The organism is Comamonas sp. E6 (assembly GCF_001010305.1).
Classification (GTDB): domain Bacteria; phylum Pseudomonadota; class Gammaproteobacteria; order Burkholderiales; family Burkholderiaceae_C; genus Comamonas; species Comamonas thiooxydans.
This window is the reverse complement of the sequence record NZ_BBXH01000006.1, coordinates 171,992-227,119: the sequence shown is the minus strand read 5'-3', so window position 1 is coordinate 227,119 and position 55,128 is coordinate 171,992. Positions and strand designations below refer to the sequence as shown.

49 protein-coding genes, 1 tRNA gene and 1 pseudogene (1 of these 51 running past the window's edge) are annotated in these 55,128 nt (G+C 62.0%); 19 read left to right on the top strand and 32 right to left on the bottom strand.

The genetic code is table 11. The features are described 5' to 3' along the window. Nucleotides 1–335: 335 nt before the first annotated feature. The 3 genes from CSE6_RS04320 to CSE6_RS04310 all read left to right on the top strand — a co-directional run bounded on the left by CSE6_RS04320 (nucleotide 336) and on the right by CSE6_RS04310 (nucleotide 3,905). Nucleotides 336–584 carry a hypothetical protein gene (locus CSE6_RS04320; RefSeq protein WP_059439953.1) on the top strand — a complete coding sequence of 83 codons (249 nt, stop codon included), beginning with the start codon at nucleotides 336–338 and terminating at the stop codon, nucleotides 582–584. A 110-nt stretch (nucleotides 585–694) separates the two neighbouring features. Continuing rightward, nucleotides 695–2,932 carry a DNA mismatch repair endonuclease MutL gene (gene mutL / locus CSE6_RS04315; protein WP_083994678.1) on the top strand — a complete coding sequence of 746 codons (2,238 nt, stop codon included), beginning with the start codon at nucleotides 695–697 and terminating at the stop codon, nucleotides 2,930–2,932. Between the two features lie 97 nt (nucleotides 2,933–3,029). Next, nucleotides 3,030–3,905 carry a MurR/RpiR family transcriptional regulator gene (locus CSE6_RS04310; protein ID WP_034359919.1) on the top strand — a complete coding sequence of 292 codons (876 nt, stop codon included), beginning with the start codon at nucleotides 3,030–3,032 and terminating at the stop codon, nucleotides 3,903–3,905. Between the two features lie 99 nt (nucleotides 3,906–4,004). Here CSE6_RS04310 and CSE6_RS04305 read toward each other — a convergent pair whose 3' ends face one another. Together CSE6_RS04305 and CSE6_RS04300 are read right to left on the bottom strand one after the other, a co-directional pair. Continuing rightward, entirely contained in the window at nucleotides 4,005–4,709 is a 705-nt protein-coding gene (locus tag CSE6_RS04305) for an aspartate/glutamate racemase family protein (RefSeq protein WP_059439952.1), read from the bottom strand. After that, nucleotides 4,706–6,202 carry an MFS transporter gene (locus tag CSE6_RS04300; protein ID WP_059439951.1) on the bottom strand — a complete coding sequence of 499 codons (1,497 nt, stop codon included), beginning with the start codon at nucleotides 6,200–6,202 and terminating at the stop codon, nucleotides 4,706–4,708. The genes CSE6_RS04305 and CSE6_RS04300 overlap by 4 nt, the downstream gene beginning before the upstream one ends. 524 nt (nucleotides 6,203–6,726) lie before the next feature. Between CSE6_RS04300 and gdhA the strand changes: the two genes are divergently transcribed. Continuing rightward, entirely contained in the window at nucleotides 6,727–8,073 is a 1,347-nt protein-coding gene (gene gdhA / locus CSE6_RS04295) for an NADP-specific glutamate dehydrogenase (protein WP_003064453.1), read from the top strand. A 104-nt stretch (nucleotides 8,074–8,177) separates the two neighbouring features. Here the strand turns inward: gdhA and CSE6_RS26780 are convergent. Beyond that, nucleotides 8,178–10,883 (bottom strand): annotated as a pseudogene (locus CSE6_RS26780) (HAD-IC family P-type ATPase). A 392-nt stretch (nucleotides 10,884–11,275) separates the two neighbouring features. On the opposite strand from CSE6_RS26780, the gene CSE6_RS04285 reads away from it, so the two are divergent. The 3 genes from CSE6_RS04285 to CSE6_RS04275 all read left to right on the top strand — a co-directional run bounded on the left by CSE6_RS04285 (nucleotide 11,276) and on the right by CSE6_RS04275 (nucleotide 13,358). Next, a complete protein-coding gene (locus tag CSE6_RS04285) occupies nucleotides 11,276–12,268 on the top strand; it encodes a tripartite tricarboxylate transporter substrate binding protein (RefSeq protein ID WP_059439950.1) in 993 nt (330 codons plus the stop codon). A gap of 178 nt (nucleotides 12,269–12,446) precedes the next feature. Continuing rightward, nucleotides 12,447–12,899, top strand: coding sequence for a cupin domain-containing protein (locus CSE6_RS04280; RefSeq protein WP_083994676.1), 453 nt, complete (start codon nucleotides 12,447–12,449; stop codon nucleotides 12,897–12,899). A gap of 93 nt (nucleotides 12,900–12,992) precedes the next feature. After that, nucleotides 12,993–13,358: a DUF5329 domain-containing protein gene (locus CSE6_RS04275; RefSeq protein WP_034359909.1), complete on the top strand. Its 366-nt coding sequence runs from the start codon at nucleotides 12,993–12,995 to the stop codon at nucleotides 13,356–13,358. Between the two features lie 16 nt (nucleotides 13,359–13,374). Here the strand turns inward: CSE6_RS04275 and CSE6_RS04270 are convergent, their stop codons facing one another. Beyond that, nucleotides 13,375–14,250 carry a methylglyoxal synthase gene (locus CSE6_RS04270; RefSeq protein ID WP_012837335.1) on the bottom strand — a complete coding sequence of 292 codons (876 nt, stop codon included), beginning with the start codon at nucleotides 14,248–14,250 and terminating at the stop codon, nucleotides 13,375–13,377. Between the two features lie 183 nt (nucleotides 14,251–14,433). On the opposite strand from CSE6_RS04270, the gene CSE6_RS04265 reads away from it, so the two are divergent. The 9 genes from CSE6_RS04265 to CSE6_RS04225 all read left to right on the top strand — a co-directional run bounded on the left by CSE6_RS04265 (nucleotide 14,434) and on the right by CSE6_RS04225 (nucleotide 25,396). After that, on the top strand, nucleotides 14,434–15,297 hold the full coding sequence (locus CSE6_RS04265) for an alpha/beta hydrolase (protein WP_059439949.1): 864 nt from the start codon (nucleotides 14,434–14,436) through the stop codon (nucleotides 15,295–15,297). Nucleotides 15,298–15,455: 158 nt separating this feature from the next. Continuing rightward, nucleotides 15,456–16,631 (top strand): multidrug effflux MFS transporter, encoded by a 1,176-nt coding sequence (locus tag CSE6_RS04260; protein WP_034378782.1) that lies wholly within the window; start codon nucleotides 15,456–15,458, stop codon nucleotides 16,629–16,631. A 116-nt stretch (nucleotides 16,632–16,747) separates the two neighbouring features. After that, the gene (locus CSE6_RS04255; protein ID WP_059439948.1) at nucleotides 16,748–17,746 is read left to right on the top strand and encodes a tripartite tricarboxylate transporter substrate-binding protein; all 999 of its coding nucleotides are present in this window, start codon (nucleotides 16,748–16,750) and stop codon (nucleotides 17,744–17,746) included. 16 nt (nucleotides 17,747–17,762) lie between these two features. Further along, entirely contained in the window at nucleotides 17,763–19,085 is a 1,323-nt protein-coding gene (locus tag CSE6_RS04250; RefSeq protein WP_059439947.1) for a sulfatase, read from the top strand. Nucleotides 19,086–19,205: 120 nt separating this feature from the next. Next, a complete protein-coding gene (gene miaA / locus CSE6_RS04245; RefSeq protein ID WP_059439946.1) occupies nucleotides 19,206–20,213 on the top strand; it encodes a tRNA (adenosine(37)-N6)-dimethylallyltransferase MiaA in 1,008 nt (335 codons plus the stop codon). A gap of 38 nt (nucleotides 20,214–20,251) precedes the next feature. Beyond that, a complete protein-coding gene (locus tag CSE6_RS04240) occupies nucleotides 20,252–20,986 on the top strand; it encodes an ABC transporter ATP-binding protein (RefSeq protein ID WP_059439945.1) in 735 nt (244 codons plus the stop codon). Between the two features lie 20 nt (nucleotides 20,987–21,006). Beyond that, a complete protein-coding gene (locus CSE6_RS04235) occupies nucleotides 21,007–23,631 on the top strand; it encodes an FtsX-like permease family protein (protein ID WP_059439944.1) in 2,625 nt (874 codons plus the stop codon). A gap of 87 nt (nucleotides 23,632–23,718) precedes the next feature. Then, nucleotides 23,719–24,159, top strand: coding sequence for a VOC family protein (locus tag CSE6_RS04230; protein WP_034359893.1), 441 nt, complete (start codon nucleotides 23,719–23,721; stop codon nucleotides 24,157–24,159). A gap of 64 nt (nucleotides 24,160–24,223) precedes the next feature. Then, the gene (locus CSE6_RS04225) at nucleotides 24,224–25,396 is read left to right on the top strand and encodes a lipocalin-like domain-containing protein (RefSeq protein ID WP_059439943.1); all 1,173 of its coding nucleotides are present in this window, start codon (nucleotides 24,224–24,226) and stop codon (nucleotides 25,394–25,396) included. On the opposite strand, the gene CSE6_RS04220 is transcribed toward CSE6_RS04225, so the two are convergent. The 7 genes from CSE6_RS04220 to CSE6_RS04190 all read right to left on the bottom strand — a co-directional run bounded on the left by CSE6_RS04220 (nucleotide 25,385) and on the right by CSE6_RS04190 (nucleotide 33,706). Next, nucleotides 25,385–26,065: a TetR/AcrR family transcriptional regulator gene (locus tag CSE6_RS04220; RefSeq protein WP_059439962.1), complete on the bottom strand. Its 681-nt coding sequence runs from the start codon at nucleotides 26,063–26,065 to the stop codon at nucleotides 25,385–25,387. The genes CSE6_RS04225 and CSE6_RS04220 overlap by 12 nt on opposite strands. A 178-nt stretch (nucleotides 26,066–26,243) precedes the next feature. After that, nucleotides 26,244–28,688 (bottom strand): membrane-bound PQQ-dependent dehydrogenase, glucose/quinate/shikimate family, encoded by a 2,445-nt coding sequence (locus tag CSE6_RS04215; RefSeq protein ID WP_059439942.1) that lies wholly within the window; start codon nucleotides 28,686–28,688, stop codon nucleotides 26,244–26,246. 221 nt (nucleotides 28,689–28,909) lie between these two features. Next, complete coding sequence (locus CSE6_RS04210; RefSeq protein ID WP_034359889.1) at nucleotides 28,910–29,902, bottom strand: branched-chain amino acid ABC transporter permease; 993 nt, start codon at nucleotides 29,900–29,902, stop codon at nucleotides 28,910–28,912. A 12-nt stretch (nucleotides 29,903–29,914) separates the two neighbouring features. After that, nucleotides 29,915–30,799 (bottom strand): branched-chain amino acid ABC transporter permease, encoded by an 885-nt coding sequence (locus tag CSE6_RS04205; protein ID WP_003057801.1) that lies wholly within the window; start codon nucleotides 30,797–30,799, stop codon nucleotides 29,915–29,917. Between the two features lie 48 nt (nucleotides 30,800–30,847). Next, entirely contained in the window at nucleotides 30,848–32,044 is a 1,197-nt protein-coding gene (locus CSE6_RS04200) for an ABC transporter substrate-binding protein (RefSeq protein WP_034378762.1), read from the bottom strand. 55 nt (nucleotides 32,045–32,099) lie between these two features. Further along, on the bottom strand, nucleotides 32,100–32,819 hold the full coding sequence (locus CSE6_RS04195) for an ABC transporter ATP-binding protein (protein ID WP_003064410.1): 720 nt from the start codon (nucleotides 32,817–32,819) through the stop codon (nucleotides 32,100–32,102). A gap of 116 nt (nucleotides 32,820–32,935) precedes the next feature. After that, nucleotides 32,936–33,706, bottom strand: coding sequence for an ABC transporter ATP-binding protein (locus CSE6_RS04190; protein ID WP_034359801.1), 771 nt, complete (start codon nucleotides 33,704–33,706; stop codon nucleotides 32,936–32,938). Nucleotides 33,707–34,424: 718 nt separating this feature from the next. Here CSE6_RS04190 and CSE6_RS04185 point away from each other — a divergent pair. Genes CSE6_RS04185 through CSE6_RS04175 form a run of 3 tightly spaced genes read left to right on the top strand, consistent with a single transcriptional unit; the run spans nucleotide 34,425 to nucleotide 36,142 of the window. Beyond that, a complete protein-coding gene (locus CSE6_RS04185; RefSeq protein WP_003064405.1) occupies nucleotides 34,425–34,814 on the top strand; it encodes a hypothetical protein in 390 nt (129 codons plus the stop codon). Continuing rightward, entirely contained in the window at nucleotides 34,815–35,342 is a 528-nt protein-coding gene (locus CSE6_RS04180; protein ID WP_034408699.1) for an RNA polymerase sigma factor, read from the top strand. An 11-nt stretch (nucleotides 35,343–35,353) separates the two neighbouring features. Then, nucleotides 35,354–36,142: an anti-sigma factor gene (locus tag CSE6_RS04175; RefSeq protein WP_059439961.1), complete on the top strand. Its 789-nt coding sequence runs from the start codon at nucleotides 35,354–35,356 to the stop codon at nucleotides 36,140–36,142. A 33-nt stretch (nucleotides 36,143–36,175) separates the two neighbouring features. Here the strand turns inward: CSE6_RS04175 and CSE6_RS04170 are convergent, their stop codons facing one another. From CSE6_RS04170 to pnp, 21 genes are all read right to left on the bottom strand, one after another. Then, nucleotides 36,176–36,688, bottom strand: coding sequence for a DUF1178 family protein (locus CSE6_RS04170; protein ID WP_034359797.1), 513 nt, complete (start codon nucleotides 36,686–36,688; stop codon nucleotides 36,176–36,178). Nucleotides 36,689–36,696: 8 nt separating this feature from the next. Next, nucleotides 36,697–37,002 (bottom strand): DUF2818 family protein, encoded by a 306-nt coding sequence (locus tag CSE6_RS04165; protein ID WP_003076486.1) that lies wholly within the window; start codon nucleotides 37,000–37,002, stop codon nucleotides 36,697–36,699. A 56-nt stretch (nucleotides 37,003–37,058) separates the two neighbouring features. After that, on the bottom strand, nucleotides 37,059–38,552 hold the full coding sequence (nuoN, locus tag CSE6_RS04160) for an NADH-quinone oxidoreductase subunit NuoN (protein ID WP_003064398.1): 1,494 nt from the start codon (nucleotides 38,550–38,552) through the stop codon (nucleotides 37,059–37,061). Between the two features lie 24 nt (nucleotides 38,553–38,576). Next, nucleotides 38,577–40,052, bottom strand: coding sequence for an NADH-quinone oxidoreductase subunit M (locus tag CSE6_RS04155; protein ID WP_003064396.1), 1,476 nt, complete (start codon nucleotides 40,050–40,052; stop codon nucleotides 38,577–38,579). Between the two features lie 16 nt (nucleotides 40,053–40,068). Then, nucleotides 40,069–42,105, bottom strand: coding sequence for an NADH-quinone oxidoreductase subunit L (gene nuoL, locus CSE6_RS04150; protein ID WP_177340986.1), 2,037 nt, complete (start codon nucleotides 42,103–42,105; stop codon nucleotides 40,069–40,071). Between the two features lie 30 nt (nucleotides 42,106–42,135). Further along, nucleotides 42,136–42,444 (bottom strand): NADH-quinone oxidoreductase subunit NuoK, encoded by a 309-nt coding sequence (gene nuoK, locus CSE6_RS04145; RefSeq protein ID WP_003057821.1) that lies wholly within the window; start codon nucleotides 42,442–42,444, stop codon nucleotides 42,136–42,138. Then, complete coding sequence (locus CSE6_RS04140; RefSeq protein WP_003076492.1) at nucleotides 42,441–43,121, bottom strand: NADH-quinone oxidoreductase subunit J; 681 nt, start codon at nucleotides 43,119–43,121, stop codon at nucleotides 42,441–42,443. Before CSE6_RS04140 ends, nuoK begins: the two co-directional genes overlap by 4 nt. A 34-nt stretch (nucleotides 43,122–43,155) precedes the next feature. Continuing rightward, entirely contained in the window at nucleotides 43,156–43,665 is a 510-nt protein-coding gene (gene nuoI / locus CSE6_RS04135) for an NADH-quinone oxidoreductase subunit NuoI (RefSeq protein ID WP_003057824.1), read from the bottom strand. A gap of 11 nt (nucleotides 43,666–43,676) precedes the next feature. Beyond that, nucleotides 43,677–44,753, bottom strand: a complete 1,077-nt coding sequence (gene nuoH / locus CSE6_RS04130) for an NADH-quinone oxidoreductase subunit NuoH (protein WP_003057825.1) — start codon at nucleotides 44,751–44,753, stop codon at nucleotides 43,677–43,679. Continuing rightward, a complete protein-coding gene (gene nuoG, locus CSE6_RS04125; RefSeq protein WP_059439941.1) occupies nucleotides 44,750–46,867 on the bottom strand; it encodes an NADH-quinone oxidoreductase subunit NuoG in 2,118 nt (705 codons plus the stop codon). Before nuoG ends, nuoH begins: the two co-directional genes overlap by 4 nt. A gap of 23 nt (nucleotides 46,868–46,890) precedes the next feature. Further along, on the bottom strand, nucleotides 46,891–48,255 hold the full coding sequence (nuoF, locus tag CSE6_RS04120) for an NADH-quinone oxidoreductase subunit NuoF (RefSeq protein WP_003064388.1): 1,365 nt from the start codon (nucleotides 48,253–48,255) through the stop codon (nucleotides 46,891–46,893). Beyond that, entirely contained in the window at nucleotides 48,252–48,743 is a 492-nt protein-coding gene (gene nuoE / locus CSE6_RS04115; RefSeq protein WP_003057829.1) for an NADH-quinone oxidoreductase subunit NuoE, read from the bottom strand. Before nuoE ends, nuoF begins: the two co-directional genes overlap by 4 nt. Continuing rightward, entirely contained in the window at nucleotides 48,740–49,993 is a 1,254-nt protein-coding gene (locus CSE6_RS04110; RefSeq protein ID WP_059439940.1) for an NADH-quinone oxidoreductase subunit D, read from the bottom strand. Before CSE6_RS04110 ends, nuoE begins: the two co-directional genes overlap by 4 nt. A gap of 29 nt (nucleotides 49,994–50,022) precedes the next feature. Beyond that, complete coding sequence (locus CSE6_RS04105) at nucleotides 50,023–50,634, bottom strand: NADH-quinone oxidoreductase subunit C (protein ID WP_012837316.1); 612 nt, start codon at nucleotides 50,632–50,634, stop codon at nucleotides 50,023–50,025. Nucleotides 50,635–50,643: 9 nt separating this feature from the next. Further along, the gene (locus CSE6_RS04100; RefSeq protein ID WP_003057832.1) at nucleotides 50,644–51,123 is read right to left on the bottom strand and encodes an NADH-quinone oxidoreductase subunit B family protein; all 480 of its coding nucleotides are present in this window, start codon (nucleotides 51,121–51,123) and stop codon (nucleotides 50,644–50,646) included. Nucleotides 51,124–51,145: 22 nt separating this feature from the next. Next, entirely contained in the window at nucleotides 51,146–51,505 is a 360-nt protein-coding gene (locus CSE6_RS04095) for an NADH-quinone oxidoreductase subunit A (protein ID WP_003064381.1), read from the bottom strand. Between the two features lie 74 nt (nucleotides 51,506–51,579). Beyond that, nucleotides 51,580–51,664: transfer RNA gene (locus CSE6_RS04090), tRNA-Leu, on the bottom strand. A 120-nt stretch (nucleotides 51,665–51,784) separates the two neighbouring features. Then, a complete protein-coding gene (gene secG, locus CSE6_RS04085; RefSeq protein WP_003064379.1) occupies nucleotides 51,785–52,180 on the bottom strand; it encodes a preprotein translocase subunit SecG in 396 nt (131 codons plus the stop codon). 57 nt (nucleotides 52,181–52,237) lie between these two features. After that, complete coding sequence (gene tpiA, locus CSE6_RS04080) at nucleotides 52,238–52,984, bottom strand: triose-phosphate isomerase (protein ID WP_034359791.1); 747 nt, start codon at nucleotides 52,982–52,984, stop codon at nucleotides 52,238–52,240. Further along, a complete protein-coding gene (locus CSE6_RS04075) occupies nucleotides 52,981–53,988 on the bottom strand; it encodes an NAD(P)H-quinone oxidoreductase (RefSeq protein WP_034378754.1) in 1,008 nt (335 codons plus the stop codon). The genes tpiA and CSE6_RS04075 overlap by 4 nt, the downstream gene beginning before the upstream one ends. 131 nt (nucleotides 53,989–54,119) lie before the next feature. Next, nucleotides 54,120–55,128, bottom strand: the final stretch of a protein-coding gene (gene pnp, locus CSE6_RS04070; protein ID WP_059439939.1) for a polyribonucleotide nucleotidyltransferase. Its footprint extends 1,235 nt past the window's final position; the window shows 1,009 of its 2,244 coding nt (coding positions 1,236–2,244); the start codon falls outside the window, past its right edge — the gene reads right to left on this strand; the stop codon is at nucleotides 54,120–54,122.

The window sequence follows — 55,128 nt, the reverse complement described above, 5'->3', positions numbered from 1 at the left end:
GTAATGTACTGCGCCCCCAAAGCCCGCAGACGCTCCACCCTTTGCTGTAGTGCCATGTTTTTGAGAGCAAACTCACAGCTGCTTGCAGACTGCAACAAGGCCGGCCTTTTAATGCTGATTTGTTACAAGTTTTGATAAAACTAAACGTCAACAATACGTCAGCTTGCCATTTCTGCTGGCACAGTAGAGATGTGTCGCCGCAAGCCGTGCATTGCAAATCACGACATCGGCCCCCTGGCCAACAAAGTCCGGCATCTCCAGCCTCCCGCATGTGCAGGAGTGGGCACAGAGACCAGACCGCTTTCCATAACTAGCACGACGAGAGGAATACGAACATGAAGACATTCACAATGCGCTATGGCAAGGCCCTGACTCTGGCAGCCGCACTGACCGGCGCCCTGGCACTGGGCGGCTGCGCCCATGGCCCCAGCCGTCAGCAAGTCGGTATCGGCGCAGGTGCCGTGGCCGGCGGTGCAGTGGGCAACGTGCTGTTTGGCGGCCCCGTGGGCACCATCGGCGGTGCTGCCGCCGGTGCTCTGATCGGTAACGAACTGACCAAGGGCGGCCACCGCCACCGCCACTAAGCCCTGCGCCCACGGACTGAACAAAGAGCTGCCAGAAATATTCCGGCGGCTCTTTGTGTTTTCGCCCTTCAAAAAACTCACTTCCCGGCCGGTTTGTACAGCCGCCTAGAATGGTTGCCGTGAACGCAACCAGCCCCGAACTCTCCCCCTCCCCTACCGAAACCGCCGACCAGGCTGCCCCCGTGCGCCGGCCGATTCGCGACCTGCCCGACGAGCTGATCAGCCAGATCGCTGCCGGCGAGGTGGTCGAGCGCCCCGCCTCCGTGGTGCGCGAACTGGTGGACAACGCTCTGGACTCGGGCGCAGCCCAGATCACCGTGCGCCTGCTGGCCGGCGGTGTGCGCCTGATCGCGGTGGAAGACGACGGCTGCGGCATCCCGCGCGACGAGCTGCCCGTGGCCCTGCGCCGCCATGCCACCAGCAAGATCAGCGATCTGCACGATCTGGAAACCGTGGCCACCATGGGCTTTCGCGGCGAGGCACTGGCCGCCATCGCCTCGGTATCGGAAACCTCCATCTTCTCGCGCCCTGCAGGTCAGGACTCGGCCTATCTGCTGGATGCACGCAGCGGCGAGCTGCGCCCCGCCGCACGCAACCAGGGCACGACCGTAGAGGTCAAGGAGCTGTTCTTCTCCACGCCCGCGCGCCGCAAATTCCTCAAGACCGATGCCACCGAACTCGCGCATTGCATAGAGTCCGTGCGTCGCCATGCGCTGGCACGCCCCGATGTGGGCTTTGCCATCTGGCATGAAGGCAAGCTGGTCGAGCAATGGCGCGCTGCCGGCAGCACGCCCGACGAAGCCTTGTCGCGCCGCCTGGCCGATGTGCTGAACGATAAGTTTGTCGACAACTCGGTCGCCGTCGATCACTGGGCCGGCCCCGTCCACGTCACGGGCCGCGCCGGCATCCCGGACGCGGCGCGCTCGCGCCCTGACCAGCAGTTCTGCTATGTCAACGGCCGCTTTGTTCGCGACAAGGTATTGACGCATGCGGCCCGCTCTGCGTATGAGGACGTGCTGCATGGCAACAAGCAGCCGGTCTACGCGCTCTATATAGAGATCGACCCCGCGCGTGTGGATGTGAACGTGCATCCCACCAAGATCGAGGTGCGCTTTCGAGACAGCCGCGAAGTCCACCAGGCGGTGCGCCACGCGATCGAGAACGCGCTGGCCACGCCGCGCGCCGCGGCCGTGGTAGAGGCGGCTGCCCAGGAAGCCGCCCGCCAGCCCGGCCTGATCGACGAGAGCACTGCCACGCCTGTCGCGGAGAAGGCCGCGACCAAGCCCGCCGCAGCCCCGGCCTGGCCGCAAACCCGCATGAGCTTTGGCGAGCCCGCCATCGGCAATCCCGTGCGCGATCTGGCCAAGCTCTGGGAGCCCATGCGCGAAGCCACTGCTAAAACCGCGCCCGCGCCCCAGATGGTGACTGCGGCACCAGCCCCAGCGAGCGCCACGCCTGCGACGCCTGAATCATCGGCCCCCGGCGCGACCACGATCACCAACACCACGGCCATGCCAAGCCCCGTGCCTCAACCCGAGGACGAAGGCATCAGACTGCGCCCTTCGGGCCAGTCCAGCTACTTTCAGCGAAAAGCGCCTGCACCTCAGATGCAGGAAGCGCCAGCCGCTACTGAGATCGTTGCCAATGCTGCAGCTGCAGCCCCGGTCGAACCTGCTGCTACGCACACTGCCGAACATGCCGCAGCGCCAGCAGCGCAACCACCCGTGACGGCTGCGGCAGACAACACCCCCGTCTGGCCGCTGGGCCGGGCCGTGGCCCAGCTGCATGGCGTCTATATCCTGGCCGAGAACAGCCAGGGCATGGTCATCGTGGACATGCATGCCGCCCATGAGCGCATCGTCTATGAGCAGCTCAAGAGCGCCGTGAATACGGAAAATGGCGACCAGCAGATTCCCAGCCAGCCGCTGCTGATTCCCGCCACCTTTGCCGCAACGCCCGAGGAAGTCGCCACGGCCGAGGCCCATGCCGAAACCTTGCTGACCCTGGGCATGGAGGTCTCGCCCTTCTCGCCCAAGACCCTGGCCGTGCGCGCCGTGCCGGCCACGCTGGCCCAGGGCGATGCCGTGGAGCTGGCGCGCAGCGTGCTGGCCGAACTGGCCCAGCATGACGCCAGCACCGTGGTGCAGCGCGCGCGCAACGAGATTCTGGCCACCATGGCCTGCCACGGCGCGGTGCGCGCCAACCGCAAGCTCACGCTGGACGAGATGAATGCGCTGCTGCGCCAGATGGAGGTGACCGAGCGCTCCGACCAGTGCAATCACGGCCGCCCCACCTGGCGTCAGCTGAGCATGAAGGAGCTGGATGCGCTGTTTCTGCGCGGGCGCTGATGGCCGGGCTGCAACAGCCGCCAAATAGCCGCTACATTGCCGGTATCGACCAAAACAGCGGGCCGGAAGATCTGTCCCCCGCCTGCCATCCGCCGTCATGACCCCCAGCTCCTCCACCCCGGAACCCGCCGAAGCCCACTCCTTCATCGCCCGCGTGCGTGCGGCCCTGCCGCAGCTGCCGCCCTCGGAGCGGCGGCTGGCGGAATTCCTGCTGGACTTTCCCGGCAATCTGTCGAGCTATGCGGCGGCCGAGATGGCCAAGCTCACGGGGGTATCGAATGCCACGGTCACTCGCTTCATTCAGCGGCTGGGCTACGAAGGCTACGAGGATGCGCGCCGCCATGCTCGCGCCCAGGGCGACAACGGCTCGCCGCTGTTTCTGGCTGCCGCATCGGCCCAGGGCAAGCCCACGGCGGATGTGATTGCCACCCATCTGCGCCAGGCCTCTGAGAATCTGGCTGTCACCATAGGACAGATCTCGGCACAGCAGCTGGAGGACATCGCCCTGGCGCTGATCGGCGCCCGACAGCTGTTCTTTGTCGGCTATCGCCAGAACCGCAACTTTGCCGCCTATCTGCGCTGGCAGCTGCTGCAGGCACTGGAGATGCCCAGCCAGGTCATCCCCGGCGCCGGCGAGACCCTGGGCGAATACGCGGCCCAGATCGGCGAAAACGATGTTGTGGTGATCTTTGCCTTGCGCCGCAGCGTGCGCGTGGTCAGCGAGTTCGCGCGCCAGGCCAGGCTGCTGGGCGCCCGCCTGATCTGCATCACCGACCATGCCAGCCCGGCCCCCGAGGCGGACTGGCTGCTGCGCGTGCAGACCTCGGCCCCGGGACCGCTGGACAATCACACGGCGCTTTTCATGCTCTGCCACCTGATTGCCACGGCCACCTTGCAGCAAAGCGGGCAGCCGGGGCGCAGACATATGGCGGCTATCGAGACCAGCCACGATGCGCTGGACGAGATGCTATGAAATCAAAAGCTTGCTGCGCCTGCTATTCATAGATTTCAGACATTTTTCCATCTGAAATCCATGAATGATTGGCGGTAGAAGCTCTTAAATCAATAGCAATCAGCTAGCGACGGCGAGCGACAGGCCGGCCAGCGCCGCCTGCATCGCGGCCACCACGGGCGACAGCACCGGCACCTGAAAGCGCGGCGCCAGCCACAACGCGGCTTCGGACAACGGGCCGCCGCCGATCACCACGGCCTGTGCGCCATCGCTTTGCACGCATTGGGCCACGGCATCGCCCAGGCGCTCGCACTGCAAGGCCGGATCTGCAGCCAGCACCAACGGCTCGCCCTGGGCAATGCGCGTGCCGCAGAACCAGGGCGCCAGGCCCAGCGCCGCGACCGAGGCGGCAATCGAAGCCTCCAGCCCCGGCGTGGTGGTCGCAATGCCAAAGCGGCGCGGGCGCCCCTGCTCATCCCGAGCGGCCTGCAGCATCGCTGCCTCGCCAATGCCGAAGGCGGCAACTCCGGCTGGCAAGGCCGCTCTCAACAACTCCAGCCCCGGATTGCCAAACGCGGCCACGATGATGGCCCGCCCAGCCTGGTTGTCATCGCCCTGGGCAAAGCCCAGGCCCAGCCGCAGCACCTCCTGCTCGGCGATCTTCAGTCCCGCCTCGTCGGTAATCATGGCCGCTCCCCGCCCGGCCGTCGCGCCGTGCAGCAGCACGCCGGGCGGTAGACAGGCCCGCGCCTGTCTGAGCATCAGCGCCGTGGTCTGCTGCGAGGTATTGGGGTTGATCAGCAGAATATGCATGCCAGCCTTCATGCCGTGCGCTCCCGAGCGCTTGCAGGTACGCCTGCAGCCGCTGCAGACTCCTCCTGTGAATGTGATTCACCGCCCGCGCCTTCCTCGATGGAGCGGCCAAAGGTCTCGGGGGCAAACTGCACGGCAATCGCAAAGATGAAATACATGGCCGCGATCATGCCGAACATTCCGGAGACGCCGTGCAGGTCGAACATCTTGCCCGCCAGCACCTGGGACATGGCGCCGCCAATCGTGCCCAGCGCCAGCAGGAAGGAGGTTCCCAGCGCCCGGATGCGCGTGGGGTAGAGCTCGGGCGCAAAAATCCAGATGGAGGTGTTGAGCGTCAGCACGCAGAACTGGAACAGCGCACCGCAGACCAGGATCATGGCCACGCTGTCGGTGAAGTTGCCGAACGCCAGCCCCGCAAGGCAGGCGGCAATCGCCCCTACCGTCAGCACCCGCTTGCGCGGAAAGTAGTAGCCCATGGTCGATGCCGCGATCGCCCCAAGCAGGCTGCCCATCTGCATGACGATGGTGAAGCTGAAGCTCTTGGTGATGGAATAGCCCTGAGCGACCAGAATCGTCGGCATCAGCGTGAGCACCGAGAGCTGCGCGCCAAACGTCATCCACGAAGCCAGGCCCACGGCAATCGTGCGCCACGCATAGCCGCCCCTGAAGATGTCGGTGAAGGAGCTGCGCTGCACGGCCTGAGTGGCAGCCGTCTGCGCCTGGGCGCTGCCTGGGGTGATGAACTCGCGCAGTTCGTACTGCGCATTGGCCAGCTTGCCGGCCGCCAGCATGCTCAGCACCTGATTGGCTTCCTCGACCCGTCCCTTGGAGAGCAGAAAGCGCGGCGTCTCCGGCACGAAGCGGCGGTAGAACACGATGAAGATGGCCGGCATGACCAGGCAGCCGAACAGCCAGCGCCAGGAATCATCGCCCGGGAACAGCGTGAACACGCCCAGGGCAAATGCCGGCGCCAGCATATTGCCCAGGCCGCCGCCGCCTACATTGATGAGACCGACTGCCGTGCCGCGAAAGCGGGCCGAGCAGAACTCCGCCAGCATGGTCACGGCCGTGGTGATTTCTCCGCCCAGACCAAAGCCCACGATGGCACGCGCCACGGCGAGAAACGCGTAATCGGGTGCCAGTGCGCAGCCGACGGCACCCAGCGTGAACAGCGCCAGGTTCACATTGAGCATGAAGCGCCGCCCCATGCGATCGGCCAGGTAGCCCGACAGCAAACGCCCCATGGCGGCGGCAAAGAAAGTGATGGTGTTGAGAAAGGCAATGTCCGTCGCGTCCAGCCCCCATTGCTGGCGCAGCAGGGGGCCGACCAGGCCGACCGCGTTCTGTTCGAACACATCGAAGAGCACGCCGCAGACCACCAGAAAGATGATGCTTTTGTGCGAGCGCGTCACGCCGATCTGGTTGAGCGCATTTTCCAGTTGCTGCATCTGCGCCGCACTGGCCTTGCCTGACGCCGAGGGCGTCACGGGGATCTCAGCTGCCATATCCACCTCCTCTTGGTTGAGGGCTAACCTGGCGCAGGGCCGGCAAGCCGATTGAAATAAATTTTTCCTTATTAAAAAATATGAAATTTAAATTTCAAATCCAGATTTACCCAGGCCCTGAGGCCAGCTGCGCAGTCCACCTGCTGAGTCGTGCGGCCTGGTTCATGAAAATCAGTTTTCACGATTGCAGATTTCGTGCCTGAAATCACATGCACCACTATGGTGCTAGCACAGATAAGACAGGACGAGCGCATGAAGCCGGCCGTCACGAAACGAAAACACTTGTGCAACAGGCAGCAAAAATGTTTTTACGACACCGGGATGAAAAATCCTTTACTTCAACTGCACCATCCAAGTGCCTGAAAACTAAGAATAAATACGGCAGCAATGTTCCAAATTTGGGCATTGGCGCACCAGAATTGCGCTCTCATGCACCGAATCCATGCATGACGGCATAACTTTTTGGCATAATTTTGGTTTCGCGAGTTTCAGCGCATTCCTCTGTCCCTGTCAGAAAGTTCTCTATGAAGTACGAGTCCGTAGGCCAATTCCTGGAAGAAGTGGCACAACGCAACCCCGGTCAGCCCGAATTCCTGCAAGCCGTCACCGAAGTGATGGAAAGCCTGTGGCCCTTCATCGAGAAGAATCCCAAGTACGCCGAGCACGCCCTGCTGGAGCGCCTGGTCGAGCCCGAGCGCATCATCCAGTTCCGCGTGAGCTGGACTGACGACAAGGGCCAGGTGCAGGTGAACCGCGGCTTCCGCATCCAGCACAGCATGGCCATCGGCCCCTTCAAGGGCGGTCTGCGCTTCCACCCCTCGGTCAACCAGTCCGTGCTGAAGTTCCTGGCTTTCGAGCAGACCTTCAAGAACGCACTGACCACGCTGCCCATGGGCGGCGGCAAGGGCGGCTCCGACTTCGACCCCAAGGGCAAGAGCCCTGCCGAAGTCATGCGCTTCTGCCAGGCTTTCGTGTCCGAGCTGTTCCGCCACGTGGGTCCCGACACCGATGTGCCCGCAGGCGACATCGGCGTGGGCGGCCGTGAAGTGGGCTACATGGCCGGCATGTACAAGAAGCTGTCGAACACTGCGGCTTCCGTGTTCACCGGCAAGGGCCTGTCCTTCGGCGGCTCTCTGATCCGCCCCGAAGCCACCGGCTACGGCACCGTCTACTTCGCCCGTGAAATGCTGGCCACTCGCGGCCAGTCCTTTGAAGGCAAGACCGTGTCCGTGTCCGGTTCGGGCAACGTGGCTCAGTACGCCGTGGAAAAGGCCATGGAACTGGGCGCCAAGGTCGTGACCGTGTCCGACTCCTCGGGCACCGTGTACGACGCTGCAGGTTTCACCACCGAAAAGCTGGCCATCCTGATGGACGTGAAGAACCACAAGTACGGCCGCGTCAGCGACTACGCCAAGCTGGTTTCCGGCGTGGAATTCCTGGCCGGCAAGAGCCCCTGGTCCATCAAGGTGGACGTGGCCCTGCCTTGCGCCACTCAGAATGAACTGAACGAAGCCGATGCCAAGACCCTGATCGCCAACGGCGTGCTGTGCGTGGCTGAAGGCGCCAACATGCCCTCCACCAACGAAGCCGCCCGCGCCTTCGAAGCTGCCGGCGTGCTGTACGCACCCGGCAAGGCATCCAACGCCGGTGGCGTGGCCACTTCGGGTCTGGAAATGTCGCAAAACTCGGCCCGCCTGTCCTGGCCCGCAGAAGAAGTGGACGCCCGTCTGCTGCAAATCATGCAAAGCATCCACGCTGCTTGCGTGAAGCACGGCAAGCGCGAAGACGGCACCATCAGCTACATCGACGGCGCCAACATCGCCGGCTTTGTGAAGGTGGCCGACGCCATGCTGGCACAAGGCGTGATCTGAGCGTCAGCTGCTCGTCACTCGCAAGAAAGGCCCTTCGGGGCCTTTTTTCATGCCCTCGGCCAGGCGGTGAAACGACGGCTTGAATGCCTTGCGTGCACAGCGATCTAGGCCCGCACGCCCAGTCTCATCCAGCGCACCAAGAGCTTCTCGACCTCCAGCAACAGCAGCAGGGCAACACCCAGCCCTATCGCCAGCAGTCCGGCCGCCAGGTCGACAGGACGGCTGTCGAACAGTGTCTGCATGGGCGGGGTGTAGGTGAACAGCAGTTGCACCAGGGTGACGCCGGCCACGCCCAGCAGCACCGCCGGGGTGCCCAGGACGCCGCGCAGGCTCAGCGAGGTTCCCTGCGTGTAGCGCACGCTGAACAGATAGAAGATCTCCATGATCACCAGCGCATTGACCACGATGGTGCGAGCCAGTTCGACCGAGTCGCCGCGGCGCAGCGACCACTCGAACATGCCGAAGCAGCCCAGCGCGAACAGCACCGAGACCAGGGCGACGCGCCACAGCAGATAGGGCTGCAGCAATTGCTCGTCCGGCGAGCGCGGCTTGCGCTGCATCAGCGTGGGCTCGGGCGGCTCGAAGGCCAGCGTCAGGCCCAGGGCCACGGCGGTGACCAGATTGACCCAGAGAATCTGCACCGGAGTGACGGGCAGGGACAGGCCCAGCAAAATCGCCGCAACGATGACAATCGCCTGACCGCCGTTGGTCGGCAAGGTCCAGGCAATGACCTTGCGCAGGTTTTCGTAGACGGTGCGCCCTTCCTTGACGGCGGCGACGATGGTGGCGAAGTTGTCGTCGGCCAGCACCATGCCTGCGGCCTCCTTGGCGGCAGCCGTGCCGGTGATGCCCATGGCCACACCGATGTCGGAACGCTTGAGTGCCGGTGCGTCGTTGACGCCGTCACCAGTCATGGCGATGACGCTGCGATCTGCCTGCAGGGCCTGCACCAGGCGCAGCTTGTGTTCCGGACTGGTACGGGCGAATACCGTGGAGGCTCTGGCCACGTCGATCAGCTGGGCATCGTTGAGCCCGTCCAGCTCATGGCCTGAAGTGACTCGGATGGTGTCGGCCAGCGCCAGTTCCCTGGCGATGGCGGCAGCGGTGGCAGCATGGTCACCGGTGATCATCTTCACGGCAATTCCGGCGCTGCGGCATTCGCGCACGGCCTCCTTTGCCGATTCTCACGGCGGATCTATCATGCCCAGCACGCCAAACAGGGTCAGGTCCTTGACGTCGGCCATGTCCACCCTGTCCTTGGCATCCTCGGGCGCGAAGCTGGCCAGACCCAGCACGCGATAGCCTTTGGCCGCCAGGGCATCGACCTGCTCCAGCCAATAGGCTGCATCCAGCGCCTGCAGGCCTTCAGCGCCCTGCTGGTCGCGGCACATGGCAAGAACCTGCTCCGGAGCCCCTTTGACGAAAACCACGGCTGGAGCATCAACTGGGCGGTGCAGAGTGGCCATGTAGCGGTGGACGGCATCAAAGGGAACTTCGTCGAGTCGGCGCCAGTCCTGACGCAGGCGCTCCACATCCAGACCGGCGCGCGTGGCCAGCGTCACCAGCGCGCCTTCCATGGGATCGCCTTCGACTGTCCAGGCCGTACCTTCGGCATGCCTTACATGGGCGTCGTTGCAAAGTGCCGCGCCCGTGGCGAAGTGCAGCAGCTGTGGATGCAGCGCAGGCTCGATCTCCTCGCCCGCCAGGGTGAAATGCCCCTGTGGCGCATAGCCCTCGCCTTCTATGTCGAAGCGGGAACCGGGCAGCACCACGGCGCGCACGCTCATTTCGTTGCGTGTCAATGTACCGGTCTTGTCGGAGCAGATGACCGAGACGGCGCCCAGTGTTTCAACCGCCGGCAGACTGCGCACGATGGCATAGCGTGCGGCCATACGCTGCACGCCAATGGCCAGCGCAATCGTCATGACCACGGGCAGGCCTTCGGGGATGGCCGATACGGCAATGCCAACCACAGCGATAAAGGCGTCGGCTGTGTCGTAGTCGCGCACCCACAGCGCAAAGCAGAACATCAACGCGGACAGGCTCAGTATGGTGACGGTGAGCTGGCGCGCGAAACGGTCCATGAGCCGCGTCAGCGGGGTGGCCAGTGTCTGCACCGAACCCAGCATGGTGCTGATCTGGCCCAGCTCGGTACGCGGGCCTGTGGCTACCACCACACCCAGGCCTTGCCCCGCGGCAACCAGGGTGCCGGAGTAGGCCATGGAAAAGCGGTCGCCGAGAGCGGCATCGACAACCACCGGATCGGCCGACTTGTCGACGGCCACCGATTCCCCGGTCAGCATGGCCTCGTCCAGCCTCAGGCTGCTGGCGCGCAGCAGCCGCAGATCGGCCGGGACGCGATCGCCAGCCTCGAGCAGCACGCAGTCGCCGGCGACAAGTTCTTCTGCAGGCACCGCCATGCGCAAGCCGTCGCGCAGCACATTGGCGCGACTGGAAACCATGGCCTTCACGGCGTCCAGTGCCTTCTCGGCACGGCCTTCCTGCACGAATCCGAAGACCGCATTGATCAGCACCACCGCGAGGATGACCCCCGTATCGACCCAATGCTGCAGCAAGGCGGTGACCACGGCCGAGCCCAGCAGCACATAGATCAGCAGATTGTTGAACTGCGACAGAAAGCGCGCCAGCATGCTGCGCGAAGCGGCAGCAGGTAAGGCATTGGGCCCTTGCTGCTGCAAGCGCTCGCGGGCCTCTCCAGAGCTCAGCCCGGCGGCAGTCGATTGCAATTGAGTGAGTACGGTATCGGTAGCCAACGCGTGCCAGGCGGCAACGCGGTTCTGTTCCTGCATCTGAGACTCCCTGACGATTCAACTGAAACGCTTGTGAGCCGGATCTGTGCCCGGTTGGCTGGCTGCCGCGGAGAACGCGCCGTTGCATGGAATGCGCTGGGCAGGCCTTGCCACTGACTATAAGCAGGAATATCGATCATTGATTGACTGCAACGGGCTGATTGCCCCTGCCAGCCAACACTGCAGCGAAATCGGACTTTCAAGCTCGGCAGTGCGCCCTGCAGCTGGCTCAGCCAGCCCTACCGGCGCGAGGCACCGGCTAAAAATCAGTTGAACCACTGGTTTTCATGGATTCCTCCCCACATGAAATCTCATGACAATCAATTAAATTTTGTTGAGCAATTCAACATCAATTACTGAATCAACCTTCGCCACAAATAATTGTGGAACTTATGAATCCAGACCGCGCCACTCTTTCCCGCCGACTTTGCATCGCCTGTGCCATGACCAGCCTGTTCGCAGGCGCGGTGCAGGCACAGGATGCCTATCCCAGCAAGCCCATCCGCATCGTGATTGGCTATGCCCCAGGCGGCTCTGTCGACATGGTCGGCCGCGTGGTCGGGGACATACTGGCCAGGCAGTTGAACGCCACTGTCGTGGTCGAGAACGTGCCGGGCGCCGCAGGCGTGGTGGGAGCGCAGCGCGTGGTATCGGCCAAGCCCGACGGCTACACCTTGCTGGCAGGCTCCAGCAACGAAATGGCGGGCACCAAGTTTGTGAATGCCGCGCAGAAGTATGATCCGGCTGTAGATCTGACCCCGGTGAGCCTGACCGCCCAGGCCCCCAATCTGTGGGTGGCCGGTGCGCATGTTCCTGTCAAAACCGTGGATGACTTCGTCAAACTGGCCAAAGCCAACCCCGGCAAATACAGCTACGGCAGCCCCGGCATTGGCTCGACACCGCATTTTTCGGGAGAGCTGATCAAGAAGACCGCGGGTGTCTACCTCGTGCACATCCCCTATAAGGGCTCTCCCGCCATGACCAGCGATCTGGGCGGCGGCAACCTGGACTTCGCCATCCTCTCGCCAACCGCTGCAGCACCGCTGGCGCAGTCTGGAAAGATCAGGATTCTGGGCGCCACCACCGCCACCCGCATCGCCACGCTCAAGGAGGTGCCGGCGCTGGCAGAACACCCCGCGCTCAAGGGCTATGCCTTGAGCGGCTGGTTTGCTTTGGCTGCCCCCAAGGGTCTGCCTCCGGAAGTGCTGACCAAGCTGCAAAAAGCGATACAGACAGGTCTCGCCGATCCGGCCATCCGTCAGAAGCTGGAAGCAGCTGGAACCCCGCCCGCCAAGGGCAATGAAAGCCTTGCCCAGGTGATGCGCACCGACATGGATAAATACGCCGAGCTGGTGAAGTTCGCGAGGATCACGGGCGACAACTAAGGCAGCGGCCTGCAGCTCCCTATGCTTTCCTGCCCGCAGGGTCTTGCATCACCGCGCCCAGGTTTGTTTTCGGCAACCCTGCGACTAGGGCAGCCCCCATGGCATGCCCGCGCTCCTTCCCGGTAAAAGTGACAGGTTTCACAACTTGTCTCCGTCAAAAACCTTGGAGGGTAATTTCATGTCCTTGACTCACCGCGCCAGCTTTTCGACCCTGCTTTGCAGCAGCGCCTTCATGCTGTTCAGCCAGAGCGCCCTGGCCCAGGCTGCTGCACTCCAGGCGGGTATGCCCCAGCCGGGTGCGGCTCAGACCGGAGGCCTGTCCCGGACCATGGTCGGCAAGGCCGATGTTTCGGTACCGGGCCGCGAAGCCGTGGTGGCCAAGGTGGAAGTCGCCCCAGGCTCACGCGCGGGCCGCCATACCCACCCCGGCGACGAGATCAGCTATATCAGCGAGGGTGAGGTCGATCTGCTGATCGACGGCCAGTCGCCGCGCACGCTCAAGGCCGGCGAAACCTTTGTCGTTCCCGCTGGTGTGATTCATGACGCACACAATGCCAGCAATGGCACGGTCAAGCTGATTGGCGTGTATGTCGTGGAGAAGGGCAAGCCTCTGGCCACGCCGGCCCCTTGAGCACCGCACAGCTTCGACCGACCAACACAAGGCCGCAGTCCATCGCTGCGGCCTTTGTTTTTGCTCGACTCTTCTTCTGTAGGATCAACCCACATGAAGCACACCATTACCGCCCTGCTGCTGGGTGCAGCCTGCAGCTTGAGTCTTGCCGCATCGCCCACGCCGGCCGCGACTCAGGAGATCGAGTACCTGATCGGCCACCTCAAAACCTCGGGCTGCGAGTTCCAGCGCAATGGCAGCTGGCATGACAGCGCCAAGGCAGCCGAGCATCTGCGCGGCAAATACGACTATCTGCTCAAAAAGGGCTGGGTGGCAACAGCCGAGGACTTCATTGCCCGCGCAGGCACGGAGAGCAGCATCAGCCACAAGCCCTACCAGGTGCGCTGCAGCGGCAAAGAGGCCGAAGCCAGCGCCAGCTGGCTGCAGGCCGAGCTCAAGCGCTACCGCAACCGCCAGTAGCGCTCAGCAACCCGCATCAGCCTGCGCGCTTGACTGCCGCATCGCACCAGCGCTGCGCCACCTGGGGCGAGGTGCTGCAGACGGCATCGTGCGTGACCGTGGTCACGGCGCGCTCCAGCAGCTGGATATCGGCTTCGTGCTGACGTGCCACATGCGGGTCTTCGAAGAAGATGGCGCGGTGGCAGCGCTTTTCCAGAACCAGATCGGCAATCTGCGCATCACCGCCCAGCGGACCGCTGTTATAGCGGTCCACCCAGGGCTTGTCGGCAGGCCAGCCCTTGCTCCAGGCCATTTCGTTGAGTTTCTGACCCGTGGTGCCCGTGCCCACGCGGCGGCGGTAGCGGCTGAGCAACTCGAAGTTGTGTGCTGCAAAGTCCAGCATGGTGGGCTTCATGGCATCGTGGGCAATCAGCGCCAGCGTCTGGTTTTCATAGTCGTGAAAGCGGTCGGCATTACGGTCACGTGCCAGGCCGGCGTGAATGCGCTCCATCTCTATCCAGTCGCGCGTGGAGGCGACGGTGGAAAGAAAAGGCTTGCCGTGGATCACGCACTGGCGCTTCAGGGCCAGGGCTTCGGGGAAGATGGACGACGGATCCACCGGGTCCATCAGGTAGATAGCGCCGTCGAGAGTGCGCTCGTCACCCTCCATGCCCACCACCTCGGCCACCAGCCTCATGAGCCCGCCCTCGCGGCCATAGGGGTAGCGCACCAGGCCTTTGTAGCCCTGAAGCATGCTGGCCGCCGTGATGGCGTCATAGGTGCGGCCCACGGTATGAAAGCCCAGCTTGAGCTCGCGAATTCCGGCCTCGCAGGCGCGCAGCAGGGCAAACAGCGCGGCGTCCTCGGTTTGGTGGTGGAGTTTGTTGGCGGCAAGACCCAGGCAGATCGACATAGTGAACTAATCCTTCAAACAGGCTTCAAACGCTCGCAAACTCTGCGTAACCAGCTATGCATTTGCGGCTTGAAACACCCGCAAGAATATCGCCAATTCATGCACTCCAGATGACTGGGGGCAGGTCAGACAGCCATACTTGCACAGCACTTGACAGCCGCCCTCTTCCGTCGCTCTTCTTCCATGCCCAAGACCTCACGCTTCTGGAGCCCTCGCCGCATCGCGGCTGCACTCGGTCTGGCCTTGCTGCTGGTGCTCGCGAGCTGGGGCATGCGCGAGCTCGATGCCAGGCAGCGGGTCTGGATTTTTCAGCCCAGCGACCGCAGCTGGCCCGGAGCCAACACGGCCGGCATGCTGGAGCGATGGATAGACTTTCGCAGCCGCGACGGCAACGCCGCCAGGCTGCATGCCCTCTGGATGCCATCCAGCGATGCACGCGCTCCCCTGCTGCTGTTTCTGCATGGAGCGCGCTGGAATGTGACGGGCTCCTCGCCACGCATACGGCGCCTGCAGGCCATGGGCTTTTCGGTGCTGGCTGTGGACTACCGCGGCTTTGGCAAGAGCAGCCCGGCCCTGCCCTCGCAGGCCTCGGCCGCCGAGGATGCCCGTGCCGCCTGGGACTGGCTGGGCCGACAGGCCGCAGGCAGGCCGCGCTATATCTTCGGCCACTCGCTGGGCGGCGCCGTTGCCATCGATCTGGCCAGCTCCGTCAAGGATGAAAGCGGGGTGCTGGTCGAGTCCACCTTCACCAGCATTCCCGATGTGTTCGACTCCATGCGCTGGGGCTGGCTGCCCGTGAACTGGTTGATCACGCAGCGTTTCAACTCGGTCGACACCGTGGCGGACATCGGCTCGCCGCTGCTGGTCGTGCACGGCACGGCCGACCCGCTGATTCCGGCCCGGCTGGGCCAGCAGCTGTTCGATGCGGCGCGCGAGCCCAAGCGCCTGATCCTGGTCGAGGGCGCCAGCCACCACAACACCCAGTCCAAGGCACTGGCGCAATACCGCCAGGCACTGCATGAGCTGTTCGGCCTGAATCCGCGCTGAGCGACATCGCCACATACTGTCTCGTCAGCATACGGATCAATGGGCAGGTTCTGATAGTCTGTCTGGTTATGTCTGCGCCGCCTGCCCTGAACTCAAAGCAAAATCCCGCTCAATCCCTTAATGAGCAAGCGAAGAGTGCTCCTGAATCTGCAGTCCTTGTGATTCTCACACTGGGGCTGCTGCTGGGTCTGCAGCCGCTGGCAACCGATCTCTATCTGCCCGCCCTGCCTCAGTTGCAGCAAGGCTTTGGCGCCCATGTCTCGCAGGCCCAGCTGACACTGACCGGCTTTTTGCTGGCCTTTGGCTGCTCGCAGATTTTCTGGGGCCCGCTGTCGGACCGGCTGGGCCGCCGCCCGGTCTTGCTGCTGGGCATCAGCGGCTATGTGATCGCCGCTCTGGGCTGCGCCAGCGCCCAGAGCATGGAGGCCTTGATTGCCTGGCGCAGCCTGCAAGGCGCAGCCCTGGGCGCCGGTGTGATGTGCGCGCGTGCCGTGGTTCGCGATCTCTACGCACCGCATATGGGCGCGCAAGTCATGTCCAAGGCGCTGACAGGCCTGGGCGTGCTGGCCTTTCTGGCCCCCATCAGTGGCAGCTTGCTCGTGGGCTGGCTGGGCTGGCGCTCCACCATGCTGGCCCAGGCCTTCATGGGCTGCCTGGCCTGGCTGCTGGTGGTGCTGCGCTTCAGGGAGTCGATTCCCCAGCGCAACCCGCAGGCGCTGCAAGCGGGCAATCTGCTGCGCACCTGGTTGCGCATTGTGCGCAACCCCATGTTCCAGGCCTACAACCTGCTGACCTGCTTCAGCTATGCAGGCCTGTTCACCAATCTGGCGGCCTCTTCGTTCACCTACATCAACGTGCTGCATATGGAGCGCACGCAATACGGGCTGATGCTGGGCGGCAACGCGCTGTGCTATATCGCCGGCACCTTCGCCTGCCGCCGTCTGCTGCGCAGCATGAGCGTGCAGCGCACCGTGGCCGTGGCGGGGGTGCTGTCGCTGACGGCAGGCTCCATCATGGGCCTGGCGGCCCTGGGCGATCTGCGCAGCATCTGGGCCTATGCCCTTCCCTTCTGTCTCTACCAGATCGCCCACGGCATTCACATGCCCTGCGGACAAAGCAATGCCATCGCACCCTTCCCCCAGGCAGCGGGCACGGCCTCGGCGATCAACGGCCTGGTGATGATGCTGATGGCTTTTGCCATGGGGCACTGGCTGGGACTGAATCTGGATGCGGATTCCACCATGCCGCTGGCTTTCGGCATCTGGTTCTGGTCGGCTTGCACTGCCATCACGGCATGGACGCTGGTACAGCGTTTTGGCATCAGCAAATCATGATTTGAAATAAGATTTTTGTGTTATTTAAAAACCAGTTTTTATTATTTTTCTTTTTATAGAGATTTTTTGAGAATGCCTGGACTGGCCAACGCGCCGCACTTTTGTGATCTCCAGCCATGCATTCCCGCCGCTCCTTTCTGCAGCAATCGCTGCTTGCCGCCAGCTCCGCTGGTTTCTCCCTCAGCTCTCTGGCCAAGGCCGCCGAGATATCCGCCGTTCCTCAGTCCAGCCGCATTCTGGTGGGCTTTGGCGCAGGTGGCGGCATCGATCTGCTGGCACGCGTACTGGCCGAAAACATCGCCGCACAGCTGGGCAGGAGCCACTACGTGGTGGTGGACAACAAGCCCGGCGCCAACGGCCAGATTGCCGCACAGACTCTGCTCAACGCCCCCAGCGACGGCAGCACCTATCTGATCGCACCGCTGATCACCCCGGTGCTCTCGCAGATCGTCTACAAAAAGCCCGGCTACGACCCTGCACGCGACTTCTCTCCGGTGGGTCTGCTCGCGCATTTCCAGTTCGGCCTGGCCGTCCCCGCCAGGCATCCAGCGCGCAATATTCAGGAATATGTGGCCTGGCTCAAGGCCAACCCCGAAAAAGCCAACTTCGGCAGCCCTGCCGTGGGCAGCCTGCCGCATTTCTTCGGTCTGCTGCTGGGCGAAGCGGCCGGCGTCAACATCGTGCATGTGCCCTACAAGGGCGGTCCGGCCATGATGACGGATCTGATCAGCGGCCAGTTGGCCTCCGCCATCCAGACCACCAGCGAGCTCGCTCCGCTGCACAAGGAAGGCAAGGTGCGCATTCTGGGCACCTTCGGCAGCCAGCGCGGTCGCGAGCTGCCCGATGTACCGACCTTTGCCGAAGCCGGCTACCCCAAGGCCACAGGCAGCGGCTGGTACAGCCTGTGGGCACGCAAAGGCACTTCGCCCGAAGCCATTGCCGCCGTCAACCGCGCCGTCAACCACGCGCTGCTCGACCCCAAGCTGCAACCCAAATGGGCGGAGCTGTCCCTGCAGCCTGACCCGCGCACGCCGCAGGCACTGGAGCAGTTGCGCGTGGCCGAAGTCGCCAAATGGCGTCCCGTGATTGCCAATTCCGGCTTTGCCATCGAATAAGCAGAACGACCTACTCATGACCGTACCGAATATCGTTTTCATCCTGGCCGACGATCTGGGCTGGGCCGACCTGGGCGTCTATGGCGCCACCGATTTCAAGACCCCGCATCTGGACCGCCTCGCCGCCCAGGGCGTGCGCTTCAATCAGGCCTATGCCAACTCGGCCGTCTGCTCGGCCACACGCATTGCGCTGATCACCGGACGCTATCAGTACCGGCTCCAGGCCGGGCTCGAAGAGCCGCTGGCACGCCATGGCGCGCAACTCGGCCTGCCGGCCGATCACCCCACGCTGCCGTCGCTGCTCAAGCAGGCCGGCTACGACACGGCGCTGATAGGTAAATGGCATCTGGGCAAGCCGCCCGCCTACGGCCCGCAGCGCAGCGGCTACGACTATTTCTTCGGCAATCACAGCGGTGCCATTGACTACTTCACGCACAAGCCCGGCGTGGGCGAGCAGTTCAGCCCCGACCTCTGGCAAGGCAACGAGCCCGTGGAGCGCACGGGCTACTACACCTATATCCTGGGTGATGAGGCCACACGCTATGTCCATGAGCGCAAGGACCAGGACAAGCCCTTTTTCCTGTCGCTGCACTTCACGGCACCGCACTGGCCTTGGGAAGGGCCTGACGACGAGCATGTCGCGCACAACATCAAGGACCTGTTCCACTACGACGGCGGCAGTCTCAAGAAATATGGCGAAATCGTCGAGGCGCTGGACAAGGCCGTGGGCCAGGTGCTGCAGGCGCTCGATGACACCGGCCAGGCCGACAACACCATCGTCATCTTCACCAGCGACAACGGCGGCGAACGCTTTTCCAAGACCTGGCCTTTCACGGGCCAGAAAACCGAGCTGCTGGAAGGCGGCATCCGCGTGCCCACATTGCTGCGCTGGAGCGCCCGCATCCAGCCCCAGGTCCAGGAGCAGGTCACAGCCAGCTTCGACTGGTTGCCCACGCTGCTGGCCGCTGCAGGTGCCAGGCCACACCCCGACTTCCCCAGCGACGGCCAGAACATCCTGCCCATCCTGGAGGGCCATGCAGCCAATACCGAGCGCAGCCTGTTCTGGCGCTACAAATCACAGACCCAGCGTGCCGTGCGCCAGGGACCCTGGAAATACCTCAAGATCAACGACAACGAGTTTTTGTTCAATGTGGAGGAGGACGCCCGCGAACGCGCCAATCTCAAGGAGCATCAGCCAGCAATCTTTACCGGGCTGCGCAGGCAATGGGAGGAATGGAACGAGCAATTGCTGCCCATCACGGCCGAAATCTACAGCCACGGCCTCTCGCCCGATATTCAGGCCGATCGCTATGTGCCGGCACGCCTGAGCCGGGGCTAGGCAGGGCACTAAGCCCCGCCGCTGCCGCCAGGCGGCAGGCTGCGTTATCCTTCACAACCAGCAAGAACCAATGACCGGCGGTCATTGGTTCTTGTGCTTTGACCTGTACGGATTTCGCCCATGACTGCTGCCCACGCCCTGCCCTGTATCGCCATTGCCGGCCCCACTGCCTCGGGCAAGACTGCGGCAGCGCTGGCATTGGCCGAGCGGCTGGCACAGCGCGGGCAGAAGGCCGAGATCATCAGCGTGGATTCGGCCCTGGTCTACCAGGGCATGGACATCGGCACAGCCAAGCCTACAAGGGACGAGCTGACTGCCGTGCCGCATCACCTCATCGACATCATCGATCCGCTGCAGGCTTATAGCGCGGCCGAGTTCGTGCGCGACACGCAAAAGCTGGTTGCCGAAATCCGCGCCCGCCAGGCCATACCTCTGCTGGTGGGCGGCACCATGCTGTATTTCAAGGCACTGATGGACGGGCTGGACGATATGCCTGCCGCCGACCCCGAAGTGCGCGCCATGCTGGATGCGCAGGCCGCCGAGCTGGGCTGGCCAGCCATGCATGCCAGACTAGCCCAGGTGGACCCCGTCACCGCAGCACGCCTGGCCCCCGGCGACAGCCAGCGCATCCAGCGCGCACTCGAGGTCTGGCATGTCTCGGGCAAACCGCTTTCAAGCTTTCACACGACCAGGAAAAAGACGGGCCCTGCCGAACAGATGGGACTTGCAACGCTTTTTTCGCTGGAGCCTGCAGAGCGAGCCTGGCTGCATCAGCGCATTGCGCTGCGCTTTGATCTCATGCTGGAGCAAGGCTTCCTCGACGAAGTGCGCAGCCTGCGCGCACGCGGCGATCTCCATCTGGACCTGCCCTCGATGCGCTGCGTGGGCTATCGCCAGGCCTGGGAAGTGCTGGACGCGCTGGAGGCCGATCCCGGCAAGCCGCTGGACATGGCGGGCCTGCGCGAGCGCGGCATCGCCGCCACACGCCAGTTGGCCAAGCGCCAGATCACCTGGCTACGCTCCATGCCCCAGCGCCATGCCATTGCCTGCGATGCACCCGGCGCCCAGCAGCAATTGCTGAATGCCGCCATGGCTGCCATTGACGCGGCGCAGCAAGACGCCAGCTAAGCACCACGACCGCAGCCGCCCATCGTTAAGATCGCTGCATGGCTGCCACCGACTCACCCTACGCCCATCCGCTGCTGCAGGTCAGCGACCTTGCCAAACGCTATGGCGAGGGCGAGGCCCAGACCACGGTCTTCGCGCAGGTGAGCTGCGAGATCGCCGCCGGCGAGTTTGTCGCCATCGTCGGCAACTCCGGCGTGGGCAAGTCCACCTTTCTCAACTGCCTGGCCGGGCTGGACAGTTGGCAGCAAGGCCGGGTTCTGCACAGCGGCACCGATCTGTCCACGCTCGATGAAGCCCGGCGCGCCATCTGGCGGCGCGCGCATCTGGGCTTTGTGTTCCAGGCCTTTCATGTCCTGCCCCATCTCGATGTGGCGCAGAACATTGCCCTGCCGCTGATGCTGCTGGGCCGCATGGACGGCCAGGGTCAGCAGCGCGTGCAGCAGGTGCTGCAAGCCGTGGGACTCGCAGGTCTGGGCCAGCGCCTGCCCCAGCAGCTCAGCGGCGGCCAACTGCAGCGCGTAGCCATAGCACGTGCCCTGGTGCATTCGCCGCCTCTGCTGCTGGCCGATGAGCCCACGGGCAATCTGGACCCATCCACAGCCCAGCAGATCATGGATTTGCTGCTGCAGCAAACCCGCGACAACGGCACGGCGCTGGTGCTCGTCACCCATTCCGCAGAAGCGGCCAGACGCGCCGACCGCGTGCTGCGGCTGACGGCAGGCGGCATGCAGGCCGAGCTCTCGGTGTCGCAGCAAACATCGCTAGGCCTGTGACTGCACGCCCCCCGCTTCTTATGCTGCTGAGCAGCTTCTCCTGGCAGGAGCTGCGCCAGCATCCCTGGCGCACGGCCACGGCGCTGATTGCCATCATGCTTGGCGTGGCACTGGGCTTTGCCGTCCATGTGATCAACCAGTCGGCACTGGACGAATTTTCCAGGGCGGTACGCAGCGTCAACGGCCAGCCCGATCTGCAACTGCACGCCATGCAGGGCGGTCTGCCGCTGGCACTCTATCCGCAGGTGGCGCAGACCCGGGGCATCGCCACCGCCGTTCCCTGGGTCGAAACCACGGTGTTGCTGCCGGGCAGCACTGCAGATTTGCAGACGCGCGGCACGCTAGGAGCAGCGCAAGGCGTGAGCTTGCGCGTGCTCGGCAGCGATGCCCTCAAACTGGCACCTGTCGCCCCGGCCCTGATGCCGCGCCTGTTTGAAGGCGGCAACCGGCTCGATCTGTTTGCTCCCGATGCCGTATTTCTCAATGCCGCCGCCTTGCAGGCCCTGCGTCTGAATCCTGAACAGGCCGCCAACGCCCCCATGCAATGGCTGCTCAACGGCCAGGCCCAGCAACTTCGCATTGCGGGCACGGTCGCCGCCAGCGGCGCACCGGTCGCAGTCATGGACATTGGCGCACTGCAGCAGAAGCTCGGCCTGTTTGACCGTATCGACAGGCTGGACCTTTTGCTGACCGACAGCGCCAGCCGCAGCCAGGTGACCACCGCCCTGCACGCCCTGCCGGCCTGGCAAGACCAGGTATTGATCCAGCAGCCCAGCGACGATCAGCAGCGCGTGGGCGAGATGTCGCGCGCCTACCGCGTCAACCTCACGGTGCTGGCGCTGGTGGCCTTGTTCACGGGAGCGTTTCTGGTGTTCTCGGTACTGGCACTCAGCGTGGCACAGCGCGCGCCGCAGTTTGCGCTGCTGGCCGTGCTCGGAGCCACGCCGCGCCAGCGCATGGCACTGGTGCTGCTGGAAGCGCTGGCGCTGGGGCTTATAGGCAGCCTGGCCGGTATTGCGCTGGGTACGGCACTGGCCTGGGTGGCGCTGCAGATGCTGGGCGGCGATCTGGGCGGCGGCTTCTTTGCCGGCGTGCAGCCAGCCCTGCACTGGAGCCCTGTGGCAGCGCTGGTCTTCGGTCTGCTGGGCCTTGCCGCCACGCTGGCCGGAGCCTGGTGGCCCGCACGCGCCGCCATGGATTTGCCGCCAGCGACCACGCTCAAGGGACTGGGCAGCACGCATGAGAGAGCCCCGCGCCTGTGGCCCGCAGTGACGCTGCTTTCAGCCAGCCTGGTGCTGGCCTTTATGCCACCGGTGGCAGGTATCCCGCTGGCGGCCTATATGGCCGTGGGCCTGCTGTTGCTGGGCGGCATGTCAGCCCTGCCCTGGCTGCTGGGTTCGGTGCTGGGACTGGTACCCAAGGCCTTCTCGCGCCAGCCGCTGGCCATGCTGGCGCTGGAGCGCGCGCGGCGCATGCGCCACGCCACTACCGTGGCCGTGGGCGGTGTGGTGGCAAGCCTGAGCCTGGCCGTAGCCTTGACGGTGATGGTCACCAGCTTTCGCGGCAGCATGATGGAGTGGCTGGATGCCGTGTTGCCCGCCCCCATGTATGTACGCGCCGCAGGCGGCTCCAGCCGTGTCGATGCAGCCCTGCTGCCGGCCGATGCGGCGCAGCGCCTGGAGCAGTTGCCCGGCATAGCGCGTGCCCAGGCCATGCGCAGCAGCCAGTTGGTGCTGAGCCCCGAGCGCCCGGCCATCAGTCTGCTGATTCGACCTCTTCAAGGTGAGCAGGCCATGCTGCTTCCCTGGGTGGAAGGCCCAATCTATGAGACACGCCCAGGCATTGCCGTGCACATCAGCGAAGCCGTGGCCCAGCTCTATGGCCTGAAGCCCGGTGATGCGTGGCCGCTGCTTTCCAAGGCTTTCAGCCTTCAAACCCATGACCACCAAACGCCGGAAGCTTCTTTTTACATAGCATCCGTGTGGCGCGACTATGTGCGTCAGTTCGGTGCCGTGGCCCTGGACTGGAAGGACTACCTGGCACTGTTGGGTCATGCAGGCAATGCAGCGCAGATCAGCGAGATCGCCGTCTGGCCGGAGTCCCAAAGCCAGTTGTCTGGCACCGATCTGCAAGCAGCGATAGAGCAGGCCCTCGGCACGCCGGGGCAGTCGCCCCCTGCGCTGGAGTTTGTCAGCAGCCAGGCGCTGCGCGAGCGCTCCCTGCGCATTTTCGATCGCAGCTTTGCCGTCACCTACTGGCTGCAGGCCGTGGCCATAGGCATAGGCCTGTTCGGCATTGCGGCCAGCTTCAGCGCCCAGGTACTGGCCAGACGCAAGGAATTCGGGCTGCTGGCCCATCTGGGCCTGACACGGCGCAATGTGCTGAGCGTGGTTGCCGCCGAGGGTCTGGCCTGGACCATGCTGGGCACCATCGCGGGCACGCTGCTGGGCCTGGGCGTGGCCGTGATCCTCGTGCATGTGGTCAACCCGCAGAGCTTTCACTGGACCATGGAGCTGCGCCTGCCCCTGCTGCGCCTGTTGGCGCTGGGCGCTGCCGTGGTGCTGGCAGGCGTCATCACCGCGTGGCTGGCCGGACGCCGGGCCGCCAGTGCCGACGCGGTGCTGGCCGTCAAGGAGGACTGGTAGCTATACCTGCACCCCTGTCAGCGTTTTTCACATGATTGCGCCGTTGCGCAGCGCACAATGAAACCTTCACCGCTGCGAGGAGTTCGTATGCAAATCCAGCCCTATCTCTTTTTCGATGGCCGCTGCGAAGAGGCCCTGGATTTCTACCAGGCCGCACTTGGGGCCGAGATCACCATGCTGATGCGCTACAAGGATGCTCCTCCGCAGCCCGAGTCATCGACCCAGCAAGGCTGCGGCCCGGGACAGATGGATCCCGAAAAAATCATGCACGCCAATGTCCAGATTGGCGAGACGCAGATCATGGCATCTGACGGCATGAACGGCGGCAAGCCGGACTTCAAAGGCTTTTCTCTGTCCATCACCGCGCCCAGCGAGAATGAGGCCGACCGCATCTTTGCCGCCATCGGCCAGGGCGGCAAGGTACAGATGGCGCTGGACACCACGTTTTTTGCGCGCCGTTTTGGCGTGGTGACCGACCGCTTCGGAGTCAGCTGGATGGTGATCGTTCCCCTGATCGATATCGGCTGAGGCAGCGCAAAGCAGCACCTCGAAGCTCATGGCATTGCGCTGATCGGCTGGGCGACAATGGACCATGCCTTATCAGCCCACGCACTCCCAGCCTCAACAACCGGCACTGCTGGCCCTGTCACGCAGGCAGTCCCTGCAGAGGCTGGCTGCTGCCGGGCTGGGCTGGGCTACCCTGGGCCTGCCTCTGCCAGGCATGGCTTTGCCGTCCAGAACCTTGCAGTTTCCACGCGACTTCGGCAGCCACCCTGATCTGCAGACGGAGTGGTGGTACATCACCGGACAGTTGCAGGCCGGCGGCAAGCCCTGGGGCTTTCAGCTGACTTTCTTTCGCTCGCGCATCGAAGCCGCGCAAGGCCTGCAATCGGCTCTTGCGGCCAAGCAGTTGATCTTCGCCCATGCGGCCCTGTGCGATGTCGAGGGCCAAAAGCTGCGCCACGACCAGCGCATGGCGCGCGCGGGACTGGGCCTGGCCGGAGCCAGCGAAAACGATACCGATGTGCATATCAACGACTGGTATCTCCAGCGTCGACCCGTACCAGGACGAAGCGCCAGCGAAGCCAGTCGCTACAGAGCTCTGCTGAGCAGCCAGGACTTCATACTGGATCTTGAATTTGACAGCACGCAGCCACTGCTGCTGCAGGGCTTGAATGGTCTTTCACGCAAAGGTCCGCGTGAGGAACAGGCCAGCTACTACTACAGTCAGCCTCAGCTCAAGGTCGGCGGCTCCATCACCGTGGGCGGGCAGCAACTGCCTGTGCAAGCCAGCGCACACAACCGCGCCTGGCTGGACCATGAATGCAGCGCGGCCATCATGGACCCTGAGGCTCAGGGCTGGGACTGGATAGGCATGAATCTCGATGACGGCAGCGCCCTCACGGCCTTTCATCTTCGCCGCCGCAATGGATCGGCGCTCTGGGCCGGTGGTTCATTCCGCGCGCCGAACCAGAGCGCGCAAATCTTTGCCGCCGATCAGGTACGGTTCAAACCGCTGCGCCACTGGAGCAGCCCGCACAGCAAAGCAAGTTACCCTGTGGCCTGGAGCGTGCAGACACCGGCGGGCCGTTTCGAGGTTCATGCGCTGGTGGACGACCAGGAACTGGACAGCCGCGCCAGCACCGGTGCCATTTACTGGGAGGGTCTGTGCGAGCTGCGCAACATAAGCGCCGATGGCACAAGCCGCCGCGTGGGTAACGGCTACCTGGAGATGACAGGCTATGCGAATGCGCTAAGGCTTTAGGGCCTGGGGCTTGCACACCAGAGCGCCGAGCTGATCGAGCAGAAGCTGCAGATGGCGTTCGCGCAAGCTCTCGCCCAAGAGATCGACCTGCAGCAGGCTCTGCCAGGTCGCGGCATGATCCACGCGGAAGCCGGACAGGGCCGAAATCAGATAGTGGACATCGACCGCGCTCAGTTGGTCCTTGAACAGGCCCTGCGCCACGCCGCGCTGCAGAATGCGCTCGATCGGCTCCAGCGCCGCCTTGCGCAACAGCTCGGTCTTGGAGATCTGGCCCAGCATCTCGCCGCCCTGGAAATTCTCCTGCAGCACCAGACGCGTGAACTCCTGGTTCTGCTCGTGATACTCGAAGCTCCTTTGCGCCAGCGCATGCAGCGCCTGCAAGGGCTCCAGCGCATCGAGATTGAGCTGCTCCTCCGACTCGCGAATATCCGAGTAGCTCTGCTCGATGACCGCGAGGTACACGTCTTTCTTGTTGCCGAAATAGTAGTAGAGCATGCGCTTGGCACAGCCCGCCTTGGCGGCAATGCGTTCCAGCCGCGCTCCGTCATAGCCGTAATTGGCAAACTCGGTCTTGCCCGCATCCAGCAGGGCTCGGCGCATATCGGCCGATGCATCGTCTGCCGAAGGCTGCTGGCTCAGTGAATTTTCAGGACCTTGCTGCTCGCTCACGACCACATCTCCATTGACTCAAGCGCGCGAGCGTAACACGCAGCGCAGGCATGAAAAAAGGCTCCCCACGCTTCCCACTGCGTGTGGTCGCGGCCCCTCCGAGAGGGGCGCTGCCCGGCGATGAAAAAAGCCATGGCTCTGATGAGCCATGGCTGTTCGGGTTCAATGCCTGCGTCGCTTATTTGCCGCTATCAGGCAGCGCGTAGGCAATCACGTAGTCACCGCGGTCGGGCGACTGACGGGCACCGCCGGCCGAGATGACCACATATTGCTTGCCGGTCCTGGGCGACTTGTAAGTCATGGGGCCGCCCTGGCTGCCAACTGGCAGTCGGCCCTTCCAGATTTCCTTGCCGGTGGCGCTATCCCAGGCGCGCAGATAGTAATCCTGCGTGCCGGCAAAGAACACCAGACCGCCCTGGGTTGCCAGCGTGCCGCCCAGTGTGGGCAGGCCCACAGGCATGGGCATGCGCATCTTGATGCCCATGGGACCCAGGTCCTGCACCGTGCCCACGGGCACCTGCCAGACCACTTGCTGGGTCTTCATGTCGATGGCGGTCAGCGTGCCGAACGGAGGCTTCTGGCAAGGAATGCCCAGAGGCGACATAAAGCGGTCCTTGATCACCGCATAGGGAGTGCCTCCCAGCGGCACCTGACCCATGCCGGTGTTGGGCGCTTCACCGCCGTCGGACAGCTTGTCCTTTTTCTGCTGGGGCATCATCTGCACCCACAGGCCCAGACGCATGTCGTTCACAAAGATCAGATTGTTGCCGGGATCCGCAGACAGGCCGCCCCAGTTCATGCCGCCCAGCGAACCCGGGAAACTCAGCGACACATCGGTGCCAGGCGCGGTGAACAGGCCTTCATAGCGCATGGACTTGAACTTGATGCGGCAGATCAGCTGATCCACCGGCGTCGCGCCCCACATATCGGCTTCGGTCAGGGTCTTGGTGCCGATCTGCGGCATGCCCACGGACAGAGGCTGGGTCGGGGCATACTTTTCGCCAGGAATATGACCGGGCTTGACGGCAATGTCCTCCACCTTGGTCAGCGGCTTTCCGCTGTGGCGGTCCAGCACAAAGATCTGACCGGCCTTGGTACCGACCACCAGCGCTGGCGTCGTCTTGCCGTCCGGCAAAGGGAAATCGATCAGTGTGGGAGCCATGGGAAGGTCGAAGTCCCACAAGTCGTTGTGCACTGTCTGGTACACCCATTTCTCCTTGCCCGTGGCAGCATCCAGCGCGAGGATGGACGCACCGTACTTCAGGTCCGCTGCAGAGCGCGTGGCGCCATACAGGTCCACCGAAGCCGATCCCATGGGCAGGTACACCGTATTGGAGCTGGGATCGTAAGTTGTTCCCGCCCAGACATTGGCCGATGAGCGGGTGTAGGTCTCGCCGGACTTGAGCACTTCATTGGGCGTGGCCGAGCCTGAGTCGAACGCCCAGCGCTGTGCGCCAGTCATTACATCGAAGCCGCGAATCACGCCACTGGGCATGTCCACCTGTACGTTGTCGGCCACGCGGCCGCCGATCACCACCGTGGTGCCGGCCACCGTGGGCGCCGATGTCAGGGTGTAGAACGCGGGATTCGAAATAGTGCCGACGCCCTGCTTGAGGTCGACCACGCCGTGATCGCCGAACTCGCCGCACAACTCGCCATTATCTGCGTTGATGGCAAACAGACGTGCATCGATGGTGTTCATCAGAATGCGGCGCTTGCAGGCGGCGCCAGCAGGCAGGCTCACCGCCTGCACCGGAGTCGATCCCGGCACGCTGGGCTGAACCAGTGCGGCATCCGCATCAAAGTAGGCCAGTCCGCGGCAGCGCTCCCACACACCGCCCACATGGGAGTTGGTGTCATGACGCCACAGCTGCTTGCCAGAGTCTGCGTCGAGCGCGATCACGTTGTTGCTGGGCGTGCAGACAAACACCTTGTCGCCCACCTGCAGCGGTGTGGTCTGGTCTTCAGCGCCGGCGCCTGTGGACTTGGGTATGTCGCCGGTGCGAAAAGTCCAGGCCACCTGCAACTGGCTGACGTTGTCCACGTTGATCTGATCCAGCGCGGCAAAGCGGTCGTTGTTGCTGCTGTTGCCGTAATGGCTCCAGTCCTTTTGCTCGCTGGCCGCATCCACAGGCTTGCGTGCCACGGCAGACGGGGTCTGCACCTCGGGGTGAATCTGGAACATGGACACAAAGGCCGCCATGCCAGCCACCAGCATGACCGCCGCTGCAGCAAATGGCGCCTTGCTGGACGACGCCTTGCCCGGCTCGCCAGCCTTGCGCAGCAAGGGCATGCTGGCCAGCACCACCACGGCTGCAAAGGTCAGCGCCAGCAGACGCGAAATCAGGCTCCAGTAATCCAGGCCCACTTCGGCCAGCGCCCACAACACGGTCGCGCCGAAAGTGCCCAGGTAGAACCATGCGCCGCTCACGCGGCGGCGAACCAGTTGCACGCCGGACAGCAGCAGCCCCAGGCCAGCGAGCAAAAAGTACCAGCTGCCGCCCAGGCTGATGAGCTTGCCACCGCCTATCAAGAAGAACAGGCCGGCAAGCGCCAGCGCCGCCCCCAGAACCCAGAGCCAGATGCGCGCGGCCAAGGGCTGCGCCTGCTCCCGATGTGTCATATCGAACCTCGAACTGTATGCGCCTGCACGCGCACCGGCATCCGGCTGCACTCAGGCATTTTTGTTATGAGAAATAAAGTCCATTGTTATGAGAAATAAAGTCCATCGCTTGCAAACGTGTACCAGGAATTTCAGGAATCTCTGAAATTTCGATTTCCACGCTGAAGTCAGGACAATAAAAAAGGCCGCAGATGCGGCCTTTGGAGAGAGGGCGAAGCGCCTTATTTGCGACGCAACAGCCAGGCGATCAACTCGCCCATGATGCCCTTGCGGAACAGCAGCACACAGAGCACAAAGATCAGGCCGGTGACGATGGTGACCGATTCGCCCAGCGTGCTGAACCATTCCACTCCCGTGGTGTGCGCCAGAAAGGTACCGAACTCGCCGATCTTGTTTTCCAGCGCCACAACGACGGCCGAGCCCAGCAGCGGCCCCGACAGCGTGCCCAAGCCGCCCATCAGCGTCATCAGAATCACATGCCCGGAGGTGGTCCAGTGCACATCGGACAAGGTCGCAAAGCCGAGCACCAGAGTCTTCAGAGAGCCGGCCAGACCCGTCAGGGCCGCAGAGATGACAAAGGCCAGCAGCTTGAAGCGGTTGACGTCATAGCCCAGGGAGATGGCGCGCGGCTCGTTCTCTTTGATGGCCTTGAGCACCTGCCCGAACGGCGAATGAATGGTGCGCACGATGAGCAGAAAGGCCGCTGCCACGATGATCAGCGCCACGTAGTACATGACCATATCGCTGCTCAGATCGATCACGCCGAACAGCTTGCCGCGCGGCACGCCCTGCAGGCCGTCTTCGCCGCCTGTGAACTTGGCCTGCAGCGCGACAAAGAACAGCATCTGTGCCAGCGCCAGCGTGATCATGGAGAAATAAATGCCCTGGCGACGGATGGCCAGCCAGCCAAAGATCAGGCCCAGCAGACCGCCGACCACCGTACCCAGCAACATGCCGACTTCGGGCGTAAAGCCCCAGGCCTTGATGGTGTAGCCCGCCACATAGGCCGCACCGCCCAGAAACGCGGCGTGGCCGAAGGACAGCAGACCCGTATAGCCCAGCAAGAGATTGAAGGCCGAAGCAAACAGTGCAAAGCACATCAGCTTCATGACAAAAACCGGATAGGCACCGAGGAAGGGCGCGACGATCAGGCCCAGCAGCAGCAGGCCATAGCCCACGGGGGCAATGCGTTGAACAAGCGTCTTGGATTTCATGTCGTGCCCCTCTTATTTTTCTTTACCGAACAAGCCAGCGGGGCGAATCAGCAAAACAATGACCATGATGAAAAACACGACGGTGGACGATGCTTCAGGCCAGAAAACCTTGGTCAGCCCTTCGATGACGCCCAGCGCCAGACCTGTGAGAATCGATCCCATGATGGAGCCCATGCCGCCAATCACAACCACGGCAAACACCACGATGATCAGGTTCTGCCCCATCAGCGGCGTGACTTGGTAGACGGGAGCGGCCAGCACGCCGGCAAAAGCCGCCAGCGCTGCACCGAAGGCATAGGTCAGCGTGATCATCACGGGCACGTTGACGCCGAAAGCCTCGACCAGGCGCGGGTTTTCGGTACCGGCACGCAGATAGGCACCGATGCGCGTCTTCTCGATCACAAACCAGGTTGCCACGCACACCACGATGGAAGCCACGACCACCCAGGCACGGTAATTGGGCAGGATCATGAAGCCCAGATTGGTCGCGCCCTCAAGCAGCTCGGGCGTGTCATAGCCCAGGCCCGAGACGCCATAGACGGAGCGGAACACCCCCTCGATCAGCAGCGACAGCCCCAGCGTCAGCAGCAGGCCGTAGAGATGATCGAGCTTGTAGATCCAGCGCAGCAAGAAGCGCTCGATCAACACCCCCAGAATCCCCACCAGCACCGGCGACAGGATCAGCATCACCCAGTAGTTGATGCCGAAATAGCTCATGGCCATCCAGGTGCACATGGCCCCCAGCATGAACAGGGCTCCATGCGCAAAGTTGATGACATTGAGCAGGCCGAAGATCACGGCCAGGCCCAGACTCAGAATTGCGTAGAACGAACCGTTGACCAGCCCCAGAAGGAGCTGGCTCATCAGGCCGGGCAATGAAACGCCGAAGATTTCCATGAGAGATACGCTGGTGAGGGTGAGGTGTGCATCAAACCGGTAGCGCCATTACTTCCAGAGCGCGCACTTGGTTTCGGCCTTGGTGGTCCAGACCGTATCGGCAGGCAACTTGGTCAGCACCTTGAGGTAGTCCCAGGGCTTGGTGGATTCGCTGGGCTTCTTGGCTTCGACCAGATACATATCGTGGGCGAAAGTGCCGTCGGGACGGATCACGCCCTTGCCGTAGAAGTCGTTGATGGGCGTGCTCTTGAGATGGGCCATCACCTTGTCGGCGTTGGTGGTCTTCACCGCTTCCACGGCCTTCAGGTAGTTCATCACGGCCGAGTAGTCGGCGGCCTGCACATCGGTAGGCATGCGCTTGGTCTTGGCAAAGAACTTGTTGGCGAACTTGCGCGATTCGTCGTTCATGTCCCAGTACCAGCTGGTGGTGTGCAGCAGGCCTTCGGTGTTCTTCAGGCCCAGGCTGTGGATGTCGGTCAGAAAGACCAGCAGACCGGCGGTCTTCATGGTCTTGTTGATGCCGAACTCCTTGGCGGCCTTGATGGCATTGATGGTGTCGCCGCCCGCATTGGCCAGACCCAGGATATGCGCCTTGGAGCTTTGCGCCTGCAGCAGGAAGGACGAGAAGTCCGAGGCATTGAGCGGGTGCTTGACCGAGCCCAGCACCTTGCCGCCCTTGGCGTTGATGACCTTGGTGGTGTCGGCCTCCAGTGCCTGGCCGAATGCATAGTCGGCCGTCAGGAAGAACCAGTCCTTGCCGCCGCGATCCACCACCGCACCGCCCGTGCCCTTGGCCAGGGCCACGGTGTCGTAGGCGTAGTGCACGGTATAGGGGTTGCACTGCTCGTTGGTCAGCGCGGAAGAACCCGCGCCGCTGTTGAAGTGAACGCGCTTTTTCTCGTTGGCGATCTGGGAAACCGCCAGTGCCGTGCCGGAATTGGTGCCGCTGAAGACCATGGAGATGCCCTGCGTATCAATCCATTCGCGCACCTTGGACGCGGCGATGTCGGCCTTGTTCTGATGGTCTGCGCTGACCAGCTCGATAGGCTGGCCCAGGACCTTGCCGCCGAAGTCGTCGATTGCCATCTGCATGGCGACCGCACCGTTCTTGCCCTCCACGTCGGCGTACAGGCTGGACATATCGGTGACGAAACCGATCTTCACCTTTTCCTGGGCCTGGGCCAGAGGGCTGGACAGGCCGGCCACGGCCAGCATGCACGAGAGAACGCTCAGTTTTGCTTTCATCTTTATCTCCACGGGTTGGTTCTTTGTTATGAACGAAATGGAATTGCTTGCAGGCTCAGACACCCAGCAGCTCGTTGAGTACGGACATCTTCTCGTCCAGTTCGCTGGCTCCGAAGCGCAAAGCGACATGACCGTGCTCGACCACATAGAAGCGGTCGGCCAGCGGCGCGGCAAAGCGGAAGTTCTGCTCCACCATCACCACGGTGTAGCCCTTTTCGCGCAGCGTGGTGATCATGCGAGCCAGGGTCTGGACGATGACGGGGGCCAGGCCTTCGGAAATTTCATCGAGCAGCAGCAGGCGCGCGCCCGTTCGCAGGATCCGCGCCACGGCCAGCATCTGCTGCTCGCCGCCCGAAAGGCGCGTGCCCTGGCTGTTCCTGCGCTCATAGAGGTTGGGGAACATCTGGTAGATCTCGTCGATGCTCATCCCCGGCTCGCCGGTCTTGAGCGGCGGCGGCAGCATCAGATTCTCTTCACAGGACAGGCTGGAGAAAATGCCGCGCTCCTCGGGGCAGTAACCCACGCCCAGGTGGGCGATCTTGTGCGTGGGCATGTGAATGGTTTCCACGCCATTGATCCTGATCGAGCCCTTGCGCGAGCCGGTCAACCCCATGATGGCGCGCAGCGTGGAAGTGCGCCCTGCGCCATTGCGGCCCAGCAGGGTCACCACCTCGCCGGGATTGACCACCAGATCCATGCCATGCAGCACATGGGATTCGCCATACCAGGCATTGAGTCCCGAAATTTCCAGCGCCGGAGTACTTGTCTTATTCATTCGTATCACTCAAATCACGCACGAAACCATCAAAGAGGCAGCGAGGAAGAGCCGCCCCGCACCGAGGCTGCCGTCCCCCTCAGGGGGAAGCCGCGTGAGCGGCACAGGGGGAGCATTCAATGCCCTCCCTGAAGCTGTCCGTCCGTGGTCCCCATATAGGCTTCCATCACCTGCGGATTGCGCGAAACCTCTTCGTAGCGCCCTTCGGCCAGAACGGCGCCGCGCTGCAGCACGGTGATGCGATCGGCGATGGTGGCAATCACCTTCATGTTGTGCTCCACCATCAGGATGGTGCGGCCGGCAGAGACCTTCTTGATGAGCTGGGTCACGCGATCCACATCCTCATGGCCCATGCCCTGTGTGGGTTCGTCCAGCAGCATCAGCTCGGGCTCCATGGCCAGCGTGGTCGCAATTTCCAGGGCGCGCTTGCGCCCATAAGGCAGGTTCACGGTCACTTCATCGGCCAGGTCCTGCAGCCCGACTTCGGTCAGCAGTTCCATGGCGCGGTCATTGAGCTGATTGAGTGTCTTCTCGCTGGTCCAGAACTGATAGGCCGTGCCCAGCTGGCGCTGCAGGCCTATGCGCACGTTCTCCAGCAAGGTGCAGTGCGGAAACACGGCGGAAATCTGAAACGAGCGAATCACGCCGCGTCGCGCAATCTGTGCCGGCGCCTCGCGGGTAATGTCCAGCCCGTTGAACTGGATGCTCCCGGAAGTGGGCTCCAGAAACTTGGTCAGCAGATTGAAGCAAGTGGTCTTGCCTGCTCCATTGGGCCCGATCAGCGCGTGAATGGAGCCACGCTGCACGGCCAGATCCACCTTGCTGACGGCGGTAAAGCCTTTGAACTCTTTGGTGAGTTGCCTGGTTTCGAGAATAAGGTCGCTCATGCGCTGGCCGTCAGTCCTGAATGCTGCAAAACAAAGAGGGGAGCAACTTGCTGTACTTCCTCTGCCTGAGCGGCATCTTGGTCTTTCATGCTGCAGTGCCGCAGCGGGAAACTCCTAGGAATGAAGAGCCATCGGACTTATGCTTTCCCTAATCTTCCATAAAACAAATAGCAACAACAGAAGTAACTGCAAACTTCAAACTCATCGCAACTGCAAGCCACGCCAGAGACAGAGGCATCCCCAGGAATGTCAGCATCCACTTCGGAATCTCTAAAAAAGCTTATGCCTTATACATATTGCGCTATCAATATTAGTAAGACTGGGCGAAATGCGCCCTCATAGCACAGCGCTCCCCAGATTGGCCCTGATGCCGTAAACCCTGAGTCGCTCAATTCCCACTGGAGTAACCGGGTTACTAGCCCAATGCTCGCAAATATGCTTGCCATTTGTCGTCCTTAAAAATCAAGGGCGACAAAGAACAGCCATATCGCTATTAATTTAAAAGCTTCTTCCGATTGCCTCATATGAATTTCATGCTCTTTTATCCATGAAATAAATACTCAATCGGCAATAGCAGCTATCAAATTATTCAGCAATCGATGCCTGAGGCCATGCCTGCAAGACCTGCCGCGCTGCTCTTGAGTTCCTGCGTGAAAACGAATGGAATAAAACCCCTTGCAGAACTGTTTACTGCAGGTCAACCACAAGGAGAGACCTCATGTTTCGCATCGCTTCTCTGACGCTAGCTTCCGCCGCCCTGCTGGCGGCCTGCTCGACCGGCTCGGTCACTTCGGCAAAATCCCCTGCCACCACCCTCAACGGCGTGCTGGTCGGACCGACCCAGATGACGCTCTACGTCTTTGACAAGGATGCCGCAGGCTCCGGCAAAAGCGTCTGCAACGGCGGCTGCGCCACCAACTGGCCGCCTTTGATGGCCCCCGCGAATGCGGCGCCGATCGGCGACTGGAGCGTGGTGATGCGCGACGACGGCAGCAAGCAGTGGGCTTACAAGGGCCGCCCCCTCTATCACTGGGTCAAGGATGCCAAGCCCGGCGACATGACGGGTGACGGCTTTCTCAACAATAGCTGGCATGTCGCCAAGCCTTGAGTGAAGGTCGACGCCGCCCTGGTCCATATTCCCCGCCTGCGCCGCTATGCGCGTGCGCTGGCGGGCGATGCCGCGCTGGCAGACGATCTGGTGCAGGACACCCTGGAGCGCGCCTGCCAGAAGTGGGCCCTATGGCAGCCGCCGGCCGCCGCCTCGACCGAGCAGGTGCAAAAGGCCTTGCTCAGCTGGCTGCTGACCTTGATGCACAACCTCTATGCCAATCAGTGGCAGCAGTCCTCGCGGCATCGCATGGTGGAGCTTGACGAGGCGCAGGACACGCCTCACGACCCCATGCCCAGACTGACGCTGCAACTGGATCTGGAGCGGGCCCTGTCCCATCTCACGCCGCAGGCACGCGAGGTGCTGCTGCTGATCGGCATGGAGCAGTTCAGCTATGGCGAAGCCGCGCAGATGCTGGGCGTTCCCGTGGGAACGGTGATGTCGCGCCTCTCGCGTGCCCGCGAGCAGCTCAGGCGCCTCATGGAAGGAGAAAGACCCGCGACGACCGTGTTGAGGGCTGTCAAATGAAGGAAAGTGCAATGACACCCCAGCGCCCCGATGAAGCCACGCTGCATGCCTGGGTGGATGGAGAGTTGCAGCCCGATGCCGCCGCGACGGTGGCGCAATGGCTGGCCGAACATCCCGATGAAGCAGCGCGCATGGCCGCCATTCAGGCCCAGAACGCGGGCCTTCAGGCTCTGCATGCGCAATTGCTCGAAGAGCCGGTCCCGCCCCGGCTCATACTATCCCTGCAAAAGCCGGCGCTGCTGTGGCGCTGGCAACATGCGCTGGCCGCAGGCATCATGCTCAGCGTGGGCCTGGGACTTGGCTATGGTGCAGGCCAGCAAAAATCCGGCTCGCCGCCGGCCGACACGGCCGTGCAGTTGCCAGGCTTTGTCCGCGAGGCAGCTGCTGCCCATGCCGTCTATGTGCCCGAGCAGCGCCACCCCGTCGAGGTCGCGGCACAGCAGCAGGCGCATCTGGTGCAGTGGCTGTCCAAGCGGCTGGGAGTTGCGCTCAAGCCGCCGGTGCTGGAAGCCCAGGGCTTTCATCTCATGGGCGGGCGGCTGCTGCCCGGGGAGACCGGCCAGGCCCGCGCCCAGTTCATGTACGAGGATCAGGCCGGCCAGCGCGTCACCCTGTATGTCTCGGTGCTCAAGCCCGGGACGGCAGCCACCTCCGCCCCTGCCTCCTTTCAATGGAGCAGCGACGGTGCAAGCCATGGCTTTTACTGGATCGATGGCCGGCAAGGCTATGCCTTGAGTGCCTCCCTGCCGCGCGAGCGCCTGCAGACTCTGGCCGACGCGATCTATCAGCAACTGAGCTGAAGCCGCAGGGCGCTGACCGGAAGCGGGGTTGTCTTATTGCAGGCTACCGCTGCCGCCTTCGCCACTGGCCGACTCGGGCAAGGCCAGGGGCAGGACGCCAATGCCCTCTTCCAGCAGCTCCATGGCCTCCTGGGCGCTGGTCTGGCCGCGAATGGCGCGCTCCTCGGTTTCACCGTAGTGAATGCGGCGCGCCTCTTCGGCGAATTTTTTGCCGACGTCCTCGGTATTTTGCGCAACCTGGCGCGACCACTGCATCCAGGCGGCATGCATGGACTGCAGATGTGCCCGCGCCTCGGCGCTGATCTCGGGTACGGCGACGGGAAGCTCCGGCGCTGCGGCAGGAGCCGGTTTCGCAGTCTGGGCAGATTTGGGCGGCTGTGCGCCCAGATTGAGACGGGGAGCACTCAAGCGCTTGGTCACATCACTGTCGCCGCAAACAGGACATTCCACCAGCTTGCGCTGCAGCTGATTCTGAAAATCATCTTCCGAAGCAAACCAGCCTTCAAAGACATGGCCTGCAGGGCAGTGAAGATCAAGCACTTTCATGGCGCCACTCAACCCTTGCGGTGAACCAGATAGCGATAAACGAAGCCGGGAAATGCCAGCGTCAAAAACAGCGTAGCAGTAATGGCATAGAACTCCCAGCCTTGGGGGGATATCTGACCGGCGCGACGCTCCAGCAGCAAGCCCAGGCCGCCCACCAGCAGGTACAGGGCAATCATTTCCAGCAGGCGCACCCACAGCGGCTTGCGACCGGCCATGACGGGGCCGATGATGCCCAGACGCTGGTTGATAAAAGGCAAATTGGCTGCCACAAGGGCAGCCAAGATGATGAGCCAGATAGAGGCGGTTATAGACACAAAGTCATTCCTAGAAAAAGCGATGAGGGCATCAAGCCCTCATCACATTCGTCTTATCAGGAAGCCAGGGCACGCACAACGGCGTCAGCGCACAAGGCCATCAGACCGCCGGGCAGGATACCCAGCAGCAGAACCAGCGCACCGTTGATCGTCAGCACAACGCGTACATCCAGAGGGGCAGACACGCTGGTAGCAGTGATTGGAGCATCAAAGTACATGACCTTGACCACGCGCAGGTAATAGAAGGCGCCGATCAGCGACATGATCACGGCGAACACGGCCAGACCGATGTACAGGCTGCTGCCCGAAGCGACCAGTGCCTGCAGCACGGACAGCTTGGCGTAGAAGCCGACCAGCGGAGGAATACCGGCCATGGAGAACAGGCAGATCGCCATCACGCCGGCGTACAGCGGGCTGCGCTGGTTCAGGCCGGCCAGATCGGCGATCTCTTCGCTTTCAAAGCCTTCGCGGGCCAGCAGCAGGATCACGCCGAAGGAAGCCAGGGCGGTCAGCACATAGGTCACGATGTAGAACATCGCCGAGCTGTAGGCATTTTCGACGGTGGCAGGATCGACCTTGCCGTCCACCACACCCGACATCAGACCCAGCAGCACGAAGCCCATCTGGGAAATCGTCGAGTAAGCCAGCATGCGCTTGAGGCTGGTCTGCTGCAGACCGGCCAGGTTGCCGATGAGCAGCGAGCAGACGGCCAGCACCATCAGCATCTGCTGCCAATCGATGGCCAGCGGCAGCAGGCCGTCCACCAGCAGGCGGATGGTCATGGCAAAGGCAGCCAGCTTGGGCGCGCCGCCGATCAAGGCAGTGATGGCGGTAGGTGCACCCTGGTAAACGTCGGGCACCCACATGTGGAAGGGAACCACACCCAGCTTGAAGGCCAGACCGGCGACCACGAAGACCAGACCGAAGACCAGCACCTGGTGCTTGATTTCACCGGAATTGATGGCCTTGAAGACCTGTCCGATATCCAGCGAACCGGTGGCGCCGTAGAGCATGGACATGCCGTACAGCAGGAAACCGGAAGCCATGGCACCCAGAACGAAGTACTTCATGGCGGCTTCGACGGACACGGTGTGGTCACGGCGCAGAGCCACCAGCGCATAGCTGGACAGTGTCAGCAGCTCCAGGCCCAGATACAGGACCAGGAAGTTGTTGCCGCTGATCATGATGAACATGCCCAGCAGGGCCAGCATGGACAGTGTGAAGAACTCACCGCCGCGCAGCATGTCGCGCTCGGCCGCATAAGGGCGGCCGTAGACCATGGTGATCATCACGGCGATAGTGGCAAAGCACTTGAGCCAGTTGCCCATGGCGTCCGAGACAACCATGTTGCCCCAGCCGTAGAAGGTATTGCCGCTCGCGGCGTACATGCCTTGCATCACCGCCACGACAAGCAGGGTGAGCATGGTCAGAACATAGGTGCCGGTGCGACGGGCGCTCTTGACGCCCAGGTCCACCAAGGCAATGACGCAGGCCATGACCAGGAGAGTGATCTCCGGGTAGATCGCCAGCCAGCTGATGTTGTCAATCATCTCGTGTCTCTCGTTTCAGTCTGGTCAGTTGAGCTTGCTCACAGCCACATGCTTGATGAGCTCTGCCACAGACACATCCATCACATCGGTGAAGGGCTTGGGATACAGACCCATGACCAGCACGGCCGCGGCCAGCAGGCCCAGCACCAGGAATTCGCGGCAGTTGATGTCCTTGAGTTCAGCCACATGGTCGTTGGCCACGGCACCCAGGTACACGCGCTTGTACATCCACAGGGTGTAGGCAGCGCCGAAGATCAGAGCGGTTGCAGCGCCCAGACCAATCCAGAAGTTGTATTGCACGGCACCCAGGATCACCATCCACTCGCCGACAAAACCGGCGGTTGCAGGCAGACCGCAGTTGGCCATGGCGAACAGCAGGGCAAAGGCAGCGAACTTGGGCATGGTGTTGACCACACCGCCGTAAGCGGCGATTTCGCGGGAGTGAACGCGGTCGTACAGCACGCCGATGCACAGGAACATGGCGCCGGACACGAAACCGTGGGCAATCATCTGCACCAGGCCACCGGAGATGCCCAGGTTGTTGAACATGAAGAAGCCCAGGGTCACAAAGCCCATGTGAGCCACGGACGAATAAGCTACCAGCTTCTTCATGTCCTTTTGCACCAGAGCCACCACACCCACATAGATCACGGCAATCAGCGACAGCGTGATCATCAGGCCCGACCACTCATGCGCCGCATCGGGAGCAATGGGCAGAGAGAAGCGCAGGAAACCATAGGCACCCAGCTTCAGCATGATGGCGGCCAGCACGGCGGAACCGCCGGTAGGAGCTTCAACGTGAACGTCAGGCAGCCAGGTGTGGACCGGGAACATGGGCACCTTCACCGCAAAAGCGGCGAAGAAGGCGAAGAAGATCAGCGTCTGTGCGGTACCGGACAGGGGCAGCTTGTGCCAGTCCAGGATCTCGAAGCTGCCGCCCGATTGGGTGTACAGATAGATCAGAGCGACCAGTGTGAGCAGCGAGCCCATCAAGGTGTACAGGAAGAACTTGAAGGCTGCGTAGATCTTGTTCGGACCACCCCAGATACCGATGATCAGATACATCGGGATCAGAGTCGCTTCGAAGAACACATAGAACAGCATGCCATCCAGAGACGCGAACACACCGATCATCAGACCCGACAGGATCAGGAAAGCGGCCATGTACTGGTTGACGCGCTCGGTGATGTTGGTCCAAGAGGCGATCACCACGATGACGGTGATGAAGGCCGTCAGCGGCACAAACCACATGGAGATGCCATCCACGCCCAGGTGGTAGTGGATGTTGAAGCGCTCAATCCAGAGCGCGTTCTCCACAAACTGCATATTGGCAGTCGTGGTGTCGAAGCCGGTGACCAGAGGAATGGTCACCGCAAAACCGATCAGCGCACCGATCAGTGCCAGCCAGCGCACCGCGTTGGCCTGCCCTTCTTTGCTGAAGGCCAGCAGGAGGGCGCCAAAAGCAATCGGCACCCAGATAGAAAGACTCAACAAACCCATTTTTGTTCTTCCCCTACTACTTGTTGAGCCACACGAAGTACGTCATGAGGGCAACGATACCCAGCAGCATGACCAACGCGTAGTGATAGAGATAGCCTGTTTGCAGGCCGCGCACCCACTGACCGAACTTGGCCATGAGCTTCCAGGAGCCGTTCACGATGGCGCCATCGATGATGGCCTGATCGCCGGCCTTCCAGAAGAAGGTACCGAAGGCACGGGAGCCGCGGGCGAAGATGTTCTCGTACACCCAGTCCACGCCGTACTTGCCTTCCAGAACCTGGTAGAGACCAATCTTCTTGGAGAAAGCCATGATGGCGGCAGGAATCTCGGGCTTGACCATGTAGAACACATAGGACACCACCACACCGGCCAGAGCCAGCCAGAACGGTGCAGCCGTGAAGCCGTGCAGTGCCATGGGCACCCAGCCGTGGATCTTCTCGGCCAGTTCGGCCATGGCGCCATGCTTGGAGCCATCGACGTGGATCACGCCCTTGAAGAAGTCGCCAAACAGCATGGGCATCAGCGCAATCGCACCGATCACCACCGAAGGAATGGCCAGCAGCACCAGAGGACCGGTCACCACCAGAGGCGACTCGTGGGGCTTGGCATCATGGCCATGGCCGTGGTCGTCATGACCGTGGTGGTCATCATGGTGGGCATCGGGGTTCTGGTCGTAGCGCTCCTTGCCGTGGAAGACGATGAAGTACAGACGGAAGGAGTAGAAAGCCGTGATGAACACACCGGCCAGAACTGCAAAATTGGCAAAGCCGGCAGCAGGCAGGTTGGAAGCGTGAACCGCCTCGATGATGGCATCCTTGGAGTAGAAGCCCGAGAAGAACGGCGTGCCGATCAGCGCGAGGTTACCCAGCAGGAAGGTGATCCAGGTGATGGGCATGTACTTGCGCACGCCGCCCATCCAGCGGATGTCCTGATTGTGGTGCATGCCCATGATGACGGAGCCGGCACCGAGGAACAGCAGCGCCTTGAAGAAGGCGTGGGTCATCAGGTGGAACACGGACACCGAGTAGGCCGACACACCCAGAGCGATGGTCATATAGCCCAGCTGGGACAGCGTGGAGTACGCAATCACGCGCTTGATGTCGTTCTGGATGATGCCCAGGATACCCATGAACAGCGCTGTGATGGAGCCGATCACCAGGATGAAGTTCAGCGCAACATCCGACAGCTCATACAGAGGAGACATGCGCGACACCATGAAGATGCCAGCCGTCACCATGGTCGCTGCGTGAATCAGCGCGGAGATAGGCGTGGGGCCTTCCATGGAGTCCGGCAGCCAAGCGTGCAGCGGAAACTGTGCCGACTTGCCCATTGCGCCGATGAACAGGCAGATGGCAGTCACGGTCACCAACAGCCAGCCCGTACCGGGCAGCTGGGTGTTCTGGATCTCTGGCAGCTTGGCAAAGATTTCAGAGTAGTTCAGCGTGCCGGTATAGGCAGCAATCAGGCCGATACCCAGAATGAAGCCGAAGTCACCCACGCGGTTGACCAGGAAGGCCTTCAGGTTCGCGAAGATAGCCGTAGGCTTCTTGTAGTAGAAACCGATCAGCAGATAGGACACCAGGCCCACGGCTTCCCAGCCGAAGAACAGCTGCAGCAGGTTGTTGCTCATCACGAGCATCAACATGGAGAAGGTGAACAGCGAGATATAGGAGAAGAAACGGTTGTAGCCGTCATCCTCTTCCATGTAGCCCATGGTGTAGATGTGAACCATCAGCGACACAAAGGTCACCACGCACATCATCATGGCCGTGATGGAGTCGATCAGGAAACCGACTTCCATCTTCAGGCCACCGACAACCATCCAGGTGTAGATGGTTTCGTTGAACTTTGCGCCGTCGAACACGACAGCCTTGAACGTGAGGGCCGACAGAACGAAGGCCAGGAGCACGCTCAGAATCGTCAGGGAACTGCTGCCGGTGCGACCAATCTTGTTGCCGCCAAAGGCCGTGCCCCAGATACCCGCGAGTGCGGAGCCGACCAGCGGTGCCAACGGCACCGCAAGCAGCATGGATGCAGAAAGGGTTTGACTCATTTCTTGAGAACCTTGCAAGTTACGGCGGACTCAACCCTTGAGGGCGTTGAGATCTTCCGCATCGATGCTTGTCTTGTTACGGAACAGCAGCACCAAGATCGCCAGACCGATGGCCGATTCAGCAGCAGCCACTGTCAGGATGAAAAACACGAACACCTGGCCGTGCATGTCGCCCAGATAGCTGGAAAACGCGACAAAGTTCATGTTCACGGCCAGCAGCATCAGCTCGATGGCCATGAGCAAGACGATCAGGTTCTTGCGGTTCAGAAAGATGCCAACCACGGAGAGTGCAAACAGCATGGCACCCAGCGTCAGGAAGTGGCCCAAAGTCAGCGTCATGCTTTTGTCTCCACAGCAGGCGCTGCAGCCGCGGCTTCAGCGTCAGGTTTTTGTGCAGGCTTGGTGCTGTCGACCTTGACCAGCTTGATGCGGTCAGAGGCGCGTACACGAATTTGATCTGCAGGGTTCATGGCCTTGCTGTCCTTGCGCTTGCGCAGCGTCAGGGCAATTGCGGCAATCATGGCCACCAGCAGGATCACGGCCGCAATTTCCACGGGATACAGGTATTCCGTGTACAGCAGCTTGCCCAGAGCCTGTGTGTTCGAGTAAGGAACGGTCTGGCCGGCGGCATTGACCATGGTCGCACCAACAGCCTTGGCGTCTTCGACATCACCGAAACCGCCCATCAGCACCATGCCCATTTCAAAGGCAATCAGCACACCGATCAGGGCGGCGAACGGGAAATGCTTCCAGAAACCGCGGCGCATGGAGTCGATACGGATATCGAGCATCATCACCACGAACAGGAACAGCACCATCACAGCGCCCAGATAGACCAGCACCAGAGCGATGCCGAGGAATTCAGCCTTGAGCAGCAGCCAGATGGCGGCAGCCTGCGAGAAGGCCAGAATCAGATTGAGCACGGCGTGCACAGGGTTGCGAGCCGTGACAACCCGGAAGGCTGCAAACAGCAGCACGACCGAGAACAGATAGAAAAAACCAGTTTTGGCGTCCATGGATCGAATCTTTTCAAGTGATCAAGGAGCCGCTTCAGCGGTACTTGGCATCTGCTGCCTTGTTGGCAGCGATCTCGGCTTCATAACGGTCACCCACTGCCAGGAGCATGTCCTTGGTGAAGTAGAGATCACCGCGCTTTTCGCCGTGGTATTCGAAGATGTGCGTCTCCACGATGGAGTCCACCGGGCAGCTTTCTTCGCAGAAGCCGCAGAAGATGCACTTGGTCAGATCGATGTCATAGCGCGTGGTACGGCGCGAGCCGTCGTCACGCACATCGGACTCGATGGTGATGGCCATGGCAGGGCACACGGCTTCGCAAAGCTTGCAGGCAATGCAGCGCTCTTCGCCGTTTTCGTAACGGCGCAGGGCGTGCAGACCACGGAAGCGTGGCGACTGAGGTGTTTTTTCCTCAGGGAACTGCACCGTGATCTTGCGACGGAAGGTGTAGCGGCCAGTCAGGGCCATGCCCTTGGCCAGTTCCCAGAGCATGAAGCTCTTGAGGAAATCCTTGAAGGAGAAAGGTGTTGCAGCTACTGCAGACATACGTACTCCGCTTATTTCCAGATGTTCCAGGGCGAGTACAGCCAAGCACCCACAACCACCAGCCACACCAGGGTGACGGGAATGAAGATCTTCCAACCCAGACGCATGATCTGGTCATAACGGAAGCGCGGGAAGGTAGCGCGAATCCAGATGAAGCACGACACCACCAGGAAGGTCTTGATCGCCAGCCAGATCCAACCGGGGATGAAACCCAGGAAGTCGAACGGAGGCAACCAGCCGCCCAGGAACATGATCACGGCCAGGATGGAAACCAGCCACATGCTCGCGTATTCGGCCAGGAAGAAGACCGCAAAGCCCATGCCCGAGTACTCGACCATGTGACCTGCCACGATTTCGGCTTCGCCTTCGACCACGTCAAACGGGTGACGGTTGGTTTCGGCAACGACCGAGATCAGGTAGACGATGAAGATGGGCAGCAGGGGCAACCAGTTCCAGGACAGGATGCTCATGCCCATGGATGCGAACTGACCTTGACCCTGGCTCATCACGATGGCCGAGAGGTTCATGCTGCCCGTGACCATGATGACCACCAGGAAACAGAAGCCCAGCGCGATTTCGTAGCTCACCATCTGGGCCGAGGCACGCAGCGCGCCCAGGAAGGCGTACTTGGAGTTGGAAGCCCAGCCCGCAATGATCACGCCATAGACTTCGATGGAAGTGATGGCCATGAGCAGCAGCAGACCTGCATTCACGTTGGCCAGGGCCACATCGGGGGCAAAGGGAATCACCACCCAGGCCGCCAGGGCCGGCATGATGGCCATGACGGGGCCCACATAGAACAGGCCCTTGGCAGCTGCCGTGGGCTGAATCAGTTCCTTGGTCAGCAGCTTCAGGCCGTCAGCCAGAGGCTGCAGCAGACCCGAGGGACCCACGCGGTTGGGGCCCAGACGGATTTGCATGAAACCCAGCAGCTTGCGTTCCCACAGCGTGAGGTAGGCCACGGCACCCATCAGGGGAGCCACGATGGCCACGATACCGAGCAGAATCCAGATGACGGGCCAGGCCACATCGGTCCAGAAAGGAGCGGCGGACAGGCCCGCGCCCCAGGCTTTCAATGCGTCGATCATGCGGCGCCTCCCTCACGAACCTGACGAGCGTCAGCCGTCAATTGCAGCGACGTAGCGCGGCGCACGATGCTGTCGAGCTGGTAAATGCTGGCGACTGCAGGCGCAGTCACATTGCCGGCGGGCACTGCGCTCACGGCCTGGGCCGCGTTGCTCAGCACATTGGCTGGCACTTGGGCAGCGCCGCCGGTAGCCACAGCCAGCACGTCCTGCGACGTCTCATAGTCCACGCCCGGCACACCCATCAGGTTGGCCAGCACGCGCAGCACCTTCCATGCGGGACGCGTGTCGGCCAGAGGCTTGACCACGGCGTGGAAGCTCTGCAGACGGCCTTCGGCGTTGACAAAGCTGCCCGAGGTTTCCGTGAACGGAGCAATGGGCAGCAGCACATCGCTGAATTCCAGATTGGCCTTGAAGGGGCTCAGAGTCACCACCATCTCGGCCTTGTTCAGACCAGCAATGGCGGCCTTGCCAGCAGCGCTGTCGAACTCGGGCTCGTTGTTCAGCAAGATGGCAGCCTTCAGGCCACCGTCAATCATCTGAGCCGCATTCAGACCGTTGCCAGCAGGCATAGCCTTGACCCATTGCGCGCCCACCGTGTTGGCGGCTTCGGTCAGATAGCCCACGGCAGCACCGGTCTGTTCGGCAACCCAGCTGGCCAGAGCCAGCAGTGCAGAAGCCTGAGCATGGTGCGCTGCGGCATTGCCCAGCAGCACGGCCTTTTGCTCGCCGGCCAGCAATGCAGCGGCAATCGCCTTGGCTTCGTCATGGGCCTGACCGGCCACGGGTGCCGAGACACCCTTGGCTTCGGCCACGGCAGCGGCCACATCGGCCAGAGCCTGAGCCCAGTCGCCGGCAGCGACCACCGATGCGTTGACAGGCAAGGCCCAGTCATGGATGCGATCGTTGATGGCGAAGACCTTGCAGCCCTTCTTGGCAGCCTGGCGAATGCGCTGCGCGAACAGCGGATGGTCCTTGCGCAGGTTGGAGCCCACGATCAGAGCCGACTGCAGGTTGCTCAATGCAGCGATGGGCAGACCCAGCCACTGCACGCCTTGCGTGGCAGCGAACTCGGCATTGCGCAGACGGTAGTCGATGTTCTCGCTACCGATGCCGCGCACCAGCTTGCCGGCCAGGAACAGCTCTTCCACTGTGCTGTGAGGGCTGACCAGAGCGCCGATGGCGCTGGCGCCATGGTTGCTCTTGATCTGCTGCAGGCCGTTGGCCACATATTCCAGAGCGGTCTGCCAGTCGACTTCCTTCCACTCGCCGCCCTGCTTGAGCATGGGCTTGGTGAGGCGTTCGTCGCTGTTCAGCGCTTCATAGGAGAAGCGGTCGCGGTCGGCAATCCAGCATTCGTTGACTTCTTCGTTCTCGAAGGGCACAACGCGCATGACCTTGTGGTTCTTGACCTGAACGATCAGGTTGGAGCCTGTGGAGTCATGGGGAGCCACCGACTTGCGGCGCGACAGTTCCCAGGTACGGGCGCTGTAGCGGAAGGGCTTGCTGGTCAACGCGCCCACGGGGCAGATGTCGATCATATTGCCCGACAGCTCGGAGTCCACGCTATCGCCCACCACGGTGGTGATCTCGGAATGCTCGCCACGGTGAATCATGCCCAGTTCCATGACGCCGGCCACTTCCTGGCCAAAGCGCACGCAACGTGTGCAGTGAATGCAGCGGCTCATTTCCTCCATGGAAATCAGCGGCCCCACGTTCTTGTGGAACACCACGCGCTTTTCTTCTTCGTAACGCGAAGAGCTGCTGCCATAACCCACTGCCAGATCCTGGAGCTGGCATTCGCCGCCCTGGTCGCAGATGGGGCAGTCCAGCGGGTGATTGATGAGCAGGAACTCCATCACCGACTGTTGTGCCTTGATGGCCTTCTCGCTCTTGGTGCGCACGATCATGCCCTGCGTCACTGGCGTGGCGCAGGCGGGCATGGGCTTGGGAGCCTTTTCCACATCCACAAGGCACATGCGGCAGTTGGCCGCAATGGATAGCTTCTTGTGGTAGCAGAAGTGAGGAATGTAGGTGCCGGCCTTCTCGGCTGCATGCATGACCATGCTGCCTTCCGTCACCTCGACCTTTTTTCCGTCCAGTTCAATTTCAACCATATGCTTGTCTCGCGATCAGGCGCTCATGCTGCCTGTTTGGAAGCGTTCTGGATCTTCGCTTCGAACTCGTGGCGGAAGTGCTTGATCATGGCGCGAACCGGCATGGCTGCCGCGTCGCCGAGCGCACAGATCGTGCGGCCCATGATGTTCACGGATACCGAGTCCAACAGCTCGATATCTTCCGGACGGCCTTCGCCGTGCTGAATACGGTTCACCACGCGCCACAGCCAGCCCGTGCCTTCACGGCAAGGCGTGCACTGGCCGCAGGACTCGTGCGAATAGAAGTACGACAGACGCAGCAGGCACTCGACCATGTCGCGCGAATCATCCATCACGATCACGGCGCCCGAACCCAGCATGGAGCCGGCCTTGGAGATGGAGTCATAGTCCATCGTGCAGTCCATGATGATGTCGGCAGGCAGCACGGGCGACGAAGAGCCGCCGGGGATCACGGCCTTGAGCTTGCGTCCGGTGCGCACACCGCCGGCCAGCTCCAGCAGCTTGCTGAAAGGCGTGCCCATGGGAACTTCGTAGTTGCCGGGCAGGTTCACGTCGCCGCTGACCGAGAAGATCTTGGTGCCGCCGTTGTTGGGCTTGCCACATTCCAGATAGGCCTGGCCACCGTTGCGGATGATCCAGGGAACGGCCGCAAAAGTCTCGGTGTTGTTGATGGTCGTGGGCTTGCCGTAGAGACCGAAGCTGGCGGGGAATGGCGGCTTGAAGCGGGGCTGACCCTTCTTGCCTTCCAGCGATTCCAGCAGCGCGGTTTCTTCGCCGCAGATATAGGCGCCAAAGCCATGGTGGGCATGCAGCTGGAAGCTGAAGCTGCTGCCCAGGATGTTGTCACCCAGATAACCGGCCGCGCGGGCTTCTTCCAGGGCTGCCTCGAAGCGCTCATAGACTTCGAAAATTTCGCCGTGGATGTAGTTGTAGCCGATGCTGATGCCCATCGCGAAAGCGGCAATGATCATGCCTTCGATCACGATGTGCGGGTTGAACATCAGAATGTCGCGGTCCTTGCAGGTACCAGGTTCGCCCTCGTCGGAGTTGCAGACCAGGTGCTTCTGACCGGGGAACTGGCGGGGCATGAAGCTCCACTTCAGACCCGTGGGGAAGCCCGCACCGCCACGGCCGCGCAGACCGGATTCCTTGAGCGTCGCGATGACCTGATCTTGTGTCAGGCCTTCGCCGCCATCCTTGCCCAGCAGCTTGCGCAAGGCCTGATAGCCGCCGCGTGCTTCATAGTCCTTGATGGACCAGTTGCTGCCGTTCAGATCCGCATAGATCTGGGGGTTGATGTGACGGTCGTGGAAGCAGGTTTCATTGCCGGTCGATGCGAACTTGGCCAGCACGGCATTGGCGGCAGGATTGTTCAGAATCGTGCTCATGCCTTGCCCTCCGCTGCGCGCAGGCCGTCAACCAGCTCGTCGAGCTTTTCATTGCTCATGAAGCTGCACATGCAACGGTCGTTGACCAGCATCACGGGCGAATCGGCGCAGGCGCCCAGGCACTCGGACTGCTGCAGCGTGAACAGGCCATCCTTGGTGGTCTCGCCCATCTTGATGCCCAGCTTGTGCTCCAGGTGGTGCAAGGCCTTGTAGCCGTCGCGCAGCTGACATGGCAGATTGGTGCAGACATTGAGCTTGTACTTGCCAACGGGTTGCTGGTTGTACATATTGTAGAAAGTGGTGACTTCGTGCACCGCAATCTCGGCCATGCCCAGGACTTCGGCAATCACTGCCTCGCTTTCCTGGCTGACCCAGCCCTGCTCCTGCTGCACGATAGACAGGCAAGCCATGACGGCAGACTGTTTCTGGTCAGCCGGATACTTTGCCACCTCACGCGCAAAGCGTTCTCTGGTCGCTTCGGTAATCATCGGTCAACGTCTCCAAACACGATGTCCAGGGTACTGAGCACCATCACGGCGTCAGCCAGCATATGGCCACGGCTCAGTTCATCGAGAGCAGCCATGTGCGCAAATCCTGGTGGACGAATCTTCAGTCGATAGGGCTTGTTGGCACCATCGCTGATCAAATAAATGCCGAACTCACCCTTGGGATGCTCGACGGAAGCGTAAGCCTCGCCTTCGGGAACCTTGAAGCCTTCGGTAAAGAGCTTGAAGTGGTGAATCAGCTCTTCCATGTTGGACTTCATGGCTTCACGGCTTGCGGGCGCAACCTTGTGATTGTCCGTGATCACCGGGCCGGGATTGACACGCAGCCAGTCCACGCATTGCTTGATGATCTTGTTGGACTCGCGCATTTCGGCCATGCGAACCAGATAGCGGTCGTAGCAGTCGCCCGTGGCACCCACCGGAATATCGAAGTCCAGCTTGTCGTAGACCTCGTAGGGCTGGGTCTTGCGCATGTCCCAGGGCAGGCCCGAGGCGCGCAGCATGGGACCGGTCAGGCCCAGATTGATGGCGCGTTCCGCAGACACCACACCGATGCCGACGTTACGCTGCTTCCAGATGCGGTTGTCGGTGAGCAGGGTTTCGTACTCGTCCGCACACTTGGGGAAGCGCTGCGTGAAAGCATCGATGAAGTCCAGCAGCGAGCCCTTGCGGTCTTCGTTCATAGCCTCCATGGAGCGCACATTGCGCACCTTGCTGGCCTTGTACTGGGGCATGCTGTCCGGCAGGTCGCGATACACGCCACCGGGACGGAAGTAAGCCGCGTGCATACGCGCACCCGACACTGCTTCGTACATGTCCATCAGCGCTTCGCGCTCGCGGAAGCTGTAGATCAGGATAGTCGAGCTGCCGGCATCGTTGCCCGAGGAACCCAGCCACATCAGGTGATTCATGATGCGGGTGATTTCCGAGAACATCACACGGATGTACTGGGCACGGACGGGCACTTCGATGCCCATCAGTTTTTCAATGGCCAGGCAGTAAGCGTGCTCGTTGCTCATCATCGAGCAGTAATCCAGGCGGTCCATATAGGGCAGCGACTGGATATAGGTCTTGCTTTCGGCCAGCTTTTCGGTCGCGCGGTGCAGCAGACCGATGTGCGGGTCGGCGCGCTGCACCACCTCGCCATCGAGCTCCAACACCAGACGCAGCACACCGTGCGCTGCCGGGTGCTGCGGACCAAAGTTCAGGGAATAGTTCTTGATTTCAGCCATGGTCTTCCGTCAAAAGGCGACGTGCGCCTTTAGTGCAGGCCTCCGCCGTAGTTTTCTTCACGAATGATGCGCGGCGTGATTTCGCGAGGCTCGATCGTGACGGGCTGGTACACCACACGTTGCTGTTCGGCGTCGTAGCGCATTTCCACGTGACCGGACAGGGGGAAATCCTTGCGGAATGGATGGCCGATGAAGCCATAGTCAGTCAGGATACGACGCAGGTCTTCGTGACCTTCGAACACGATGCCGAACAGATCGAAGGCTTCGCGCTCGAACCAGTTGGCCGAGTTCCAGATGGGGTTGATCGAGGCCACCACGGGGAAGTCGTCGTCGGCGCAGTACACACGCACACGCAGGCGCTGGTTCAGCGTCAGGGACATCAGGTGGGATACAACGGCAAAACGCGGACCGTCCTTGCCGACTTCCGCATAAGTGGAATAGTCCACGCCGCACAGATCCAGCAGCATCTCGAACTGGCAGTCCGGGGCATTGCGCAGAATCTGCATCACGTCCAGATACTTGTCAGCGGATACTTCCACCGTCACTTCGCCATAGGCCAGAGTGACGGAGCGCACCCTGTCACCCAAGGCAGCAGTAACCACATCCCGAAGCTTCTCGGGGTGAATTGCAATTGCAGTCATCTCAGCCCTTTAAACGCGAGCGATGGTGTGGGTACGACGAATCTTCTGCTGCAGCTGGATGATGCCGTAGATCAGCGCTTCCGCTGTCGGGGGGCAACCAGGCACATAGACGTCGACGGGAACAATGCGGTCGCAACCACGCACCACCGAGTAGCTGTAGTGGTAGTAACCGCCACCATTGGCGCAGGAGCCCATGGAAATTACCCAGCGCGGCTCGGACATCTGGTCGTACACCTTGCGCATCGCGGGAGCCATCTTGTTGCACAGCGTACCGGCAACAATCATCAGGTCAGAGTGGCGGGGGCTGGCACGGAACACTTCGGAGCCGAAGCGACCGATGTCATAGCGAGCAGCTGCTGCGTGCATCATCTCCACCGCACAGCAGGCCAGGCCAAATGTCATGGGCCAGATCGACCCTGTCTTGGCCCAGTTCACCACCGTGTCATAACTGGTGGTGACGAAGCCTTCCTTCATCACGCCTTCGATCATCGTGTTTCCTCAGAAAAGCTGCTTATTCCCAATCCAGGGCGCCTTTTTTCCACTCGTAGGCAAAGCCCACGACCAGAATGGCCAGGAAAATCAGGACAGCAACAAAACCCACGCCGCCGACATCTTTGAGTGCGACAGCCCAGGGCAGCAGAAATGCGATTTCCAAGTCGAACAGAATGAACAGGATGGCGACCAGGTAGTAGCGCACATCAAACTTCATTCGAGCGTCTTCAAACGCCTCGAAACCGCATTCGTAGGGGGAGTTCTTGGCAGCATCAGGGCGGTTGGGACCCAGCACGTAGCCGAGCACCAGGGGTACAACACCCACAGCCATGCCAATAAGAATGAACAGAAGAACGGGAAGGTACTGATCGATGTTCATCGAGTGGGCCTTGTTATGAAAACATGCCTCACCGATCACTGCCTGATCAGCAGGGCAGGTTTTTAGTTATGTGTTGGTGCCGTCGGCGAGACTCGAACTCGCACAGCTTTCGCCACTACCCCCTCAAGATAGCGTGTCTACCAATTCCACCACGACGGCTTCGTCTCAAAGTCCGGCAATCCCTGGAACCTTCGTTGCAAAGATTCTGATCCCCAGACAATCCCTAGATTCTAGCCTGAAAAACCCCACTCTTTGGGGTTCTTCAGGATTTTCTCCAAATTATTTCGTTGGGATCTGGGCTGCGCCCTCAGCACCAGCCGCTGGAGCAGCAGGAGGCACGGCTGCATCGCCGGCAGTTGCGGGCGACACATTGGCAGCAGGCGCAGGAGCCGAAACAGGAGCAGCGCCTTCCAGCACACTGCCCGAGCTCACTGGGCGAGCATTGCCCAGATAAGCCAGAGCCAATGTAGCCACGAAGAACACGGTGGCCAGAGCCGCCGTGGAGCGCGACAAGAAGTTGGCGCTGCCCGAGGCGCCAAACAGGCTGCCCGACGAACCGCTGCCAAAGGAAGCCCCCATATCGGCACCCTTGCCGTGCTGCATGAGGATGAGGCCGATCATGCCCAGAGCGGCCAGCATCTGGACCGCGAGAATGACGCTGGAAAAGACGTTCATATCAAAACCTAAAAGTCTGAATCATTGCGCACCACACCGGAGTGCGGCGCAGACGAATTATTGCGCTGCCGCAATAATGGTGAGGAAATCCGGGGCCTTGAGAGCAGCGCCACCGATCAGGCCACCGTCAATATCGGCCTGAGCCAGCAGCTGCGCCGCATTGCCCGCATTCATGCTGCCGCCATAAAGCAGAGGCACGCGATCAGCCTTGTCGCTGGCCGCCGCCAGCTGCGCCCGCAGCACGGCATGCACCTGTTGGGCCTGCTCGGGAGTGGCAGTCTTGCCGGTGCCTATGGCCCAGACAGGCTCATAGGCCACAACCAGCTCGCTCACGCAGTGGCCGACCTGATGAATCACGGCTGCCAGCTGACGCTTGACCACGGCCTCGGTCTGACCCGCCTCACGCTCCGCCAGGGTCTCGCCCACGCAGACGATGGGCGTAATGCCCTTGGCCAGCGCGGCCTGGGCCTTGGCAGCGACCACCGCATCGGTCTCGCCATGATATTGACGACGCTCGGAGTGCCCGACCAGCGCATAGCGCACGCCGAACTCCTTGAGCATGACAGCAGAAGTTTCGCCCGTGAATGCGCCCTGCTCGTGCTGGGACACATCCTGTGCGCCCACACCAATGGATGTCCCCGCAAGTTCCGCCTGGACTTGAGCCAGATAGGGCGCAGGAGCAGCCACGGCCACGCCCGCCTTGTTGCCAGCAGGCAAGCCCTGCTTGATGGCCTGCAACAAAGCAGCATTGGCAGCCAGGCTGCCGTTCATCTTCCAGTTGCCAACAATGAGTTTTTGCTTCATGTTTCCCAAGTCAAAACGATTTTTCCGGTGTGCTGGCTGGATTCCATCAGCGCATGAGCCTGCGCCGCATCAGCAGCATCGAATTCACGATAGATGGCTGGGCGCACCTTGCCGGACTCCAGCAGGGGCCAGACATTGCGCTTGAGCGCCTCGGCGATCGCCGCCTTGAAGGCCACGGAGCGCGGGCGCAACGTGGAGCCGGTCACGGTCAGTCGCTTGCGCAGCACCAGGCCGGCATCGAACTCGGCCTTGACGCCACCCTGCACCGCGATGATGACCAGGCGACCATCAGGAGCCAGACATTGGACTTCGCGCGCCACATAGCTGCCGGCGACCATATCGAGAATGACGTTGACGCCCTCACCTGCCGTGATACGCTGCACTTCTGCCGCAAAGTCCTGTGTCTTGTAGTTGATGGCGTGGTCGGCACCGAGCTTGAGGCAGTCATCGCACTTGGCATCACTGCCCGCCGTGACAATGACCGTCGCGCCCCAGGCCTTGGCCAGCTGAATCGCCGTCACGCCAATGCCGCTGCTGCCGCCCTGCACCAGCAAGGTTTCACCGGGCTGCAGAGCCCCCCGGTCAAACACATTGCTCCAGACCGTGAAAAAGGTCTCGGGCAAGGCCGCCGCCTGCACGTCGCTGAAGCCCTTCGGCACCGGCAGGCACTGGTCCACGGGCGCAGCGCAGAAACTCGCATAGCCGCCACCGGCCACCAGCGCGCAGACGCGGTCGCCGAGCTTGAAGCCCGCCTTGGCCATGGCCGCCTCGTCGCCCGCCACGATCACACCCGCCACCTCAAGCCCCGGAAGATCGGAGGCTCCGGCAGGCGGCGCGTAATGACCTTTGCGCTGCAGCACATCGGGGCGATTGATGCCGCTCGCGGCAACGCGAATCAGCACCTCCCCCTCAGCCGCCACCGGCATGGGACGTACACCCATGCGCAGCACGTCTGGCGCACCATAGCTGGTGATTTCCACCGCTCGCATTGTGTTGGCTTCCATAGTCAGGCTTTGCTCTATCAAAGAAATCAAGCTCAAACGCTTATACAGAAAGCGCCTGCGGCTACAAAATCAGGATCAGCCAGCAAACGACAAAACAGGAGACCGCCTCGCGGCGGACTCCTGCTCAGCCATTACTGCTGCTGTTGCTGCTGCTCGTCAGCGGCTGCGCGGTTTTCACGTGGCTCGCGATTCTCGCGGGGTTCGCGATTCTGGCGGGGAGCACGTTCGCGGTACTCGCGATCGCCGCGGGGTTCGCGCGGCTCACGCTCGGGCATGCCGGCAGGACGTTCGGTCAGCGCCTTCATGGACAGCTTGACGCGACCCTTGTCGTCGGTTTCCAGAACCTTGACCTTGACCACTTGACCCTCTTGCAGGTAGTCGGTGACCTTTTCCACGCGCTCGTGAGCAATCTGGCTGATGTGCAGCAGACCGTCCTTGCCGGGCAGCAGGTTGACCAGGGCACCGAATTCCAGGATCTTGACGATGGGGCCTTCGTAGATCTTGCCGATCTCGACTTCGGCCGTGATCTGCTCGATGCGCAGCTTGGCGGCTTCGGCCTTGGCGCCGTCGGTGGCGGCAATGGTGATGGTGCCGTCTTCCTCGATGTTGATCTGGGTGCCGGTCTCTTCGGTCAGCGCACGGATGGTGGCGCCGCCCTTGCCGATCACGTCACGGATCTTCTCGGGGTTGATCTTCATGGTGTAGAGCTTGGGCGCGAAGCTGGAGACTTCGGTCTTGGCTTCACCCATGGCTTCCTGCATCTTGCCAAGGATGTGCATGCGCGCTTCCTTGGCCTGAGCCAGGGCGACCTGCATGATTTCCTTGGTGATGCCCTGAATCTTGATGTCCATCTGCAGGGCGGTGATGCCGTTGGTGGTACCGGCCACCTTGAAGTCCATGTCACCCAGGTGATCTTCGTCGCCCAGGATGTCGGTCAGCACGGCAAACTTGTTGTCTTCCTTGATCAGACCCATGGCGATACCGGCCACATGCGCCTTCATGGGCACGCCGGCGTCCATCATGGACAGGCAGCCGCCGCAGACCGAAGCCATGGACGAAGAGCCGTTGGACTCGGTGATTTCCGACACCACGCGGATGGTGTAGGGGAACTCTTCCTTGGTCGGCAGGCAAGCCGCCAGA

Bases quoted from the DNA above. Each gene is read 5' to 3' on its own strand.
- nuoE (WP_003057829.1), bottom strand. From the start codon at position 48,743: ATGATTACCGAAGCGACCAGAGAACGCTTTGCGCGTGAGGTGGCAAAG.
- CSE6_RS04110 (WP_059439940.1), bottom strand. From the start codon at position 49,993: ATGGCTGAAATCAAGAACTATTCCCTGAACTTTGGTCCGCAGCACCCG.
- CSE6_RS04215 (WP_059439942.1), bottom strand. From the start codon at position 28,688: ATGACACATCGGGAGCAGGCGCAGCCCTTGGCCGCGCGCATCTGGCTC.
- nuoG (WP_059439941.1), bottom strand. From the start codon at position 46,867: ATGGTTGAAATTGAACTGGACGGAAAAAAGGTCGAGGTGACGGAAGGC.
- CSE6_RS04310 (WP_034359919.1), top strand. From the start codon at position 3,030: ATGACCCCCAGCTCCTCCACCCCGGAACCCGCCGAAGCCCACTCCTTC.
- secG (WP_003064379.1), bottom strand. From the start codon at position 52,180: ATGAACGTCTTTTCCAGCGTCATTCTCGCGGTCCAGATGCTGGCCGCT.
- CSE6_RS04105 (WP_012837316.1), bottom strand. From the start codon at position 50,634: ATGACTGCAATTGCAATTCACCCCGAGAAGCTTCGGGATGTGGTTACT.
- CSE6_RS04185 (WP_003064405.1), top strand. From the start codon at position 34,425: ATGTTTCGCATCGCTTCTCTGACGCTAGCTTCCGCCGCCCTGCTGGCG.
- nuoI (WP_003057824.1), bottom strand. From the start codon at position 43,665: ATGTCTGCAGTAGCTGCAACACCTTTCTCCTTCAAGGATTTCCTCAAG.
- CSE6_RS04075 (WP_034378754.1), bottom strand. From the start codon at position 53,988: ATGGAAGCCAACACAATGCGAGCGGTGGAAATCACCAGCTATGGTGCG.
- CSE6_RS04255 (WP_059439948.1), top strand. From the start codon at position 16,748: ATGCATTCCCGCCGCTCCTTTCTGCAGCAATCGCTGCTTGCCGCCAGC.
- CSE6_RS04285 (WP_059439950.1), top strand. From the start codon at position 11,276: ATGAATCCAGACCGCGCCACTCTTTCCCGCCGACTTTGCATCGCCTGT.
- CSE6_RS04155 (WP_003064396.1), bottom strand. From the start codon at position 40,052: ATGGGTTTGTTGAGTCTTTCTATCTGGGTGCCGATTGCTTTTGGCGCC.
- CSE6_RS04175 (WP_059439961.1), top strand. From the start codon at position 35,354: ATGACACCCCAGCGCCCCGATGAAGCCACGCTGCATGCCTGGGTGGAT.
- CSE6_RS04210 (WP_034359889.1), bottom strand. From the start codon at position 29,902: ATGAAATCCAAGACGCTTGTTCAACGCATTGCCCCCGTGGGCTATGGC.
- nuoF (WP_003064388.1), bottom strand. From the start codon at position 48,255: ATGAGCACGATTCTGAACAATCCTGCCGCCAATGCCGTGCTGGCCAAG.
- CSE6_RS04230 (WP_034359893.1), top strand. From the start codon at position 23,719: ATGCAAATCCAGCCCTATCTCTTTTTCGATGGCCGCTGCGAAGAGGCC.
- CSE6_RS04170 (WP_034359797.1), bottom strand. From the start codon at position 36,688: ATGAAAGTGCTTGATCTTCACTGCCCTGCAGGCCATGTCTTTGAAGGC.
- gdhA (WP_003064453.1), top strand. From the start codon at position 6,727: ATGAAGTACGAGTCCGTAGGCCAATTCCTGGAAGAAGTGGCACAACGC.
- tpiA (WP_034359791.1), bottom strand. From the start codon at position 52,984: ATGAAGCAAAAACTCATTGTTGGCAACTGGAAGATGAACGGCAGCCTG.
- CSE6_RS04300 (WP_059439951.1), bottom strand. From the start codon at position 6,202: ATGGCAGCTGAGATCCCCGTGACGCCCTCGGCGTCAGGCAAGGCCAGT.
- CSE6_RS04265 (WP_059439949.1), top strand. From the start codon at position 14,434: ATGCCCAAGACCTCACGCTTCTGGAGCCCTCGCCGCATCGCGGCTGCA.
- CSE6_RS04275 (WP_034359909.1), top strand. From the start codon at position 12,993: ATGAAGCACACCATTACCGCCCTGCTGCTGGGTGCAGCCTGCAGCTTG.
- CSE6_RS04095 (WP_003064381.1), bottom strand. From the start codon at position 51,505: ATGAACATCGATCAGTACCTTCCCGTTCTTCTGTTCATTCTTATTGGC.
- CSE6_RS04140 (WP_003076492.1), bottom strand. From the start codon at position 43,121: ATGGACGCCAAAACTGGTTTTTTCTATCTGTTCTCGGTCGTGCTGCTG.
- nuoL (WP_177340986.1), bottom strand. From the start codon at position 42,105: ATGAGTCAAACCCTTTCTGCATCCATGCTGCTTGCGGTGCCGTTGGCA.
- miaA (WP_059439946.1), top strand. From the start codon at position 19,206: ATGACTGCTGCCCACGCCCTGCCCTGTATCGCCATTGCCGGCCCCACT.
- CSE6_RS04280 (WP_083994676.1), top strand. From the start codon at position 12,447: ATGTCCTTGACTCACCGCGCCAGCTTTTCGACCCTGCTTTGCAGCAGC.
- CSE6_RS04270 (WP_012837335.1), bottom strand. From the start codon at position 14,250: ATGTCGATCTGCCTGGGTCTTGCCGCCAACAAACTCCACCACCAAACC.
- CSE6_RS04225 (WP_059439943.1), top strand. From the start codon at position 24,224: ATGCCTTATCAGCCCACGCACTCCCAGCCTCAACAACCGGCACTGCTG.
- CSE6_RS04235 (WP_059439944.1), top strand. From the start codon at position 21,007: ATGCTGCTGAGCAGCTTCTCCTGGCAGGAGCTGCGCCAGCATCCCTGG.
- CSE6_RS04200 (WP_034378762.1), bottom strand. From the start codon at position 32,044: ATGAAAGCAAAACTGAGCGTTCTCTCGTGCATGCTGGCCGTGGCCGGC.
- CSE6_RS04305 (WP_059439952.1), bottom strand. From the start codon at position 4,709: ATGAAGGCTGGCATGCATATTCTGCTGATCAACCCCAATACCTCGCAG.
- CSE6_RS04100 (WP_003057832.1), bottom strand. From the start codon at position 51,123: ATGATCGAAGGCGTGATGAAGGAAGGCTTCGTCACCACCAGTTATGAC.
- CSE6_RS04190 (WP_034359801.1), bottom strand. From the start codon at position 33,706: ATGAGCGACCTTATTCTCGAAACCAGGCAACTCACCAAAGAGTTCAAA.
- nuoN (WP_003064398.1), bottom strand. From the start codon at position 38,552: ATGATTGACAACATCAGCTGGCTGGCGATCTACCCGGAGATCACTCTC.
- mutL (WP_083994678.1), top strand. From the start codon at position 695: ATGGTTGCCGTGAACGCAACCAGCCCCGAACTCTCCCCCTCCCCTACC.
- CSE6_RS04195 (WP_003064410.1), bottom strand. From the start codon at position 32,819: ATGAATAAGACAAGTACTCCGGCGCTGGAAATTTCGGGACTCAATGCC.
- nuoK (WP_003057821.1), bottom strand. From the start codon at position 42,444: ATGACGCTGACTTTGGGCCACTTCCTGACGCTGGGTGCCATGCTGTTT.
- CSE6_RS04320 (WP_059439953.1), top strand. From the start codon at position 336: ATGAAGACATTCACAATGCGCTATGGCAAGGCCCTGACTCTGGCAGCC.
- CSE6_RS04240 (WP_059439945.1), top strand. From the start codon at position 20,252: ATGGCTGCCACCGACTCACCCTACGCCCATCCGCTGCTGCAGGTCAGC.
- CSE6_RS04205 (WP_003057801.1), bottom strand. From the start codon at position 30,799: ATGGAAATCTTCGGCGTTTCATTGCCCGGCCTGATGAGCCAGCTCCTT.
- nuoH (WP_003057825.1), bottom strand. From the start codon at position 44,753: ATGATCGACGCATTGAAAGCCTGGGGCGCGGGCCTGTCCGCCGCTCCT.
- CSE6_RS04250 (WP_059439947.1), top strand. From the start codon at position 17,763: ATGACCGTACCGAATATCGTTTTCATCCTGGCCGACGATCTGGGCTGG.